46 protein-coding genes and 1 tRNA gene (2 of these 47 running past the window's edge) are annotated in these 57,671 nt (G+C 65.9%); 26 read left to right on the forward strand and 21 right to left on the reverse strand.

What is annotated here, in order from left to right; genetic code table 11:
• Window positions 1-476 carry the 5' end (the start) of a cytochrome P450 gene (locus A5782_RS05970; RefSeq protein ID WP_067096484.1) on the reverse strand. It extends 757 nt beyond the left edge of the window, so the window shows 476 of its 1,233 coding nt (coding positions 1-476); the start codon lies at window positions 474-476; the stop codon falls past the left edge of the window.
• A gap of 358 nt (window positions 477-834) precedes the next feature.
• On the opposite strand from A5782_RS05970, the gene A5782_RS05975 reads away from it, so the two are divergent.
• The 3 genes from A5782_RS05975 (at window position 835) to A5782_RS05985 (ending at window position 4,424) form a co-directional block, all read left to right on the forward strand.
• Window positions 835-1,794: an alpha/beta hydrolase gene (locus A5782_RS05975; RefSeq protein WP_067096486.1), complete on the forward strand. Its 960-nt coding sequence runs from the start codon at window positions 835-837 to the stop codon at window positions 1,792-1,794.
• A gap of 223 nt (window positions 1,795-2,017) precedes the next feature.
• Entirely contained in the window at window positions 2,018-3,169 is a 1,152-nt protein-coding gene (locus A5782_RS05980; protein WP_067096996.1) for an acyl-CoA dehydrogenase family protein, read from the forward strand.
• Window positions 3,170-3,179: 10 nt separating this feature from the next.
• Window positions 3,180-4,424 (forward strand): acyl-CoA dehydrogenase family protein, encoded by a 1,245-nt coding sequence (locus tag A5782_RS05985; protein WP_067096488.1) that lies wholly within the window; start codon window positions 3,180-3,182, stop codon window positions 4,422-4,424.
• On the opposite strand, the gene A5782_RS05990 is transcribed toward A5782_RS05985, so the two are convergent.
• The gene (locus tag A5782_RS05990) at window positions 4,421-6,388 is read right to left on the reverse strand and encodes a SpoIIE family protein phosphatase (protein ID WP_067096490.1); all 1,968 of its coding nucleotides are present in this window, start codon (window positions 6,386-6,388) and stop codon (window positions 4,421-4,423) included. The genes A5782_RS05985 and A5782_RS05990 overlap by 4 nt on opposite strands.
• Before the next feature lie 311 nt (window positions 6,389-6,699).
• On the opposite strand from A5782_RS05990, the gene A5782_RS05995 reads away from it, so the two are divergent.
• From A5782_RS05995 to A5782_RS06015, 4 genes are all read left to right on the forward strand, one after another.
• Window positions 6,700-7,140 carry an oxidoreductase gene (locus A5782_RS05995; RefSeq protein WP_067096491.1) on the forward strand — a complete coding sequence of 147 codons (441 nt, stop codon included), beginning with the start codon at window positions 6,700-6,702 and terminating at the stop codon, window positions 7,138-7,140.
• A gap of 11 nt (window positions 7,141-7,151) precedes the next feature.
• Complete coding sequence (locus tag A5782_RS06000; RefSeq protein ID WP_067096494.1) at window positions 7,152-8,642, forward strand: molybdopterin-dependent oxidoreductase; 1,491 nt, start codon at window positions 7,152-7,154, stop codon at window positions 8,640-8,642.
• A gap of 1 nt (window position 8,643) precedes the next feature.
• Window positions 8,644-8,967, forward strand: a complete 324-nt coding sequence (locus A5782_RS06005) for a hypothetical protein (protein WP_067096497.1) — start codon at window positions 8,644-8,646, stop codon at window positions 8,965-8,967.
• Between the two features lie 615 nt (window positions 8,968-9,582).
• A complete protein-coding gene (locus tag A5782_RS06015; RefSeq protein ID WP_067096501.1) occupies window positions 9,583-10,095 on the forward strand; it encodes a DUF421 domain-containing protein in 513 nt (170 codons plus the stop codon).
• On the opposite strand, the gene A5782_RS06020 is transcribed toward A5782_RS06015, so the two are convergent.
• From A5782_RS06020 to A5782_RS06060, 9 genes are all read right to left on the reverse strand, one after another.
• On the reverse strand, window positions 10,087-11,292 hold the full coding sequence (locus A5782_RS06020; RefSeq protein WP_067096504.1) for an amidohydrolase family protein: 1,206 nt from the start codon (window positions 11,290-11,292) through the stop codon (window positions 10,087-10,089). The two genes, A5782_RS06015 and A5782_RS06020, sit on opposite strands and share 9 nt — an antisense overlap.
• Before the next feature lie 79 nt (window positions 11,293-11,371).
• A complete protein-coding gene (locus tag A5782_RS06025; RefSeq protein ID WP_067096507.1) occupies window positions 11,372-12,403 on the reverse strand; it encodes a hotdog fold thioesterase in 1,032 nt (343 codons plus the stop codon).
• A 104-nt stretch (window positions 12,404-12,507) separates the two neighbouring features.
• Window positions 12,508-12,870, reverse strand: a complete 363-nt coding sequence (locus A5782_RS06030) for a hypothetical protein (RefSeq protein WP_067096510.1) — start codon at window positions 12,868-12,870, stop codon at window positions 12,508-12,510.
• A 95-nt stretch (window positions 12,871-12,965) separates the two neighbouring features.
• Complete coding sequence (locus A5782_RS06035) at window positions 12,966-14,483, reverse strand: HNH endonuclease signature motif containing protein (RefSeq protein ID WP_067096512.1); 1,518 nt, start codon at window positions 14,481-14,483, stop codon at window positions 12,966-12,968.
• Window positions 14,484-14,525: 42 nt separating this feature from the next.
• Window positions 14,526-16,034: a class I adenylate-forming enzyme family protein gene (locus tag A5782_RS06040; RefSeq protein ID WP_067096515.1), complete on the reverse strand. Its 1,509-nt coding sequence runs from the start codon at window positions 16,032-16,034 to the stop codon at window positions 14,526-14,528.
• Between the two features lie 102 nt (window positions 16,035-16,136).
• Window positions 16,137-17,072, reverse strand: coding sequence for an acyl-CoA dehydrogenase family protein (locus A5782_RS06045; RefSeq protein ID WP_067096518.1), 936 nt, complete (start codon window positions 17,070-17,072; stop codon window positions 16,137-16,139).
• Window positions 17,069-18,226 (reverse strand): acyl-CoA dehydrogenase family protein, encoded by a 1,158-nt coding sequence (locus tag A5782_RS06050; RefSeq protein ID WP_197694126.1) that lies wholly within the window; start codon window positions 18,224-18,226, stop codon window positions 17,069-17,071. The genes A5782_RS06045 and A5782_RS06050 overlap by 4 nt, the downstream gene beginning before the upstream one ends.
• Window positions 18,223-19,314: an acyl-CoA dehydrogenase family protein gene (locus A5782_RS06055; RefSeq protein ID WP_197694133.1), complete on the reverse strand. Its 1,092-nt coding sequence runs from the start codon at window positions 19,312-19,314 to the stop codon at window positions 18,223-18,225. Before A5782_RS06055 ends, A5782_RS06050 begins: the two co-directional genes overlap by 4 nt.
• Window positions 19,315-19,372: 58 nt before the next feature.
• On the reverse strand, window positions 19,373-20,452 hold the full coding sequence (locus A5782_RS06060; protein WP_067096523.1) for an acyl-CoA dehydrogenase family protein: 1,080 nt from the start codon (window positions 20,450-20,452) through the stop codon (window positions 19,373-19,375).
• Window positions 20,453-20,528: 76 nt separating this feature from the next.
• On the opposite strand from A5782_RS06060, the gene A5782_RS06065 reads away from it, so the two are divergent.
• Window positions 20,529-21,389, forward strand: a complete 861-nt coding sequence (locus tag A5782_RS06065) for an LLM class flavin-dependent oxidoreductase (protein ID WP_067096526.1) — start codon at window positions 20,529-20,531, stop codon at window positions 21,387-21,389.
• Between the two features lie 3 nt (window positions 21,390-21,392).
• Here the strand turns inward: A5782_RS06065 and A5782_RS06070 are convergent, their stop codons facing one another.
• The gene (locus tag A5782_RS06070) at window positions 21,393-22,109 is read right to left on the reverse strand and encodes an SDR family oxidoreductase (protein WP_067096529.1); all 717 of its coding nucleotides are present in this window, start codon (window positions 22,107-22,109) and stop codon (window positions 21,393-21,395) included.
• 19 nt (window positions 22,110-22,128) lie between these two features.
• Window positions 22,129-22,950, reverse strand: coding sequence for a FadR/GntR family transcriptional regulator (locus tag A5782_RS06075; protein WP_067096531.1), 822 nt, complete (start codon window positions 22,948-22,950; stop codon window positions 22,129-22,131).
• Between the two features lie 100 nt (window positions 22,951-23,050).
• On the opposite strand from A5782_RS06075, the gene A5782_RS06080 reads away from it, so the two are divergent.
• The gene (locus tag A5782_RS06080; RefSeq protein WP_197694127.1) at window positions 23,051-25,447 is read left to right on the forward strand and encodes a CoA transferase; all 2,397 of its coding nucleotides are present in this window, start codon (window positions 23,051-23,053) and stop codon (window positions 25,445-25,447) included.
• 18 nt (window positions 25,448-25,465) lie between these two features.
• Window positions 25,466-25,657, forward strand: coding sequence for a ferredoxin (locus A5782_RS06085; protein ID WP_067096537.1), 192 nt, complete (start codon window positions 25,466-25,468; stop codon window positions 25,655-25,657).
• A 127-nt stretch (window positions 25,658-25,784) separates the two neighbouring features.
• On the opposite strand, the gene A5782_RS06090 is transcribed toward A5782_RS06085, so the two are convergent.
• On the reverse strand, window positions 25,785-27,083 hold the full coding sequence (locus A5782_RS06090; protein ID WP_369815588.1) for a cytochrome P450: 1,299 nt from the start codon (window positions 27,081-27,083) through the stop codon (window positions 25,785-25,787).
• A gap of 93 nt (window positions 27,084-27,176) precedes the next feature.
• Here A5782_RS06090 and A5782_RS06095 point away from each other — a divergent pair, with 93 nt between their 5' ends.
• The 6 genes from A5782_RS06095 to A5782_RS06120 all read left to right on the forward strand — a co-directional run bounded on the left by A5782_RS06095 (window position 27,177) and on the right by A5782_RS06120 (window position 31,933).
• Window positions 27,177-28,286 carry an aromatic ring-hydroxylating dioxygenase subunit alpha gene (locus A5782_RS06095; protein WP_082942794.1) on the forward strand — a complete coding sequence of 370 codons (1,110 nt, stop codon included), beginning with the start codon at window positions 27,177-27,179 and terminating at the stop codon, window positions 28,284-28,286.
• An 18-nt stretch (window positions 28,287-28,304) separates the two neighbouring features.
• Complete coding sequence (locus A5782_RS06100; RefSeq protein WP_067096542.1) at window positions 28,305-29,891, forward strand: AMP-binding protein; 1,587 nt, start codon at window positions 28,305-28,307, stop codon at window positions 29,889-29,891.
• 91 nt (window positions 29,892-29,982) lie between these two features.
• Window positions 29,983-30,408: a nuclear transport factor 2 family protein gene (locus A5782_RS06105; RefSeq protein WP_067096545.1), complete on the forward strand. Its 426-nt coding sequence runs from the start codon at window positions 29,983-29,985 to the stop codon at window positions 30,406-30,408.
• A gap of 13 nt (window positions 30,409-30,421) precedes the next feature.
• Window positions 30,422-30,952 carry a MaoC family dehydratase N-terminal domain-containing protein gene (locus tag A5782_RS06110; RefSeq protein ID WP_067096548.1) on the forward strand — a complete coding sequence of 177 codons (531 nt, stop codon included), beginning with the start codon at window positions 30,422-30,424 and terminating at the stop codon, window positions 30,950-30,952.
• Window positions 30,949-31,410, forward strand: a complete 462-nt coding sequence (locus A5782_RS06115; RefSeq protein ID WP_067096551.1) for a MaoC/PaaZ C-terminal domain-containing protein — start codon at window positions 30,949-30,951, stop codon at window positions 31,408-31,410. Before A5782_RS06110 ends, A5782_RS06115 begins: the two co-directional genes overlap by 4 nt.
• Window positions 31,403-31,933, forward strand: coding sequence for a maleylpyruvate isomerase family mycothiol-dependent enzyme (locus tag A5782_RS06120; RefSeq protein ID WP_067096554.1), 531 nt, complete (start codon window positions 31,403-31,405; stop codon window positions 31,931-31,933). Before A5782_RS06115 ends, A5782_RS06120 begins: the two co-directional genes overlap by 8 nt.
• On the opposite strand, the gene A5782_RS06125 is transcribed toward A5782_RS06120, so the two are convergent.
• On the reverse strand, window positions 31,928-33,394 hold the full coding sequence (locus A5782_RS06125) for an aldehyde dehydrogenase (RefSeq protein ID WP_067096557.1): 1,467 nt from the start codon (window positions 33,392-33,394) through the stop codon (window positions 31,928-31,930). The two genes, A5782_RS06120 and A5782_RS06125, sit on opposite strands and share 6 nt — an antisense overlap.
• Before the next feature lie 140 nt (window positions 33,395-33,534).
• Here A5782_RS06125 and A5782_RS06130 point away from each other — a divergent pair, with 140 nt between their 5' ends.
• On the forward strand, window positions 33,535-34,881 hold the full coding sequence (locus A5782_RS06130; protein WP_067096560.1) for a lipocalin-like domain-containing protein: 1,347 nt from the start codon (window positions 33,535-33,537) through the stop codon (window positions 34,879-34,881).
• Here A5782_RS06130 and A5782_RS06135 read toward each other — a convergent pair.
• Window positions 34,864-36,015: an aromatic ring-hydroxylating dioxygenase subunit alpha gene (locus tag A5782_RS06135; protein ID WP_067096563.1), complete on the reverse strand. Its 1,152-nt coding sequence runs from the start codon at window positions 36,013-36,015 to the stop codon at window positions 34,864-34,866. The genes A5782_RS06130 and A5782_RS06135 overlap by 18 nt on opposite strands.
• Window positions 36,016-36,055: 40 nt before the next feature.
• On the opposite strand from A5782_RS06135, the gene A5782_RS06140 reads away from it, so the two are divergent.
• The 6 genes from A5782_RS06140 to A5782_RS06165 all read left to right on the forward strand — a co-directional run bounded on the left by A5782_RS06140 (window position 36,056) and on the right by A5782_RS06165 (window position 50,923).
• Window positions 36,056-36,970 (forward strand): MerR family transcriptional regulator, encoded by a 915-nt coding sequence (locus tag A5782_RS06140; RefSeq protein ID WP_067096566.1) that lies wholly within the window; start codon window positions 36,056-36,058, stop codon window positions 36,968-36,970.
• Window positions 36,971-37,030: 60 nt separating this feature from the next.
• A complete protein-coding gene (locus tag A5782_RS06145) occupies window positions 37,031-37,753 on the forward strand; it encodes a DUF1906 domain-containing protein (protein WP_067096568.1) in 723 nt (240 codons plus the stop codon).
• 528 nt (window positions 37,754-38,281) lie between these two features.
• Entirely contained in the window at window positions 38,282-47,554 is a 9,273-nt protein-coding gene (locus tag A5782_RS06150; protein WP_067096570.1) for a type I polyketide synthase, read from the forward strand.
• 85 nt (window positions 47,555-47,639) lie between these two features.
• On the forward strand, window positions 47,640-48,038 hold the full coding sequence (locus A5782_RS06155) for a holo-ACP synthase (RefSeq protein WP_067097005.1): 399 nt from the start codon (window positions 47,640-47,642) through the stop codon (window positions 48,036-48,038).
• Window positions 48,039-48,128: 90 nt separating this feature from the next.
• The gene (locus tag A5782_RS06160) at window positions 48,129-49,463 is read left to right on the forward strand and encodes a dipeptidase (protein WP_067096572.1); all 1,335 of its coding nucleotides are present in this window, start codon (window positions 48,129-48,131) and stop codon (window positions 49,461-49,463) included.
• Between the two features lie 92 nt (window positions 49,464-49,555).
• Complete coding sequence (locus tag A5782_RS06165) at window positions 49,556-50,923, forward strand: cytochrome P450 (protein ID WP_067096574.1); 1,368 nt, start codon at window positions 49,556-49,558, stop codon at window positions 50,921-50,923.
• 151 nt (window positions 50,924-51,074) lie between these two features.
• On the opposite strand, the gene A5782_RS06170 is transcribed toward A5782_RS06165, so the two are convergent.
• Together A5782_RS06170 and bcp are read right to left on the reverse strand one after the other, a co-directional pair.
• Window positions 51,075-51,542, reverse strand: a complete 468-nt coding sequence (locus A5782_RS06170) for a cupin domain-containing protein (protein WP_067096576.1) — start codon at window positions 51,540-51,542, stop codon at window positions 51,075-51,077.
• An 86-nt stretch (window positions 51,543-51,628) separates the two neighbouring features.
• Window positions 51,629-52,120 (reverse strand): thioredoxin-dependent thiol peroxidase, encoded by a 492-nt coding sequence (bcp, locus tag A5782_RS06175; RefSeq protein WP_067096578.1) that lies wholly within the window; start codon window positions 52,118-52,120, stop codon window positions 51,629-51,631.
• A gap of 103 nt (window positions 52,121-52,223) precedes the next feature.
• Between bcp and A5782_RS06180 the strand changes: the two genes are divergently transcribed.
• Window positions 52,224-52,451, forward strand: a complete 228-nt coding sequence (locus A5782_RS06180) for a DUF3618 domain-containing protein (protein ID WP_067097007.1) — start codon at window positions 52,224-52,226, stop codon at window positions 52,449-52,451.
• Window positions 52,452-52,511: 60 nt separating this feature from the next.
• Here A5782_RS06180 and A5782_RS06185 read toward each other — a convergent pair whose 3' ends face one another.
• The 3 genes from A5782_RS06185 to A5782_RS06195 form a co-directional block, all read right to left on the reverse strand.
• Complete coding sequence (locus A5782_RS06185) at window positions 52,512-52,778, reverse strand: hypothetical protein (RefSeq protein ID WP_067096579.1); 267 nt, start codon at window positions 52,776-52,778, stop codon at window positions 52,512-52,514.
• Between the two features lie 140 nt (window positions 52,779-52,918).
• Window positions 52,919-52,994: transfer RNA gene (locus A5782_RS06190), tRNA-Lys, on the reverse strand.
• A gap of 286 nt (window positions 52,995-53,280) precedes the next feature.
• On the reverse strand, window positions 53,281-54,519 hold the full coding sequence (locus tag A5782_RS06195) for a GNAT family N-acetyltransferase (protein ID WP_067096581.1): 1,239 nt from the start codon (window positions 54,517-54,519) through the stop codon (window positions 53,281-53,283).
• A gap of 341 nt (window positions 54,520-54,860) precedes the next feature.
• On the opposite strand from A5782_RS06195, the gene A5782_RS06200 reads away from it, so the two are divergent.
• Together A5782_RS06200 and A5782_RS06205 are read left to right on the forward strand one after the other, a co-directional pair.
• Window positions 54,861-57,218: an MMPL family transporter gene (locus tag A5782_RS06200; protein ID WP_067096583.1), complete on the forward strand. Its 2,358-nt coding sequence runs from the start codon at window positions 54,861-54,863 to the stop codon at window positions 57,216-57,218.
• A 77-nt stretch (window positions 57,219-57,295) separates the two neighbouring features.
• A protein-coding gene (locus A5782_RS06205) for a DMT family transporter (protein ID WP_067096585.1) crosses the window boundary here: on the forward strand, window positions 57,296-57,671 show its beginning. The gene runs 527 nt beyond the window's last position; 376 of the gene's 903 nt are visible here — the first part of the coding sequence; the start codon lies at window positions 57,296-57,298; its stop codon lies beyond the right edge, outside the window.

The raw sequence follows: 57,671 nt of genomic DNA on the forward strand, positions 1-57,671 counted from the left end.
GTCGAGATGATCCGCGTGGGAAATTCGAAGGTCACCGCTTTCACCAGATCGGCATGACCGTCATTCTTGATCTCGTCGACCAGTTGATCACAGACCGGCCCGATGACCGACGGTTCCCAGCGTTGCAGCGCGGTCGCGCGGAACGCTTTGGCCACCAGGTTGCGGTGGTCGTGGTGTTCGCGCCCGCCCATCGCCAGGATGGTATGTCCCATCACCAGCCCGATCGTCTTGTCGTAGGCGGCCGACGTGAAGATCCGATCGTCGCGAAAAGCTTGGGAGACACCGTCGTAACCGAAAAGGACCCACTCGTCACTGGGCCGCAGCTCCTCCGGCAACTGGCTGGCATCGGAAAGGGAACCGTGCCACACCGGGTCGGTGTGCCGCATGTGTTGAAAGAACGGGTAGGGGCTGGTTTCGCCGGTGAAATCGAGCGGGGGCACGACGGGCTGACCGTTCGGGCCAGTGCTGAGCGTCATCAGCGCTCCTCCTGAAACAACCGATAAGGCCGTTCACGCGGACCGAATTACGAGTGCCCGCGAATCCACGGCGGTGGGTACCCAGCCGAAAATAGCTATCATAGTATAGATAGCAACGAAGCCCAATGGCTGGGGCGCCATCGCGAGTCGGACAGCGACCAATTCGCCTTGTGCTGCGGCCGACTCGATATGGCCCGTATTTACGACACCGCCGGCCCGCAGGGCTCGGTTCGCGGCGCCGAGTACCTCGGTGTCAAACCCTAAAAGCGCAGGTCTACCTTGAAGGTGGTCTACGGTAAGGCTTACCTTCCCGGCACCGCCGATGAGCCCGCACGACGAGCCCGAAAAATGAGTTGATATGACACAGACGAAACCGGCCCGCCCACACGGCCTCAACCGTATCGATCCGGTGCTGCGGGACGCCGCCGTGGAGTTGGGCGCGTTCGAATTCCGCGCCGAGACACTGCCCGCCGAGCGTGAACACGCCAACCTGCTGGCCGCGCTGCGCGCCGCGTCGGCCGATACCACTGGCGTCTCCATCGATTCACGATCCATCGCCGGGCCGGACGGTCAGCAGCTCGGCCTGCGTTTGTATCGCGGCCGCACTGAATCCTGCGCGCCGGTGGTGGTCTACGCCCATGGCGGTGGCTTCGTCACCGGCAACCTGGAGACTGACCATGCCCACTGTGTGGAGTTGGCCCGCGACGGCGGCTGCCTGGTGGTGTCGGTCGACTACCGGCTGGCACCAGAGAATCCGTGTCCGGCGGCACTCGACGATGTCGAAGCGGCCTTCCGTTACGCCGTCGAGAACAGCGCAGAGCTGGACGCCGACGCCAACCGCATCGCGGTGATGGGCCGGGATGCCGGTGCGGCACTGGTGGCGGGCCTGACTCAGCGCATGTTCGACCAGGAAGGTCCAGCGATCCTGATGCAGATTCTGCACCAGCCGATGCTCGATTCCGACGCCACGCCCTCGCGTCGCGAATTCCAGCGCACCCCGGGCCTCAATGGTCCGGCCGTGAGCCGGGCATGGAACCACTATCTCGGCCACGCCGGCGCCAACGGCCAGCAGGTCCCCGCGCACCGAGCCAATCTGGAAGGCTTGCCGCCCACGTTCGTCAGCTGCTCGGAGATCGATCCCTGCCGCGACGAGGCCATCGACTACGCCAACCGGCTGTTGCACGCGTACGTCCACACCGAATTGCATGTGATCGCGGCGACCTTCAACGGGTTCGACTCGATGGTCCCCGATTGGGTTGTTTCCCAGGAGAATCGGGCGCTGCACGCACAGGCGGTGCGCCGCGTGTTCGCCATGTAGCTGTGATCGCATCCCCGTGACCCCGGCCGTCGCGCCGAAATCCAAGGTCGACGCACTCGTCCCCGGTTTTACCGACTGAACTCCGGTATCTCTTACCGTATTGCGCGTTGCTAACATCAGAATCGCCAGCCAACCGAGGACCGATCGGGCGGATGATCAAACACTCAAACCGTTTCCGTTGCAGCCGCAACGATCGAATGTCAAGAAGGATCCCCTCGGCACCATGACCACCCTCGATTCTCCCGAAAAGATCCTTTTCACCGCGACCACCCAAGCTTTCCTGGAGAAGGAAGCGCCACTGCGGCGGGTACGGGAGCTGCACGCCGCGGGTACGTCGTTCGAGCCCGCGTGGTGGCGGCGCGCCGCCGAGCTCGGCTGGACTGGTCTGCTCGTCCCGGAGGAGTTGGGCGGCGGAAGCGTTTCGGAGAACGGCTTTGCCGACTTGGCGATGGTCGCCGAACAGCTCGGCAAGACGGTGGCGCCCGGACCGCTGTATCCGGTCAGCACCGTGCTGGCCGGGCTTGTCGAGTGCACAAACTCCGACGAGCACGCCGACGCCATCGAGGCGTTGATATCTGGTGAAACCGTGGCGTCGTGGGCGGTTTGTGAGCCGGGCCAACGGTGGGCACCGCTGAATCCGTCGGTGACGGCCACCGAGACCGACTCCGGTTATCGCATCGACGGCATCAAGGACCGCGTCGAGGCGGGCGCCCAGAGTGCTGCGCTGTTGGTGGTGGCCCGGTGCGGCGCGAACGCTGCCGAGATTCGTCAATTTCTGGTCCCGGCGGACGCGGCGGGCGTCCGGATTGAACCCCAGCAGTCTGTCGATCTGGTCAAGCAATACGCCCGCGTGCACTTCGACAAAGTCGTGGTGCCACGGTCAGCGGCCGTCGGCACCGCCGACGAGACGGCTGCGCTCATCGATCGACAAAGCCAAATCGCCCAGGTGCTGCAATGCGCCGAGGTGGTCGGTGCCCTGCAGACGGTGTTCGACCTCACCGTGCAATGGGCGCTGGACCGACACACATTCGGCCGTCCACTGGCGTCCTACCAAGCCCTCAAACACAAGTTCGCCGACATGAAGCTCTGGCTGGAAGCCTGTCGTGCCACCACCTCAGCGGCGGTCGCAGACGTGGCCGCCCGCGCGCCGGAAGCGAACTTGTCAGCCAGCATCGCCAAGTCCTATGTGGGCGAGATGGCGGGTCAGATCGTTCAGGCGTGTGTGCAGATGCACGGAGGCATCGGCGTCACCTGGGAACACGACCTGCACCTGTACCTTCGTCGGATCACACTGTACCGCAGCATGTTTGGAACTCCTGAGGAACACAATCTGCGCGTGTACGAGTTCGAAAAGGCGGGACGTTCGGCGAAATGATGGAGAGCAGATGACGTCGACGGAGTCCGTTGGGGAGTTCGCTGCCCGGGCCAGGGCATGGCTGGCGGATAACATGCCGCCCATCGACCGTGAGTCCCCACCGGTCGCGCTGCGTGATGAGGAACGGTCGTGGTTAAGGGCCCGAGAACTGCAAAAGCGTTTGTATGACGGCGGATTCGCGGGCATCTGCTTTCCCCGCGAATACGGCGGCCTGGGGCTGGACTACGAATACCAGAAGGCATTCGACGTCGAATCCCTCGACTACGAGATGCCGTTGATCCTCAACACCCCGACATTCACGATCTGCTGCGCCACCCTGCTCGACACCGGTAGCGAAGACCAGAAGAAGCAGCACATCGCCGCGGCACTGCGTGGCGAGGAAGTGCTGGTGCAGTTATTGAGTGAGCCCAGCGGCGGATCGGATCTGGCCGGGGTCCTCACCCGGGCCGAGCGGCGTGGCGATCGGTGGATCATCAACGGCGCCAAGACCTGGAGCACCAGTGCGTTCGCCGCCGATTACGGCCTGTGTCTGGCCCGCACCAACTGGGATGTGCCCAAGCACGAGGGCCTGACGATGTTCCTGGTGCCGATCGCACACCCGGGAATCACGTTGCGGCACATCACGATGCTGAGCGGTTCCACCGAATTCTGCGAGGAGTTCCTCGACGGGGTCGATGTCGGAGATGACGCCGTCGTCGGGAAGGTCAACGACGGCTGGGCGGTGGCGTCACGGCAGCTGTACCACGAACGCCGAGCGGTGGGCCAGGGGTCCGAGTTCGCCAGCGGCAGCGGCAGCGAGGGCGGCAATGCGATTCCGGTTGACTACGTGGCCCTTGCGGAGAAGACCGGGCAAGCCGACAACGAACGCGTGCACGAGATGGCCGGTCGCGCCCTGGTGCACCGTGCGGTGGCCGAGCAACTGATCGGTCACGTGTATCGCAGCGTCAGAGACGGCGCGTTGCCGCCGGCCGCCGGAACGCTCATCAGGCTGTTTCACTCCGAAACCACGACGACGGACGTCGACACGGCGTTGGCGATCGCCGGAAGTGCCGGCGTGGTGGGGGAACCGGGCGCCGGACTCGAAACGGGTTTGCGTTACCTATCCCGGCAGACCGTGGCCATCGGCGGCGGGACAACGGAGATGGCCCGCAACGTCATCGGCGAGCGGGTGCTGGGCTTCCCCCGCGAATACGCCGCCGACCGCGGCGTGCCATTCAACCAGGTGCGGCACGGCGAACGGGCCGACCGGGGTTAACCTTCGGCCACGAGGTTCTCGGCGAGGCCGCTGACCACCGGGATCTGCACCAGCGACAAGACGTGGTGCGCGGGGCTTCCCGGCGGGGCCACCAACACATACTCACTGCCCTGTCGGCGTGCCCGCTCGCGTGCGGCGGCCAGCGCGCTGACGCCCGCCGATCCGAGGTGGGTGACAGCGCTGAGATCGACGGTCAGCGGTGCGACGCCCGATCGGCTTTCGACCGCGATCTGGCGGTCCAGGGTGGATGCGGTGTTGGAGTCGACGTCGCCACTGACCACGATGCGACCCGGTTCGCTGACCTCGGAGACGAATTCCGCGTTGACCGCCCGCCGATCGGCCCCCCGGCTGATCACTGAGTCGGTGACGAAGTTCGCCGGCCGTGAGAGCCGGTGCGTCAGACTGGCGGTCGTCCCCTCGGATCCATGACTGACGTGCGCCTCGGACACCAGGGCCTCGGCCATGGCGAGGCCGCGGCCGCGGCCCCTCTCGCCCTCGCGGTGATCCTTCCAGCGTCCGCGGTCCATCACCGAGGCGTGCAGGTTGCCGTCGCCGGACAGCATCGCCTCGACGACCACGCCATCGGTGACCTCGCTTGCATACCCGTGCTCGACCGCGTTCTCGACGAACTCCGAGATCGCGTGCACCACGTCGGAAATGTCGTCGGCGTCGGCGCCGGCCTCGGACAACCATTGGCGCAGGCGGGTGCGTACCGTACGTGCGGCGCGGATCGTCGCATCCAGTGTCAGGCTCAGCGGTGCGGGCGGGGTCCGGCGTTGCGCCGCAAGGAGTGTGACGTCGTCGCTATAGCCGGTCGAGCGCAGCAGTAATTCCAGTGTCTCCGAACAGATGCGGTCGATCGGGCGTACCGAGGATTCGATGACAAAGCCGCGTTGACCCCCGACGATATTCGCGGCCAGCTCGGCGAATTCGGCGGTGCTGGCGCCCAGTGGTCGGCCGGGTCTTTCAATCAGGCCGTCGGTGTACAACAGGATCGAGTCACCCACGTCAAGGAATTCGGTGCGCACCGGAAAGCCGGTGCGGCTGCCGAGCGGGCCCGCGCCGGAAGGCTCGAGATACCGCGCGGTCGCGTCCGCCGTCACCAGCAGCGGCGGCGGGTGTCCTGCGGTGCAGTACCGGAATTCGCCGGTGCCGCACTCGAGCGAGCCGACGCAAATGGTCGCCGTGTTCGACCCGGGTACGTGCTTGCGGAATCGGTCGACCGCCTCGAGCGCTTCGGCGATCGGATATCCGGCGACGACCTGCATGCGCAGCGCGGTCCGCAGTTGCGACATCACCGCGGCCGCTTCGACGCCATGGCCGACGACATCACCGACGACGAGTACCAGCCGATCCCCAAGAGGTATCGCGTCGAACCAGTCGCCACCGGCCGCGGTGTCCTCCGCAGCGACGAGATACTGCGCGGTGACGTCCGCTCCGGGAATGACGGGCACCGAGGGTGCCAGTAGCGCCTGCTGCATGATGGTGGCGGAATCGCGGACGTTGCGGTACCGCTCGGACAGCTCCTCGAGCCGCGCATCGGCGGCCATCCGCGTCTGCACCCGGCTGGTGACGTCGACGAAGGCCAGCTGCACGCCCTCGATCGAGCCGTCCTCTGCGCGCCGCGGCGTGACGATGAAGTCGAAGAAGTGTTCCTGTGCGCGCCCCGCGCCCTCGAAGTCGGCCTGGACTCGCCATTCTGTGCCCGACTGCGGCTCGCCCGTTTGATATACCCGGTCGAACATCTGGATGATTTCTTGGCTCTCCAGCTCGGGATAGATGTCGCGCACAAATAGCCCGATGGAGTCAATTGGCGGACTCAGTGTGCGGTAAGCCGCGTTGACCGCGACAAAACGGTGGTCGGGCCCCTCGAGCCCGACCAACAGCGCGGGGACGTTCTCGAAGACGCGGCGTACGTCCTCTGCCGCACCGACGGTTCTGTCCCAGTCCTTTTCGGCCACCATCTGGCCGTTCCTCCTATCGGCCCCCAACGGAGGGCCGAGTCGAAAACCGGGTCATTGGGTTGACCTAATTTGCACACGTAGTTGTTCAGATTAGCAATGGTTCTTGGATGCGTATCGCAACGGTTTGGTTACCGGTCCGAAGGATATCGGTTAATTCGGTTGGCAAATGCAATTAACGCCTGCGACAGTCGCGGTCCTCGGACGGCAAAACGGCCCGTTTGCAGCCGGTTTGGGCAGGGTACCTCGCAGTCGTGGCCGATCTCGTGACGCGACGCACGACGGCGCTCTAGCGGCGCCTTCTGTCGTCACCAATGCTCACCTTGAACGGCTGGGTGGCATTCAACCTGCCCCGTACGGTGACGGCGCTGGGCGGGGCGCTGCTGACGGGTCTGGTTGCGGTGCACATCTACGTGCTGACCACCCGGCCGGACCTTCCCGGGTATTTCGCCGCCTACGTGCTTGTGCTGGCGGCCGGCTGTCTGGTCGCGGCAACCGCCATGGTGGTCGGCTTCAAACCGTCTGTGCCCCAAGCTGGTTGGTTCCTCGGCAGCTTGCTCTGCTCGGCCTTTCTCGGCGTGTATCTGGTCACTCGTTGGGTCAACCTGCCCGGGCTCGCCGCGGTGAGCGCCCGATGGGACTTCGCACCGGGAACATTGGGGATGGCGTTCGCGGCGGCATTCATCGCCGTGCACACGACGGTGTTATCGGGCATCAACGTGGCCTATCCGCAACGCCAGCAGTGGTACGACTGACGGAGTTCGGCATGACGACGTTGGATTATCCGGTGTGGCTGCGAATCGATCATTGGCTGAACGTGCTCTTCGTGACGCTGATCCTGCGCAGCGGTCTCGAGATTCTGGCCACGCATCCGAAGTTGTACTGGCACGACGACAGCAAGCCGGGCACCGAGTGGGCTCGCTTCACCCGAAAGGTCATGCCTCGGGACAGGATTTACGACACCCTCGACGAGGAAGAGGACTACAGCCCGTGGATTTCGTTGCCCGGGCGCGCGCAGCTGGGTGTGGGACGTCACTGGCACTTCTTCGTGGTTATCGGCTGGATTCTGCTGGGCCTGTCGTACTACATCCTGCTGTTCGCAACCGGCCAATGGCACCGTTACTGGCCGGCGTCGTGGTCGATTTTCCCCGAAGCGTGGGACGACATCGTCACGTATCTGACGTTCAATCTTCCGCCGGTGCTGCCCGGTGAACCGTTGGACGCCATCCAGAAGCTGACCTACGCCGGCGTCGTCTTTGTCCTCGCACCGTTCCAGATCCTGACCGGCGCCGCTCAGTCTCCGGCGATCGAGGCGCGGTTCCCGTGGTATGTGCAAATGTGGGGCGGTCGGCAATGGGCGCGCAGCTTGCACTTCTTGGGACTGATCGCCTTCCTGGTCTTCATCGCGATTCACCTGTCGATGATTTTCTTCTGGGGCTGGGGCAGACTCACCGCGTCAATGATTTTCGGTGCCGTCCGTAACACGAACTGGGCCACCGCGATCTCGTTGCTGATCATTGCGGCGATCGTCGCCGTCCATGTTGCGGCGACGATCTGGAGTCTGCGTAACCCACGGTCGGTGCAGCGCGTGCTGGGGGCCGTCGTCACCGCGGTTCGTCGACTGCTGCTGCGGCCGCTGAACTCTCGACAGAACTATCCGGCCCACAAGATCTCCAAGCAGCACCGCGTCAACGGAAAGCCGCCCACCAGTACCGAATACAAAGTGATGGCAGTACACAATTTCGTGGACTGGCGAATGCGCGTCGGCGGCCTGGTGGAAAACCCGGTGACCCTGGACCTGAGTGCGCTCCGTGCGCTGGCCGAGTCGGAAACGCAATGTGTGATGCACAACTGCGTCCAGGGCTGGACCAGCATCGGCGAATGGACCGGAGTTCATCTGCGTCAGCTCGTGGATCTGGTCCGGCCGCTGCCGCAGGCGCGCTACGTCTGCTTTTTGACCATGCAGGACAACAGCACCGACGAGCCGGCGTCGCACGGCGGAGGCCAGTTCTATGAAGTGCTCGACCTCGAGTTCGCCGACAAGCCGCAGACACTGCTGGCCTATGAAATGAACGGCAAGCCGTTGCCGATCCAACACGGTGCGCCTCTGCGCCTGCGGGTGGAAACCCAAGTGGGTTTCAAAATGGCCAAGTGGATCAACCAGATCGAATTCGTCGAGGACTACGCCGGTATCGGCATGGGCACCGGTGGTTGGCGTGAGGACCGCGTGTACTACGACAAGGACGTGGAAATCTGAGATGACCGAAATGGCGACCGAGGGGATCGGGGTACGCCCCGAGCTGATCAAGTTGGATACAGTGGCCCACCATCGCGTACTCGAACAAGTCACGGCCAAGGGCGGACATTGTGAAGCCTGCGGCGCAACCGATTTCGCCGTCGGCGACGCCCTCTACCTCGGTTACCTGTTTTTGAACGAAGATGCCGACGCCTACATGGTCGCGCTGACCTGCCGCAATCCGGACTGCCCCAAGCCGCGAACCGCGCTCAGATTGCGCGACAGAGACTTTCTCACCTACGCAGGAGGCGCCTCAGACGCTTCCGGGCATGACGATCACCGCTAGCCTGGCCGTCCGTGGATCCCGGAAGCTGCGGCCGGGCCAGCTCGAACCGCTCTATCAGAGGCGATAACTCGCGCAGCTGATCACACAGCCATTCGAACCTGTGCTGACCATCGTCACCGAGTTGCCCCAGCGAACTGTAGTACCCCAGGCGGGGTAGTCGTCCCGCTAGCGCGGTACCCCACCTAATGCTCAGGTCATAGATCTCTTCGTCGTCCACGTCGTCACGGAGTCCGACTTGTTTGAGAGCTTCGATCTGCTCGGTGAGAAACGCGACGTCGTCATCGATATCGACAGGTTTCCCGTCGTGCGGTGCCACGCTCATCTACCCTCCATCGTTTCCGGGCGCGGACACGTTCGAAGAACCGCGGCATCACGCGCCATGCGGGCGTATACCCCGTTCGTGCGGCGAAATGCGCGCATCATGACCTCGCCCAGACTTGCGGCGACGGGTGGCGGCCGTCCAGCGGCTATCCCGTTTACCGCGGGCTTCGGAGGGTACCTATCCGACATTGTGCTGCCGACCTGGTCCGGCTCGCAGTGACGTCGTCACGGTTGCGGGCCGGTTCCTTCCACGCCGCTGCGGCGCCGCGGTTCAGACGGGTGGGGATGGGGAGGATGAGTGATCTACTAGCGCAGTTCTTCAACGGATGGCAGCCGGCGGCCTACGCGGCGCTCAAGGCACTGGCGTTATTCATCACCTCGGTAACGGCTTTCCGGCTCGTCCTGCGGCGAACCATCGCCGAGTTCACGCCTTTCGACTGGGTAACCGCGGTCGCGATCGGCGCGATCGTGGGGCGCACCGCCACAGCCGCCGACACCTCGTGGTTCACCGGCACCGCGGCCCTGCTCACCCTGATCGCTGTCCACGACCTGGTCGCGCGGCTGCGCCTGGTCCCGTGGGTGCGCCGGCTTGTCGACCCTCCGGTGCGGGTGCTGATCAGCGACGGTGAAGTCGACGAGGCAAACCTGAAGCGCTGCAGGTTGACTCGGGGCGACTTGGACGCGATTTTGCGCCAGCACGGCCACCGAGCGCCCGGCGACGTGCGCCTCGCTGTGTTCGAGACCAAAGGTGTGGTCTCGGTATTCTCCGATGCCGAACCGTCGGGCACCGGGCAGCGTTCAGGCTGAGACCGGCTTCTTGGCCGGCGCGGACACCTTCATGAGCTTCATCATGTTGCCGCCCATGATCTTTGCCTTGTCCTCGTCACCGAAGTCGGCAAGTTCGTCGACGAAGGTGATCGGGTCCTTCAGGCCCTCGGGGTGTGGCCAGTCGGATCCGAAGACCACCCGGTCGGTGCCGACCATGTTGACGATCTCGGCGAACCGGTCCTCCCAGAAGGGGCTGACGTAGACGCACCGCTTGAAGGTCTCGATCGGGTCCTCGGCGAAAGCCTGCGGCATTTTCTTGTAGACGCCCTTGAGACCCCGGAACAGCGTCGGCACCCAGTCGGCGCCGTTCTCGATGGACAGGATCCGCAAGTCGGGGTTGCGGGTGAGCGCACCATGGCAGACCAACGCGCCGAACGCGTCTTCGATGGGGCGATGGCCCATGGCCAGGCTGCGGAAGGCCGTCGGTTTGAACGGCAGGAATTCGTCGCCGGGCTCCCAGATGTTGAGCAGCTCGGAGTAGCCGCTGTCCGAGGCGTGCATCGAGACGGGGATCTCCGCGCGGACGCAGGCCTGCCAGAACGGGTCGAACTCTTCGAGGCCGAACGATCGGCTGCCGCGGTAGCCGGGCACCGGCGCGGGGCGGACCAGCACGGTGCGCGCGCCGCGCTCCAGGCACCACTCCAATTCCTCGAGTGCACGGTCGACGATCGGCAGGGTGATCACCGGAGTGGCGAAGATGCGGTCCTTGTAGTTGAACGACCACTGCTCGTACATCCACTCGTTGAGCGCGTGGATGACGTCATGGGTCATCTCGGGGTCGTCCTTCATGCGCTCTTCGACCAGGCTGGCCAGCGTCGGGAACATCAGCGCGAAGTCGATGCCGAGTTCGTCCATGACCTCCAGCCGCGCGCCCGGCTCCCGGAAGGCGGGGATGGCTTTCATTGACTCGCCGAGGATTTCGCGGTAGCTCTTGCCCTGTGAGCCGTTGCGGAAGTAGTCCTCCTGGGCACCCGGGCGGGCCACCACCTCGAACGTCGGGTTGGGGATGTAGTCGCTGATGTGGCCGCGCACCACGATCTTGGTGCGCCCGCGGACCTGGACGTAGTCGATGACGTTCTTGCGCTTGTCCGGCAGGAACTTGGTCAGCGCTTCCTGCGGCTCGTACATGTGGTTGTCCGCGTCGAAGACGGGGAAGGGCAGTTCCCGGGACGGCATGGCGATCTCCTAGCAGAAGTTTCAATTCTCACTCTGTGGTAACGACGTTACCAGTTTTGCGCAACAGGGTATAGCGGGTCTAGTCGTCGGCCCGCAGGCCCGCCGTTGGTGTGTCGCCGTTGATGACGGCGAAATTCACGGTGGCCGTGGCCCGCAGTTCGTCGTCCCCGTCGCCGTAGATGTCCACCTGCATGACCATCGCGCGTCGTCCGGAGCGCAGCATCGTGGGCACCGCGAATGCCGCGCCCTGCCGGATCGGTCGCAGGTAGCGGATGAACAGATCCGCGGTGGTCATCGTGGTGCCCGGTTGCAGGTAGTCGAGCCCGAATTGTCCGCCCGCCACATCTACGAGCGTGGCGATCAGGCCGCCCTGCAGCGCGCCGGAGGTGTTGACGACCGCGGGACTGACCGGCATGGTCATGGCGAATTCGCCGTTGCGGGTGCTGGGGCGGATGCCGATCTGTCCGAACAGATCGGCCAGCGACGGGGCGGCGGACTCTTCGTCGGTGTCACGGATGCCGAGGGCGCGGCTGCAGAAGTCATAGAGCTGGCCGACGTCGACCGGCGTTCCGTTCAATTCCGAACCGAGCCAACGCAATCGCTGCGCACCCATCATCGTCTGCATGACGATGGCCGCCGCCGCACCGACGTCCAAGCCGGGGTTGAAGACTCCCTCGGTGATGCCCTGCCCGACGATGTCGCGTATCAGGCCGTGCAGGGGGGAGAGCACCCGGGCGTATTCGCGGGGGCGGGTCTCGGCCAGGTGCTGGTTGTAGAGAGTCAACGCGCGATTGAGACTGTCCTGGGTGCTCGATTCCGCTTGCTGGCTGATCCGGTCGATCAGCAATTTCAGTGCCGCGGTGCTGTCCAGCCCCTTGGTTTCACCGCGCCACGTCTGCACCGAGTGCGCGATGGTTCGGTCGAACAGCGCCAGCAGCAGTTCGTCCTTGCTGCTGAAGTGTTGGTAGAAGGCCCGCAGCGACGTCTTGGAGCGCGCGACCACCTCTTGCACGGTGAAGTCGGTGCGTCCCGTTTCGCCCAGTATCGCCACCGCGGTCTTGATGAAGCGGTCGCCGCGCGTTGTTTCGACGTCGTCGCCGGGGTCGGCCATGAGCGATTGGTCCCCTTTCATAGCGCGCTGCTCGCGCTATGAGAATGAGGTTACCGCGCTGGGTCGGCCGGCGGACCGTCCGCCAACGGGGCCCCCGGGTCCTGTCAAGCCTTGGGGCAGAAGATCCCGAGTATCTGCTGGCAGTTGTCTCTGGTGATGAGGGCCGGCGGTGGCGGGGGCTTCGGGGGCGGGTTATCTCCATCCCAAATCATGTTGGAGACGTTGCCCATGCCTGGCCAGAGGTAGTAGTAGGTGTGACATACGTTCATGTCCCAGCCGCGGAACGGGTCTGTGACGTGGTTACCGGTCGCCGGTAGTGGCTCACCCGGGCACCAATGGCGCGCGGGGCCCCAATCGGGGTTGTCGGCGTGGGCGGTGCCTACGGTCAGCCCCGCGCCGGCTATCGCCAGACCACCCGACAGCACAGCACCGGCAATGAGCTTCTTGAGGGCGCGCATGGTGTCCACGACACTTCCTTTCGCTGCTGTCGCCGGTAAGTTTGCCGCCGACGATTCGCAAAAGTCTTGCGCCTGGTTTCGCTACCGATCCCAAATTGCAGGAACTAGAAGGGCGGTGGTTCGGAGTCGGGGGGATGACCTTGACTGGTGAGCTGTGTTGCCGCCCTGCGCGTTTCGCAGGCGATGCGGGAAGTGCGGTTATCTCGGCGTTCGCCGGCGATGTAATTGGCGCGGTTGGCGACGCGGGTGCCGCGGCGCTGCGGCACCACCGCAGACCGATCGGCCTGGGGGTCCGGTTGCCGGGATGGAGCCAATTCACCGGTCGGTGCGCAGAGGGCCGGAAATAGCAGCGCACTGCCCGGGGCGGTCACGTAGGTGCGCCCCGAGGGCGAACGCCAGATCACCGTGCCGTCCGGAAGCTGCTGGTCGTGCCATCCCCAGAAAGTTTTGATCAGATGATGTTGGCGGCAAAGGCATTTCAGGTTGGATGCGTGCGTAGCGCCGCCCTGGGAGTGGGGGATCGTGTGGTCGATATCGGCTTCCGTTGCCGGGCGGTCACACCCGAGAAAGCGGCAGGTCAAGTCGCGGCAGCGCACGAAGTCGGCCAGCGCCGTAGAGGCGACGTACCCGCGCTCTGGCGCCGCGTCCCCGGGGTGCACCAGTGGCCGCAGCCTCGACGAGTCGGCAAGTTGCGCAGCCAACTCCGCAGGGAGGAGCACGTCGGTGCCGATGAGCGAGCCAGGGTCTGAGCCGGCGCCGTTAAGGGTGGACTCGTTGGCCACCACGTGGATCACGACCGGGCCGGGCACCGGCCTCGCGCCGGCGGAACATGTCGGCTGCCCGCAGCGGCACTGCAGCCTTTCGGCTCCGGCCGCTAACGCCCCCATCGCATCGGCGCGACGCTGCTGCAGAGTTCGCGGATCACTTTCACAGACAGTGCCGGCCAAGGCATTCAGCCGGGCGTCCACGGCGTGTGCATCGGTGGCGAACAGTCTTCCGAAAACCTCCGACAAACCGTCGCCGCCGTCCCAAATGGAGAACTGACGACTCGCTTGGTGTTCGCGGCGCCGCCGGACCGCATCACGGTCTGCCCGGGCCACCACCCGATCCACCGCGGCGGCCAGCCGCCCGCGCGTCATTGTCGGCCACCGTTGCACCCGTAGGGCGAGTGTGGCGTCGACCGCGGCCATCACGTCAGGATCGGTGATCAAGTCGGTGCGGTACACGATGGTCTGGAACGTCGAATAACTGATGTCACCGGCGATCAACGCCGAGCCCACTTTTGGTAGCCGAGTGCGCATGACGCGCGAATAGTTCAGGTAACTCGACGCCAGCGCGTGGCTTATTCGCAGCGCTGCGGCGATTTCCGCGGATATGGCGTCCCAGGTGTCGGTCGCCCAGGTCTCGCGTTCGCCGCACTCGCGCAGCCGCAACACATCGAGCTCGCCAATTGCCGCCAGCCGCTGGCCGGCCGCCCGGTTCTCGGCACGCGACGACGAACAGATCCGGTCCAGGAGGGCAGCGGACTCCGGCGTGGCCGGCGGATTGCGGCGCGAGACAGCCGCATCAAACCAGGCAATCACTTCCGGCGGTGACGCCGATCCGGACCGTTCTTCGAACATACGTTCGAGTATAGGGGGTCGGTCCGACAACCGATCCGGGCGTCAGCCGCCCCGGGCTTCGATCATCGCCGAGCGGTTGACCTTGGTCGCCGCGGTGCGTGGAATCGCGTCGACGAACTCGACGGTCTTGGGCGCCTTGTACGGGGCAAGGCGGCTCTTCGCGTACTCGATCACCTGCTGTTCGGTCAGTGGCGCGGCGCCGTCGAGGTCGGCGCGCTGAATCACCGCGTGCACCCGGCGCCCCCACCGCGGGTCTGCCAGTCCGATCACGACGACATCGGCGATGCCGGGGTGGCCCGCGAGCGCCGACTCGACCTCGGCCGGAAAGACATTGGCGCCGCCGCTGACGATCATGTCGACTCGGCGGTCGACGATGTAGAGGAAGCCGTCCTCGTCGAGGTGGCCGATGTCGCCGGCGGAGCGGAAGCCGTCCTCGGTCGACGGCAGCGGGGGCGCCCCGCCCAGATAGCGGTAACCCGCGCTCATCGGGGCCCGCAGGTATACGTCACCGTCCTCGCCAGGACCCAGCGGTCGCTTGTCGGCGTCCAGGATTCGGATCTCGGTGTCCCGGAATCCCCGCCCCACACTGCCGGGGTGGGCAAGCCACTCGTCGCCGCGCAAGGCGGTGAGCCCGAGGTTTTCGGTCATCCCGTATGCCGTCACTATCTGCTCCGGGCTGAGCAGTTCGAACCAGGTATGCAGCAGCGACGGCGGCATCACCGCGGCACCCTGCAGGATGAACACGATGCTGGACAGATCTCGCTGCCGCACGTCGGGCCGGGCCGCGATGCGTGCCAGCATGGTGGGCGTGGCGGTGAAGTTGGTGATCCGGAAACGTTCGATGACATCGAGAACGAGTGCCGCATCGAACTTTTCGAGTATGACGAGATGGTCGCCGCCCAGCATCATGAGGAAGGTGGCGAAGCCGTTGGTGTGATACATCGGTGCCGGCACCATGATGGTTTGCGGCTGGGCCACCGGTGTCCAGTTCGACAGGAACGGTTCGCCCTGCTGCGGAATCCACAGCGACGGCGCCAGGTTGAGGATCACCTTGGGCACGCCGGTGGACCCGCTGCTGCATATTCCGTTGGCGGTGGGGGAGACGGCCACCGGTAAGGCGTCATCGGACTCGCCGGCCGCGCCGGCGTCGAGCTCCCAGCGGCTCTTTTCGTCGACGACGACGGCCGGGTCGATGACCTCACGCACCCGGTCTCGCTCCCACTCGGGAAGATCCCAGTGCATCGGGACGGGGACCGCGCCGATCTTCCAGCACCCCAGCGTCGCCAGCACCAGATGCACCGAGTTCGGAATGGCCAGTGCGACCAGGGAACCCGTCTGCGCACCGTGGCCGGCTAGCGCCCGGCCCCACTGATTGGCGCGGGCATCGAGTTCACCGAAGGTCAGCGAGGTCGCGCTGCCGTCGAGCGCGACAATCGTCACGGCCGCATCGTCGCGCCGTTCTTCGGCCAATTGGTGCAGTTTGATTCCGAATGGGATTCCGTCCGCGAGCGGGTTCGGGGTCACCGCGTCCGCGACGGGTTCGGTCGTCATCTGCGCCGCTCCTCCTCATCGCTTCGCTCTGCATCGTCGCCGGCGGTCGTCATCTGCGCCGCTCCTCCTCATCGCTTCGCTCTGCATCGTCGCCGGTGCGGTTCATGCCGATACCGGCTCGCTGAACAGTGTCTCGAATGACCCGTCCGACACGCGTGGCACCAGGCGCAACGCGAGTTCCTCGGTGCCCAGCGGCAACCGCATCAGGGGTTGGGTATGCCGATCGAGCACGCTGACGTCGGACTCGTCGCAGAAGCCCAAGGCTCCGAGCAACTGGTGGGACGTGCGCATCACCTGTCGTGCCGTCTCGGCGGCCTTGAGTCGAAGAATCAGGGCGTCGGCCGAATGGATCTGCGCCGCGAGCGATTCCGGGCGGCAGATGGTGTACTTCGCGAGTTCGTGCAATCCACGGACCGCAACGGCCGCGTCGGCGACGGCGAACCTGACGGTCTGAAAGTCCGCGAGCGGCTTGCCGAACTGAATCCGGGCGCGCACATGGTCGGTGACGATCCGCAACGACTGCTGCACCGCTCCCAGAATCCGCCATGATCCCAGCACGAGATGAAGGTTAACGTCGGCGGCGGGCACGGTTCCCTCGGGTGCGCTCAAGGTGGCCGGGACCAGGAACGGCCCCAGCTTGGCGCCGGTCCGTGAGCCCGGCTGTGGCCGGTACCGATTGCCGTCCAGGTCCGCGGTGACCCAGTCCCCGGCCAGATCGCCGTGGTCGATGCGCGGGGCTTTCGGATTGACCAGGGCCAGGCGCGCGCCGTCGATCGCCAGCAGCTCCTCCACCACTGGATAGGGGAGCACGGTGGCGCCCGCGGCCTGACACAGCACCGCCGCGGCCAGCAGGTCATCCGGGCCCGAGCGCACGTCGAGATCGAACGCACCGACATCGTTCAGCGCGGTACGTGCCGCATGCCGGACGGCGTCGTCGGTCTCGGCGCGCAGTGCGGCCGGCGGTCCACCCAATCGGGTCAGCCGCTTGCCCGCGACGGCGGCGAAGTCGCTGATGTCTTGCGGTAGCTCGGTTTTCACCTGTGTTCTCCCAATACGTCTCGTGCCACCAGCATGCGTTGCACCTCGATGGTGCCCGATGCCACGGTGGCCGCCTGCGCGTAACGCCAATGGTCTTCGATCGCTCCGTGCAGCGCCGCGGAAGTTCCGCTGTCCAGCGCCGTCGGGCCCAGCACGTCGAACAGCAGCTCGGCGACGAGTTGATCGCACGTCGTGGTGATGATGCGCGCGGCACTGGCGGCCGCCCCCGCCGCCGGATCGTCCTGCAGCGATACGGCGCGATAGGCCAGCAACCGGGCGACCCGTAGGTCGACGAGCGCCCGCACCCACCGGGTGCGAATCGTTTCGGGCAGCTGATCCCAGTCGTCGCCGAGCTGGGCGCGCATCCGTTCGAGCAGCGACTCACAGCGTGCGTAGCGTGCGATGCCCACCCGCTCGAAAGCCAGGGCTTCGCGCATCACCCGCCATCCGTCGCCGACCTCGCCGAGCACATCGCCGGGAAACGCGTGCACGTCGTCCAGGAACATCTCGTTGAGGTGGTGCGGTCCCAGCATCGACGGGATCGGTCGGACGGTGAAGCCGGTCCGATCCATGGGTATAAGAAAAAGGGTGAGCCGCTTGTTTTTTGGCGCTTCGGGGTCGGTGCACGCCGCCAACACGCACCAGGATGCCATCAACGCGTACGACGTCCACACCTTCTGGCCGGTGATGCGCCACCCGTCGCCGTCGGCAACGGCGCGGGTACGCAACGACACCAGGTCGGTTCCGGCCTCCGGTTCGGAAAAGCCCTGGCACCAGATCACGTCTCCGGAGGCGATGGCCGCCAGGTGCTTGGCCTTCTGTTCGGCTGTTCCGTATCGCATCAGCGCGGGCCCGACCCAGTTGATCCCCATGTACTGCGGACCGCGAGGCTCGTGTTGGGCCCACATCTCCTCGCGCAGCACCGTCTGCTGCCAGACCGAACCACCGCCGCCGCCATGTTCTTTCGGCCATGCCAGCGCCAGCAGCCCCTCGGTGGCCAGCAGTTTGCAGAACGTCTCGGTGGTGGCGAGGTCCTGCGGGTTTTCGGTGCAGGCGCCCAGAAAGTCGGCGGGGATGTGGTTGGCAACCAGCTCGCGCAAATGGCTGCGCAGTTGTCCGGCGTCGTCGCCGAGGTCGTAATCCATTGTCGTCATCCCTTCGGCAACCCGAGCAGCCGCTCGGCGATGATGTTGCGCTGGACCTCCGACGTTCCGCCGTAGATCGTCGCGGCCAACGCGTCCTGACGCTCGAACAGCAGATCCGGATCGGTGGCCGATTCGGGGCCCGCGGCGGCCGCGCTCAGTTCCCAAACACGCTGCAAGGTAAGCGATCCGAGCAACTTCATGGTGTCGGCTTCCGGGCTGGGCCGCCCCGCGAGTTCGTTGCCCAAAGCACGGTATCCGGTGGCGCGCAACGCTTCTGCATCGGCGATAAGCGAACCGAGTTCGGCGTAGACGTCTTGGCTCGAGTCCGCGATACCGCGCACCGAGTCAAGTCCGCGTTTGATCTCGACCCAGTTCATGATCCAGATCATCTGACGTTCATGGTGCAGCGACGACAGGGCGACATTCCAGCCGTCGTTGAGTGGCCCCAGTAGATTGGCGGCCGGCACCTCGACGTCGTCGAGAAAGACCTCGCAGAACGTCTCGTCGGAGATCGACGCCATCCGGATGGGTTCGATCCTGACCCCGGGCGAATGCAGATCGAGAATGAGGCACGAGATGCCACGATGTTTCGGCGCGTCGGGATCCGTGCGGGCATACAGGGTGCACCACCGCGACACGTGGGCTTGGGTGGTCCAGATCTTGTGGCCATTGACCCGGAACACATCGCCGTCGCGCTCCGCGCGGGTACGCAGACCGGCGAAATCCGACCCCGCTTCGGGCTCGGACATGCCCAGCGCCCACCACTCGTCACCGCGCAGCAGCGGAACGAGCAGTCGCTCGATCTGGGCCGGTGTACCGAACTGACGAATGCCGGGCGCGGCGACGCCGGGCCCCTGAACATTGGGCAGCTTGGGCGCCGACCGCAATGCCGCCTCGATCCGGATTTCCATCGCGTCGCGCAAACCCAACGATCGACCGCCGTGCTCGCGGGGCCAGGTCGGCTGTAGCCACCCGGCCTCGAACGCGGCCCGCTGGTAATCGCGCCGCAAACCCAGATCCCAGCGGTATTGCCGATAGTTCGCGTAGTAGTCGTCGGGCAGAAAACCAACCAACCAGGTGCCGAATTCCTCCACCACAGCGCTCACGGGCACCGCTCCTCCTCATCGCTGCGCTCTGCATCGTCGCCGGTGCGGCTCACGCGGCACCCCCACAGAATCGGCGGCCCACCTCGTAATACAGCGCGCGGCTGTCACCCAGCATGGCGGCGCCCTGCCAGGCACGCCTGACGTAAAGATGGGCGTCGTGCTCCCAGGTCTGCCCGAGGGCGCCGTGTACCTGGACCGCGGTGCGTGCACAACCGGCCGCCGCGTCGTTGGCCGCCGCCTTGGCCAGCGCCGCGGCGGTCCACGCATCGGTGGGTGGCGTATCCGGGTCGGCGAGCAGCGCCGCCGCGGCATAAGTCAGGCTGCGGGCACGTTCGACGCTGACGTAGTTGTCGGCCAGTGCATGTTTGATGCCCTGGAATGCACCGATCGGCCGGCCGAACTGGCGCCGCGATTTTGCGTACTCCACCGAGCGCTGCAGCGCGGCGCTCGCCACGCCCAGGAGATCGGCGGCCGAAGCCACCCACGGCGCAGTCCATGCCGATTCCAGGTCGATAGGCGCAACCGCGATGGGCTCGGCGTCCATCTCGACGTCGGCCAACGGCTGAGCGGGATCGGTGGATTCGGCCGGCGGCACCACGGTGACCCCGTCGCCACAGCGGGCGACCGCCGCCACGGTGTCACCGTCATCGGAGCGCGCGAGCGTGACGACGAGCTCGGCGCGCGACAGGTTGGGGACCGCAATTGCCTTGCCGCGCAGGCGTCCCTGGCTCAGCGTCATCGGCGCCCCGGGCAGCCGGGATCCTTCGGCGTGGACGGCCAGGGTGGCCACGACACCGCCCGCAATGTCGGTCAGCACCGAGTCCAGGCCGGTGTTGCGCAACAGACCCGCGGCCAGACCGACGCTGCTCAGCAACGGAATTGGTGCGATGGCGGCGCCGCATTCCTCGAGAACCACGGCCAGCTCGACCGGCCCGTAGTCACCGGCCCCTTCCGCTGAGGGGGCGGCGAGCTCGGTCCAGCCGAGATCGACGACCGTCTTCCACAGAGAGCGCCAGCGCTCCGGATCCGTGGTCGCTTGGCGTGCGGTGTCGGATGGGGACTCCGTACGTAATATGTCGCGTACGGTGTCGCGCAGCGACAGCTGCTCCGAGTTCAGTCCGACATCCATAAGACCTCTAACATAGTAAAGATAATAAACTAGCCGTGCCGTCGCAATCGCACGGAACCCGACGTATAGGTGGCGCATGGCCCAGTGGTATCTGTTCCTGCCGCAGGTGAGGCTGTCGGCGGCCGACATCGCGGACCGGGCACGTCACGCCGAGGCCAGCGGCTTCGACGGGATCGCCTTCATCGATCACCTCGAGGCGCCCGGGTTGCCCGACGAAAGCATCTGGGAGGCAATGGGCATTGCCAGCTGGGTGGCGGCCAAGACCGAGCGGTTGAGGATCGGTCATCTGGTGCTGTGTGACGCATTCCGGCATCCTGCGGTGCTCGCCAAACAGGCCGTCACCTTGTCGGAGGCCTCGGACGGCAGGTTCGAGTTGGGCCTCGGAGCGGGGTCGTGGCCGTCGGAATTCGCGAGATTCGATGTCGGCCAGCAAGATTCGCGGGCCAGGGTCGAGCAACTCGGCCGCCACCTGGAACTGATCAGGCAGTACTGGGGTGACGACGGCGAGCAGTCCGGCCCCGCTCCGCAATCTCCGCGGAGGTCGTACCCGATACCGCTGGTTCTGGGTGGGAGCGGACCCAAGATGATGGAACTCGTTCGCAGATACGCGGATTGGTGGAATCTGCCGGCGAACCAGCTCGACAGGCTGCCGAAGCTCGCCCCGGCCGCAGGAACGGCCCGGATTTCGATCCAGCAGATGGTGGGCTTTGTGCGGTCGGGCAACGACCCCGACAGCGTGCGCGAGGTCAGCACCCGGCGATTCGGCAATCTCGGATCCGGACTGGTCTGCGGCGATGCCGACGAGCTGATCGGGCACTTCGGCCGTTTGGCCGCCCAACGGGTCGAGCGGTTCTACGTATGGTTTGCCGATTTCGCCACACCGGACTCCCTGCACGAGTTCGGTGAATCGGTGATCAAAGGCTTTCCGGCGTCGTAGACCTCAACCGCGTCGCGCGCGGCGGCGGGCTTCGGTCGGTATGACAGGCGGTCGCGCGAAGGGGCCGCGCTGCACGGCGGACAGCCGGATCTCCGGCAGATCCACCGACGAGTCGACGGTGTCCAGCCAGGCAACCGCCTCGGCGACGTCCGCCACCTGGATCGCATACATCTCGAAGGGGACGTCCTGCAGCATCTCGGTCGCCACCGGGCCCGGCGTGACGATGTGCACGCTGATGCCGTCGCGGTCGACTTCGAGCGCCAAGGCTCTCGCGAATGCATTCATGCCGGCTTTCGAGGCGGAGTAGGCGGTGCGGGCCGGCATCGGCTCGTGTGCCGCAGACGACGAGATGAACACCAGCCGCGAGCCCGCTGTCATCTTCGGCAGCACCGCGGACGCCACCACGAAGCACGAATCCAGGTTGGCCGACATGATGGCCCGCCACTGCTCGAAGGTCTGCTTGCGTGCGTAGGTTCCGCCGAGCGCACCGGCCGCGTGAACAACGAGGTCGATCTTCTCCAATGTGCTTATCGCAGCGGGGAATCCGCTCGGGTCAGACGCGTCGGACACGATGTGGCGTGCACCGATCTCCTCGGCGGCGGCGCGTAACGGGGCCTCGCGACGCGCTGAGAGCACCACGTCGTAACCGCGCTCAACCAGCTTGTGCGCGCACCCTTTTCCGATCCCGCCGCTGCCGCCGGTGACCAATGCGGTTCGCATGACCGTTGCAAGCCGCCCTTCAGGAGCGCCGAATGTCGCGCGGCCGCGACAACGCTTGCGGGGAGAGCGCGTAGATGCGTTGATCGTGCCGACCGGACAGGACGTAGGTCTGCGTGTCGGCCAGATGGCGACCCGCGATGCGGCGAGCCCGGTCGACGTTACCCTCGGCGATCGTCTCGGTCAGCTTGACGTGCGTGTTGAGCGCAGCGCGGCGCTGAGTGAGCGACGGGTAGGTGCCACGGGACGCGCTCTCGTCGGCCCACTGCCGTTCGTGGCTGCTCCACAGAGTCTCCAGACTGCCGACGACCGCGATGATCGTGTGATTGCCGCAGCCGCGGACGACGTGGTCATGGAATTCGCGCCCGATTTCGGTGAAAAGCCGGCCGTCATCGAGGTTTTCGGCCATCGACTCGTTGATCCGGGTGAGTTCGGGTACCAGGGTGTCGGCCCGGTCCGGCCGTCGTGCGGCCAGGGCGGCGCAGGCGGGTTCGAGTTCTTGCAACGCCATGCCGAGATCTGCGGCCTCGACGGACTCGCTCTGCAACAACAACCCGAGCATGTAGGCGGCGCTGGTCTTCGCCGGGGCGTGGACGACGGCACCACCACGGTTGCCCCGCCGCACCGACACCAGCCCTTCGGTCTCCAGAATGCGCAAGGCTTCGCGCAGCGAAACCAAACTCACGTTGAACTGTTCGACGAGCACCTCTTGGCGTGGCAAGAGATCACCGTCCGCGAGCTCGCCGTCGATGATCTGACGGCGCAACTCATCGGCTACGATTTCGGCGATCCTCGGCGCCGACAACCGGCGCCGGGCGTCGGGGCCAATTCCCAAGGCGGTCATCCGATCCTCGATACACAAGCAACTCGCTGGCTTAGCTATTTTAGCAGTAATGATATAAATAGCTTCTCTGGTCGCATGCCGATCGGAAGGGCGGGTTCAATTGAGCGAGCGGTCCGAAAGCCGGCCGACACCGCTACATGATTTGCGTGTCGTCGAGATCAGTGACCGGATAGCGGGCAGCTACTGCGGCAAGCTGCTGCTCGACGCCGGCGCACAGGTGTATAAAATCGAACCGCCGCAAGGGGATTCGTTGCGGCGGTACTGCGCCAGCGGTTCCTCGGTTCCCCCGGGATGCAGCGCGCCGTTCTTCAGCTACCTCAATGCGGGCAAGCGCAGCATGACTTTCGCCCCAGGTGCTACGGAGTCGGCGCGATTTCGCGCCATGCTGGCCGCCGCCGACGTAGTGGTCGTGACCGCCGGCCCGGCGCGGGCCGCGGCGCTGGGTGTCGACCCACGCCAACTGCTGGAACACTCGTCGCGGGCAATCATCGTCACGATCTCCGACTTCGGCTGGGCCGGACCCTATGCGGACCGGGCCGCCACCGAGTTCACCTTGCAAGCGTGGGCCGGCTCGCCCGGCTTCCGTGGCGATCCGGCCGGGCCGCCGATTTCCATCGGCGGCGATCTCGGCGAGTACATGGGCGGCGTGTTCGCCGCGTTCGGCGTCCTGGCGCTGCGCCGCCGCGTCGAGCGCGGCGGACCCGGCGAGCACCTGGACCTGTCCATGCTGGAAGCGATGACCACGATGCAGAGCAGCGAATGGCTGCATTCGCAGCTGCTGGGCGTCCCGCCGATCCGCCGCACCACCGAGGTCCCATCGATCGAACCGGCCAAGGACGGCTACGTCGGGATCACCATGGTCACCGGTCAGCAGTGGCTCGACTTCACCGCGATGGTCGAATGTCCGCAATTGGAGGAGATCGAACAGCTGCGGTTTCAAATCGGCCGGTGGCAATACCGCGACCTGATCCGCGAACAGATCCATCCGTGGCTGGCCGAACGGACCGTCGCGGAAATCGTCGAACTCGGACAACTGTTCCGGCTGCCGATCGCCGCGCTGGGCAACGGTTCCACCATTCGGGAGCTGGAGTACGTGCGCGAGCGCGAGGTCTTTATCCATAATCCCACCGGGTTCCATCAGCCCCGCCCGCCCTGGCTGATGTCGGCCTGCGCGCCCGCGCCCCTCGGCGATACCCCACCTCTCGGTGAGGACGATGACGAGTCCCCTTGGCGCCGTGTGGAACTCGAAGCCGAGCCGGAGCCGGACGGGCTACCGCTGGCCGGTGTGCGCATCATCGACCTCACCGCGTTCTGGGCCGGCCCCGCCGCAACCCACCTGCTCGCCGCCTTCGGCGCAGACGTCGTCAAGGTCGAGTCGATCCAGCGCCCCGACGGCATCCGGTACTCGGGCGCCATGCGCACCGACGTGGAAGACTGGTGGGAGTACGGCTGGGTGTTCCACGCGATGAACACCAACAAGCGTTCGGTCACACTGGATTTGGGATCCGAGCAGGGCCGTCGTCTGTTCACCGAGTTGGTCGCCGACGCCGACATCGTGATCGAGAACTTCTCGCCGCGGGTGATGGAGCAATTCGGACTCACCGACGACGTGCTGCGCAAGGTCAACCCGAAACTTGTGTTCGCCCGGATGCCCGCGTTCGGCGTCGAAGGGCCATGGCGGGAACGAGTCGGGTTCGCGCCCACCATGGAACAGATCGCCGGGTTGGCGTGGGTGACGGGCCTGCCAGAGGGGCCACCGGTGACACCGCGCGGGGCGTGCGATCCGCTGGCCGGTGTGCACGCCGCTTTCGCCGTGCTGGCCGCGCTGAACTTCGCCGAACGCACCGGGACGGGCCAACTGGTTGAGCTGCCGATGCTCGAAACCGTGCTCAACGCCACCGCGATACAGGCGATCGAGTCCGAAGTCTTCGGAGTGACGTTGACCCGTCGCGGCAACCGCGGTCACAGCGCCGCGATCCAGAACATCTACCGGTGCGCCGGACCCGACGATTGGGTCGCGATCACCGTTCGCGACGATGCGCAGTGGCAGGCGCTGGTGGAGTTGATGGATCGACCGGGGTGGTGTGACGACGAGGACTTGTCCACGATCGCCGGGCGCCATGGTCGAGCCGACGAAATCGATGGCAGGCTGGCGGATTGGTTTGTTGGGCAGCCACGTGATTCGACCGTGGAGCGGTTGGCCGGCGCGGGTGTTCCCGCGGCTCCGGTGGTGTCGCCGTCGCTGGTCACGGACAATCCGCAACTGCGCGAGCGCGGCTTTTTCGAGGCGTTGCATCATGGGAGTACCGGACTCGGCCTGTACCCCTGCCCGCCGTTCGCTCGGCTCGGCGGTCAGGACAAATGGCTGCTGCGGCCGCCGCCGAAGCTGGGCGAGCACAATGAGGAGATCCTGCGTGATCGGTGCGGGCTGACCGACGAAGAGCTGACACGCCTCGCGACCAGCGGGGTGATCGGGACCCGACCCAAGGGCCTCTAGAGAAGTGGAGGGCATTTGATGCGAGTAACGGTCGACGAGAATTTGTGCGAGGCAAACGGCTTCTGCGAATCGCTTGCGGCGGAAGTATTCGAACTCGGTGACGCCGATGTGGTGCAGATCGCGGACGGCCCCGTGCCGCCGCGACTGGAAATCGATGTGCGCGCCGCGGTGGACCAATGTCCCAAGGCCGCGTTGCGGCTGCAGGACTGAATAAGCACGTGCGCCACTGGGCGCCGTGTGCCTGCCATGAGGTGAGTTTCATGCGCGCTAGCTGTACCCGGCGCTAGCGCGCATGAAAGGCGCCCAGTCCGGGTCTTGCGGCGCCCCGCCCCCTGACTCAGCGCCGCTCGGTCAGCGAGATGGCCATCTCGTCGTAGATCGACATGTTGGTGGTCAGGTTCGGATGGGCCACCTTCGCCGGACCGATCTCGATGTCATCGCAGCGCAGCAGCAGTTCGTCGAGGACCGCGCGGAGTTCGGCCCGGGCCAGCATCGCGCCCAGGCAGTGGTGCGGTCCGCCGCCCCCGAACGCCACGTGGGGGTTGGGTTGCCGGCCGATGTCGAAGGCGAACGGGGACTCGAAGACCTCCTCGTCCCGGTTGGCCGACCGCAGTGTCGACACCACGCGTTCGCCCTTGGCGATGTGCTGGCCGTCCATCTCGACGTCGACCTTCGCGGTGCGCGTCCAGTACGCCACCGGCGAGGCCCAGCGCAGCACCTCCTCGACCGCGCCGGCCCGCAGCGCTTCATCCTCGCGATACCGCTCTATCTGGTCGGGATTGGCGACGAACGCCTGCAGCCCGATGGCCAGGGCGTTCTTGGTGGTGTCACTGCCGGCGAATGCCAGCACGAAGAAGAAGAACTCGAGTTCGTTTTCCGGCAGGCTGAACTGCTCGCCGTCGTCGCCGGTGATCACCGCGGACGCCAGCGTGCTCCAGATGTCGTCTGTCGGATTGCGCCGCTTCTCGGCGGTGAGCTCCATCGCGTACTTGAAGACCAGGGCGAAGAGATCGAGTTCGACCTGCCCGCTCGGGCGCGCCTCGGGCGCAAGCGCCTTGAGGATGCGGTCGAAGATGTCGAATATTCGCGGCCGGTCCTCGTCCGGGATGCCGATGATGTCGCCGATGACCGTCATCGGTAACGCGTCGGCGACGTCCTCGATCCAGTCCCCACCGCCCGCGGCGAGCAGGCCGTCGATCATCCCCGCCGCACGCGCCCGGATGCCGTTCTCCAGCTTGGCGATCGCCCGCGGGTTGAAGGCGTTGGAGATCAGTTTGCGGCGCTTGTTCAGGTCCGGCGGGTCCAGCGTGATGATCGTCGGGAACGACGAGAACATGGCGACCGGTTGAATGAGCGGGCCGTCGGCCGCGGTGAACGACTCGGTGTCGCGGTGCAGGCGGACCGCGTGCCGGTGTTTGGTGGCGACCCAGAATTGGCGTTGGACGGTGTCGGCGACACCCGGTGTCAGCTCGTGCCGGAAAAGCGGCCGGGTGCGCCGCAGCTCTGCGAACAGCTCGTCGGGAAAACCGTTACGCCACAAGGCGAAATCGGAAAGGTCCACCGTCGCAGCCGTCATGTGAACCTCCATTGGCTCGGGCACCACGCGACGACCGGCCGGCCCCGCGTTGACGTTCAATGCCTAAAATAGTAAAAATAGACTTTAGTCGTCGAAACGCGGTGAGGTAAGAGCAGGCCAAAAGCGCGCGGCCGCGTGGGAAACGGAGTTCTCGTGACGAATACGATTCCAGAATCAGACCCCTCAGAACGCGAGTTCGGACCGTCTGGCATTGCACTGTCCACCTATCGATTTCCGACGGGGTGGTTCATCGTCGCGTTCGCCGACGATGTAAAGCCCGGCGACGTCAAGCGCCTGCACTACTTCGGCGAGGAACTGGTGCTGTTCCGCACCGCCTCGGGCAAGGTCAGCGTGCTGGATGCCTACTGCCAACACCTCGGCGCCAACATGGGCGTTGGCGGCACGGTCGAAGACGAGAACATCGTCTGCCCCTGGCACGGCTGGCAGTGGCGCGGCGACGGCAGCAACGCGCTGATCCCGTACAGCAAGATCGGCTGCAAGAACAACGTCCACATCCGCACCTACCCCACCGTGGAGTGGTACGGCTTCATCCTGGTCTGGCACGAACGGCACGGGCGGGCGCCGTACTGGCAGCCGCCGGCGCTGCCCGAGCTGGAAACCGGCGAGTACTACCCGCTGCACCCGCATAGCCGGATGCTCAATCGGGTCAAGGTGCACGCGCAGATGATCATCGAAAACGCCGCCGACCCGTACCACGTCCAATACGTGCACAAGGCCGCCAACCCCGCCAATACCGCCTCATTCGAGGTGGCGGGCTATCACCTGCACGCCACCGTCAACGCCCACTTCGGTGGGGGCCGGGAGAAGACGTGGTTGACTCCCAACGGGCCGGTCGACGCCAAAATCATTTACGACAACTACTCGTTGGGGCTGGGGCTGGTCCGGTTCCCGACCGATCTGGTGGCCACCATCGAGGTCACCGGGCAGACGCCGGTCGACGAGGACTACACCGACTACTTCTACACACAGGCATCCGTACGTGAACCGGGCGACAGCGGTGACGTGCCCACCGGACGTGCCGCCCGGTTCTTGGCGCTGCAGCAAGAGGTCATCAAACAGGACTTCTTCACCTGGGAGAACATGAAATACCTGGAGAAGCCGAATCTGGCGCCCGAAGAGGCACGCGACTACGCGGCCCTGCGCCGCTGGGCGCACCGCTTCTACCCGGGCGAGGAACCGTTGCCGTCTGACTTCGGCTACAGCGCCGACGGCGAGCCCGACCCGGCGGCCGCCAAAGCTTGACCGGACCCCAACATCCCGATGTGTGCTGACCGCGGCGGGCCGGTGCGGCCCTCCGATTTCGGCGTCGACCGATTCACCGTACCGGCCGTGCTGGATCGCCGCGCGCAGCAGTTTCCCGACCGGGTGATGATGTCTATTGCCGGTGTCGACGTGACCTTCGAGCAGATGCGCCAGCGGTCCTGCGCGGCGGCAAACATGTTGACCGACTTAGGTGTCGGACCGGGCGACCGCGTGGCCTTGTTCACCGGCACGTGTCCGGAATGGGTGTACTTCTGGCTTGGCGCCGCGCGGATCGGGGCGGTCAGCGCCGCGATCAATGCCGCGAACAAAGGCGACTTCCTGCTGCACGCTCTTCGGCTCTCGCGGGCCAAGGTGATGCTGACCGACGTCGAACGCCGGCCCCGCGCCGCCGAGGTCGCCGACGCCGTGGACACCCTGACAAGCGTTGTGGTGCCCGGTGATTCACTGAGCGCGACGCTGGGGCAAAACATCGATTCTGCACCTGCCGAGCTCCCCGGGCGGGTGGGGGACCTCGGCTGCCTGTTCTACACGTCAGGCACCACCGGCCCGTCCAAAGCGGTCGCCACGACATGGCAATACCTGTTTTCCGTTGCCGCGACCGTCGCATCGGCCTGGGAATTTCGGGAGGGCGAGGTGCTGTGGACGGCGATGCCGTTGTTTCACCTGAGCGCGGCGCCCAGCATATTGGCGCCCATGCTGGTCGGCGCGACGACGGTGCTGGCCGGGGCTTTTCACCCCGGTGAGGTGTGGGACGAGATACGCGCCCGCGGTGCCGTCGGATTCGCCGGCGCCGGGGCGATGGTTTCGATGCTGCGGAATCTGCCCGCGGATCCGCGCGACGCGCAGCTGCCGCTGCGGTTTATCTCTGCCGCGCCGATCGACGCGAACTCCTACCGCGACATCGAAACGCGCTACGGCTGCCGCATCGTCACCATGTACGGGCTCACCGAAGCGTTTCCCATCGCGGTCAAGGGGTTGGCCGACAGCGGGGTCCCCGGGACCTCGGGACGCCCTAATCCCGATTTCGAGGTTCGGATCCTCGACGAACACGGAAATCCACTGCCCGACGACGGCGTGGGTGAGATCGCCTGTCGTCCCAGGCATCCGCACGTGATGAGCGAAGGATACCTCGGCGCGGATTCGCAGATAAACCCGCATCCGGAATGGTTTCGAACCGGCGATCTCGGGCGGCTCGATCGCGATCAGAATCTGACATACGTGGACCGAATCAAGGATGCGTTGCGCCGACGCGGTGAAAACATCTCCTCGATGGAAGTGGAGAGCGTTGTCATGCGCCACCCCGCCGTGGCGGAGGCCGCCGCGGTCGGCGTGCCCAGCGAGTTGGGAGAAGACGATGTCCTGATAGTCATCACGTTACGGCCGGGCGCCACAATCGATTTCGTCGAATTACTCGACTTCTGCGCGGCGCGCATGCCGTACTTCTGCGTGCCGCGATTCGTGGAGACCGTCACCGAACTCCCGAAGAATGTGATCGGGCGGATACGTAAAGACTTATTGCGCGAACGGGGCGTCAATCCGGGAGCGTGGGATCGTGAAAGCAGGGGGTATACCGTTAGCCGTTAGGTTCCATTAATTTCACGTAAAAGTCGGTAAGTTGCCTTAGTGTTCCGTCAATCCGTTGTTGGCAGTCATTTCCGAGAGAGGCTGGAAAGCCATGACCATGACTTATCAGGAACAGCAAATGCTCCAAGCCGCCACCGGACGCGCTGCCATCCTGGATTTGAATGCTCGGCACAATCGGGCCTACTCCGACGGTGACCGCGACCGCTGGGTCTCCACGTTCCGCCATTCCGGTGCCAGCTATACCCGCCACGGTGAGCTGTTCAGCGACCTGCGTTCGGCCTTCGACGGGGGCGACGGCCAGCGACTGGTCACGGTCGATCACGAGATTCGCGTCGACGGCGTCAACGCAACTCAGCATTGTGTCGCCGTGCTTTTCGCCGCCTTGTACGGCGACACCACGCTGCGGGCCACTGGGATTTTTCGCGACCAACTGGTCTACGAACGAGGCGGCTGGTATTTCACTTCCCGCGCGTTGCAGTGGGATTCGGTCCCGAGTCGGCACCCCATGGTCATGTGAGCGACACCGATACGTGGATCGGGATTTCAGTCAGCGGCTGGCCTTCGGCACCTATGACGATGCGCTGCGGATGGTCGGCGCGAAAGGTGAGCCCCGCACCGCGGCCACCGCGGTAAGCGCCGCACGCATCCAGTTGTTCGCCGCGCTGGTCCGCGACGGCAATCGCTCGTACTGGGATTCCGAATTCGCCCGGCGACACTGGGGAGGCCTGCTGGCGCCGCCCGCGTTGTTGATGGGCTGGCTGATCGCACCGCCGTGGCAACCCGGAGGCCGGAGATCGGGTTCGTTGATCGCATTGCGGGTGCCGCTGCCCGGTAGCACATTCATCAACGCGGCCAACGAGGTTGAGTTTCCCCAGCCCATCGTCGAAGGTGACGTGCTGACCGTCGTCGACGAAGTGGTCTCGGTGTCACCGGAAAAGCGCACGCGGCTGGGTGTCGGCCATTTCGTCGAAACGCTCGAAACCTATCGCCGTCAGGACGGGACCGTGGTGGCCACCTGCCGCAATACCTTGTTCCGCTTCACGCCAGGTGCATCCTCATGACCGGCGACGGCCTGGACTGGAACCAGATCAGCGTCCCCGTTGAGCTGCCGGAAGCGACCGACCACATCAGCTACCAGCGGGTGGTCGAGAACGCCGGAGCGACGTGGGATTACTTTCCCGGCCATTTTGACCCGAATTACGCTCAGTCCCAGGGTAATCCGACGATCTATGTCAACACGATGCACCTGGCCGGTTTCGCTGATCGTGTCGCGACCGACTGGGCGGGTCCGCGGTCCCGCGTGGTGCGCCGCTCCATGCGGCTGGCCGGGTCGATCTATGCCGGCGACACGATGATCGGCCGAGGGCGGGCGGTGGCGAAGCGGCGGGACACCTCGGTGGATCCGCCGCGCTTTCTGGTGGACGTCGAAATCCAGGTGACTAATCAGTACGGCGCGCTGTGCTGTCCGGTCGAGCTGACGTTGCAGGTGCCCGAAACTCCGCAGCACGGCGATGGATGACGTAGGCGGGCTGCACTTGGCGGTGTGCCGCCGGTTCGGCGAGGCGGTCGCCGCGGCGACTGGCAAATGGGACCGCCCATCGCCGTGTGACGCGTGGGATGCCCGAGGAGTGCTCGAGCACGTGATCGGGTTTCATGACGTACTTCTGTTGCGTCCCTTGGGATTGAAGCCCGATCGGCCACGCGAAGACCCAGAGGCCCGGTGGCGCCTGACCTATGACTCGCTGACAGAGGCCCTTGACTCCCGCAGAGCGACACGGCTGGATGAGTACCGGCTGATGCCCAACCTGACTCGTGACGTTCTGGTGCATACCTGGGACCTCGCCCGCGCGGTCAATGCCGACGATGGGCTGGATCCTGCGTGGTGTGCGGTGTTTTGTGCCGGCTTACCGAAGGATCCGACGACCCTGGCCGCGTCGGGAATGTTCAGTGCGCCGGTCGAGATAGGTGACGAGACCGATGCGCAGGCAAGGCTTCTGGCACGGCTTGGCCGCGACCCGTCGTGGCGGTCGGAAACTCTATAGGGGCGGCAGCTGCCCCTTGCATATCAGCGTCTGCAGTTCGACGTACTCGTGCAGGCCCTCGGGTCCGAACTCGCGCCCGATGCCGGATTGCTTGAAGCCGCCGAACGGTGCGCCGATGTCGAGGGTGTACATGTTGATGCCGTAGGTCCCCGTGCGGACGGCGGCCGCGACGTCCAGGCCGTGTTCGATGTCTGCGGTCCACACCGAACCGGCCAGGCCGTAGTCGGTTTCGTTGGCGATGCGGATCGCGTCGTCCTCATCGCGGTAGCGCAGCACGGTCAGCACCGGACCGAAAATCTCCTCCCGGGCGATGCGCATGTCGTTGGTGGCGTCGGCGAACAGCGTCGGCTGCACATACCAGCCGCGCTCGGACGGACTCTGTTCGCCACCGAGGACCACGCGAGCGCCCTCACTGCGGCCCGACTTGATGTAGTCCTGGACACGGCGCTGTTGTCGTTGGGCCACAAGCGGTCCGATATCGGTCGACTCGTCGGCCGGGTCGCCGACAGTCAGCGCCGACATCATGTCCGCCAACGCGTCGACGACCTCGTCATGTTTACGGTCGCTGACCAGGATCCGGGTCTGCGCGACGCAGGCCTGACCGTTGTTCATCAGGCCCGCGGACTTCAGGCCGGCCACCGTCTTCTCGATGTCGGCGTCGTCGAGGATGATCGCCGCGGACTTGCCGCCCAGCTCCAAGCTCACCCGCTTCAGCTGCTCGCCGCACAGGGCGGCGATCCGGCGCCCGACGGCACTGGAACCGGTGAACGCGATCTTGTCCACTCCGGGATGGCGCACCAGCGCCTCACCGATCTCGGGGCCGCCGGGCAGCACCGACACCACACCCTCGGGCAGCCCGATCTGCTCGATCATCTCGGCCAACCACAAAGCGTCCAAGGGTGTTTCGGGCGCGGGCTTGATGATGACCGTGCAACCCGCGATCAGTGCCGGGATGAGCTTGGGCATGATCAAAAACTGCGGTACGTTCCACGGCACGATCGCCCCGACCACCCCGACCGGGGCCCTGCGCAGGTGTACTTCGCCCAGCACGCCCTGCCGGCGTTCCTCCCAGGGGAAGTCCCGGGCGGCGGCCAGCGAGAGGTGCATCAGCGCCGCGGCGGCCGCCCCCTGGCCCATCCGGCTGAAGCTGCGCGGCGACCCCATCTCGTCGGTGATGAGATCGGCCATCTCGTCGGCGTGGCCGGCGTAGATTCCGGCGAGCTGTTCGACCTTGGCCATCCGGTCGGCATGGCTCAGCCGTGGCCACGGGCCGTGATCGAACGCGTGCCGGGCGGCGGCGACGGCGGCCTCGACGTCCTCGGGGCCGGCGACTTGGACATGCCCGACCGGCTCTTCGGAGTGCGGCGAGATCACGGCGAGCTGCTGGGGGTTTACGGGCTTGCGCCACTGCCCTCCGATGAACAGTTCGTCGTAGCGACGATGGTCGGATGTGTTCGTCATCGGGGCACTTCCTTGGGTCAGCGGCGGGTGCAGGATAAGACGGTGACCGCGACTTTCTATTGACGCTAACATAGCGAAAAAAGGACTAGGCAGGAATCCGCGGGCGGCTCATCAGCCACGGTGTCGAGGCGAGGCGCGATATGAACAATGACTGGCGCAGCTATCCATTTCAGTTGGTGCCCGGCGATGACCAGTTGAAGTTCCCCGCCGCTGAAGGCGAACATCCCGACCAGGAATCCGACACCTGGTTCATCGCCGGTCAGCTTGATACGGCGACCGATCAATCGTTTGCCTTCCTGACCATCTTCAACAAGAACCGGCCCGGGGGGACGGTGGTCGCGGACTTCTACACGATGGCGCTTTTCGACCTCGACACCGGCGATTACGGCACCTTCACCGATTACGACATGCCGCCGGCGAATATGGAGCCGGGCGCCCAGCGCAAGCTGACGACGGCGATGGGCCATCTCGATATCAATTACCACAGCAGCGCCGGAACCGCGTCGTGGACGACCGGCCGCAACGGCGATGGCGAACTGCTTCCTTACACCTACCGGGTCAGCCTGGTCGGAAGGGATCAGTCCGGTCGGCCCATGCGACTGGATCTGGCCGTAACGCCCACGCGCGCACCGACACCGGTGGGAGCATCAACCTACAACGGAAAGATCGTCTGCTTCGGTCAAAGCGACACCTACTCCTATTTCCAGACCGGCATGGCGATGACCGGTACGTTGCGCTGGGGCGACGTGGTACAGCAGGTGTCGGGCACCAGTGGGCACGTCGATCGGCAGTGGTTCCCGAGGTACGCCGGGGGCGGGGGATCCGGGGGAGACCCGCGGGCCAGGTCGCACGAATGGCGCACGATCAACTTCGACAACGGTGTCGACCTGAGCATCTGGCGCCAGTTCGACCGCGCGGATGGCAATGCGCTGCAGCCCTTCACCGGCATCACGACGAGTCACCCGGACCCCGCGATCGCGCCGGAATGTGCCGAAGACATCGAGGTCACGGTCAGCAGCTACGTGCGCTGGCCCGAGGCGATGCGACCCCTGCTGCGGCCCCTCGCCGCGGCCCGATACATGCCCGATCGGCACCGGATCACCTGTCCCACCCTGCAATTGGATCTCATCGGAGAGCCCTTGGTGGCGGCCCCCGCGCACGGCCTGCCGATCGAGTATATGGAGGGCCCATACCGCTACCAAGGGACAATGTGGGGAAAACCGGTGACGGGCTTCGCTTTCAATGAGCGCTCGCTGGCCCTGTACCGGGAGTGGGAACTCGTCGACGTGCTGTCTACCACTGTCGCGAACCTGGCGCCGCCGGCCCCCGAGTTGCAGACCATGGTGGATCAAGTGGTGCCGCTGGTGGCCGCCGGCCGGCGCAAGGCGGCGGTTGAGCTGCTGTTCAGCTCGGCGCCCGTCGAAAACGACGCGCTGGCAATGCTTCTCGACGATCTGATCGCGGTGCTTTCAGCCGACGGCAGTTGACCGCGAAAGCGCCTGGGCCCATGTGAGGTGGCGATGCTGCAATCCTGGCTCGTTGCGGCCGAAGACCAGGTGGTCGCGGGCTCCCGACTCGAGATTGGCTTGCAGCCCCTCGACCAGCCGGTAGTCCTCGTCTCGCACGGTGGCGTGCGCGTATTCGAAGACGGCTTGGGCGCCTGCGGCCATCGACTCGTCGGAGAGGTCCTGCGGTGTTGCGTTCTGGTGGACGGTGATTGACCTGCCGGGCCGATCCCCGGGGTAGACCCGGAACAGCTCACCGTTGGCGATTGTCACCGAAAGCACGATGTTGGGGAACAGCGCGTAGATCACCACCATGTTGTGGAACGGATTCCACTGTTCCACGGGCATGTCCTCGAGCTCCAGGATGGTATTGAGCGGGAAGATCAGCCGGTGGTGCGGCCCGTAGGAGTCGAACACCGTGCAGTTGCTGCGCGCGATCGTGGCGAAGGTCTGCTGATGGACGGTGGCGAAATGGTAGTTCTCGGCGAAAGTGTCGATTGCCAGCTTCCAGTTGATCGGCGAGTCCAGCACCTTCTCGCCCAACGGGGACCAGCGCCCGATGCCCCACGAGTCGAGTTCCTCGGCAAGCGGGCCCAGGTGCGCGGCCACGTCCAATGGTGCCGCGGGATCCAGTGCCACCCAAAGGAACCCAGCGAATTCGGTGGCCGGGAGTTCGGTCAGGCCATCGGACTTGACGGCCACTTCCGGGAACCCCTCGCGTCCCGGAAGTGCCACCAAGTGCCCGGAATTGTCGTATGTCCAGGCGTGGTACGGGCAGCTGAACCGCTTGGCGATACCGCATCCCGTCACCACCTGCGACTGGCGATGCAGGCAGACGTTGTTGAACGCCTTCACAGATCCGTCGGAGGTTCTGGTCAGCAGGATCGATCGCCCCATCACCGTCTTGGTGCAAAACGCGCCGGGGGCGGGAAGTTCCGACACGTAGCCGACCAGCTGAGGACTGGCCAACAGCATGGCTCGGTCGTGGTTGTGCCGCTCGATACCCGTGTAGTCCTTCGCGTCGACCGTGTGCTGGCCGGGGGCGAGATCCGTCGCCTTGTCCCGTGCCAGCTTCAACGCACGCCGGGTCAGGTCGATGAGCTGGTCGTGTTCCATCTGCCCAGTACAGACCTTGCGACAGTTGTAAGGTCAAGGAGTGGCTGAGCAGTTGCTGATCGGCGACGTCACGGCCTTGACCGGCATCGCTTCCGGGCGTATTCGCCATTACGAGAAAATCGGTTTGCTGCACGCGCAACACCTGTCCAACGGCTACCGGGTCTTCGATGTCGAGCAGGTCCTCGACTTGTTGCGTATCGACCTGATGCGCAGTCTTGGCGTCAGTATCAATGACATTCAGCGGTTGATCGAAGGTGGGCACAGCACGCTGGCCGGCCTGCTCGACGACCACCGAACGCTGCTGACGCAGCAACGGGAGCGGCTTGACCAACTGATTCGGGCCTTGGATGAATCCTGCGCCCAGGCCCGTGCCGCCACCGAACCCGCCGGCGCCGACCTCAACGAACGCATCCTGCACCGCTTGGCGACGACGCACCGCGACAGTATCGGTGTGATCGGGCGGCTCAGCGCCCCACTCTCTTCGCCCGTGGCCGCGATGTATGCGGACTTGTTCGACGAGTGGGATCTACCGGTTCCGGCCTTGTTCGGGCAAATGGTGCTGCCGACCGCGGCCAGCACCCTGTTGTCGCAACTGGCGGAGACACCGGGCCACGAGGTGCTGTTCGATCGGTTGCGCAACCTGGCCGCCGACGTGATCGCGTTGGGCGAAGACGATTCGGCGGCACGAGAACTTGCGCACAACTGGATCGACCGGCAGCTCGCGGACCCGCTGCCCGACGACGTGGTCGGGGTGCTGCGGGGTGTGCAACCGCTGTTGGAGCACGATCCGGTGATCGTGCAGGGATTTCGCGCCTGGGCGGGATCGATCAGTCCGGCTGCCGCCCGCTTCATCGAGGAGATCGCCCAGCAGTCCGCCCGCCTCGGATTGGAAGCTGTGAGCGTCATCGTGCTGCCCGCGCACCCACCAGTTCAAACGAACGATGCGGCACTGTGATGCACATGTGACCAGTGTGATCAATGTGTCACATGGGGTGTCTGTCGTACTCTGTGGCTTGTGTCATCCGTTTCGCGACGCGATTTGCTCAAATTCGCGGCCGCAACGCCGGCCCTGCTGGGCCTTGGCGCCGCGGGCGCTTCCCTGAGTGTCGCGCCGGCAGCGGCGTCGCTCGGCACTTTGTTGGACTATGCGGCAGGAATCATTCCGGCCAGCCAGATCCGGGCCGCGGGCGCCGTGGGGTCAATCCGGTACGTATCGGACCGCCGCCCCGGCGGCAACTGGATGCTGGGCAAGCCGATCCAGGTCGCCGAGGCGCGCGATCTCAATAGCAACGGCCTCAAAATCGTGTCCTGTTATCAGTACGGCAAGGCCAGCACCGCGGACTGGCTGGGCGGTGCCAACGCCGGGTTGCAGCATGCGCAGCGCGGGATGCAGCTGCACGCCGCGGCCGGTGGGCCCGCCAGCGCACCCATTTATGCCTCGATCGACGACGATCCCTCCTACGAGCAGTACAAAAGCCAGGTGGCGCCCTACCTGCGGTCCTGGGAGTCGGTAATCGGTCATCAGCGCACAGGCGTGTACGCCAATTCGAAAACCATCGACTGGGCGCTGCACGATGGATTGGGCTCCTACTTCTGGCAGCACAACTGGGGCTCGCCCAAGGGATACGCCCACCCGGCCGCTAATTTGCACCAGGTTGAAATCGACAAACGCAGCGTCGGTGGGGTCGGCGTGGACATCAACGAGATCCTCAAGCCCCAATTCGGGCAGTGGGCCTAGCGCCCGATGCCGTCGCCCGGCCCGGCCGGGACTCGGACTCTTAAAATTTCCAGCAAACACTCGTTCGCTCATTTCCCGGACGGGTGCGGGCGGGCGATCGCCGTCGGATGCTGTCGATCGCGCCGAGACGGCGCTCCGCAGCCCAAAAAATTTATATAACGATTCGATAACAAGACTGCCTTGATCTGCGCTGTTGTAGCTACTCGACCGTAACCACCTGCATGCAGCGGGTTTGTCAATCGCGTCCGCGCCACCGGTGAAACCGCGTGTTACCCAGGACACGGTTACCCATGCGTAGAACTCACCAGTAACCGATCAGCACGCGAAACAACGGTCCATCCTTATGACACTCTTAGTACAGCCGATGGAGTCCGTCGCGCCGCCCGCATCACTCGGGCGGTCCGCCGACAACACACTGGCCAGCCGTTTCCCGGCTGTGATTCGACGCGGAATCGACAGAACCCCGCCCGGCGGTGGTGACCGCCAGACGAACGAGACCTAAAGACGCATACAGGGGAGACAGACAAGGTGACGATCCACGAGCACGACCGGGTGTCCGCTGACCGCGACGGGCATGGCCCGCACGGGAGCAAGCACCCACCAGCCGGGGACACCCATGCTCTTGTCGACCGCCTGACGGCCGGCGAGCCGTACGCCGTGGCATTCGGCGGCCAGGGCAGTGCCTGGCTGGAGACCCTGGAAGAACTGGTGTCGTCGGCCGGCATCGAGTCCGACCTGGCAACGCTTGTCGGTGAGGTGAACCTGCTGCTCGAGCCGGTGGCCAAAGAGCTCGTCGTAGTGCGTCCGATCGGCTTCGAGCCGCTGTCCTGGGTACGTGCGCTGGCGGCCGAGGATCCGATCCCGTCGGACAAGCACCTGACCTCGGCGGCGGTCTCGATACCGGGCGTGCTGCTCACCCAGATCGCGGCCGTGCGTGCGCTGGCACGGCAAGGCATGGATTTGAAGGCGACGCCGCCGGTGGCTGTGGCCGGACATTCGCAAGGTGTGCTCGCCGTCGAGGCGCTGAAGGCCGGGGGTGCCCGCGATGTCGAGCTGATGGCCTTGGCCCAGCTGATCGGTGCGGCCGGGACGCTGGTGGCCCGTCGGCGCGGAATCTCGATCCTGGGCGACCGCCCGCCGATGGTGTCGGTTACCAACGCCGATCCTGAACGCATCGGCCGGCTGCTCGGGGAGTTCGCGCAGGACGTGCGCACCGTGTTGCCGCCCGTGTTGTCCATCCGCAACGGCCGCCGTTCGGTCGTCATCACCGGCACCCCGGAACAGCTGTCCCGTTTCGAGCTCTATTGCCAGCAGATCTCGGAGAAGGAAGAAGCCGATCGCAAGAACAAGCTGCGCGGGGGCGACGTCTTCTCGCCGGTCTTCGATCCGGTGCAGGTCGAGGTGGGCTTCCACACGCCCCGGCTGGCCGACGGCATCGACATCGTCGGCAGCTGGGCCGAGAAGGTCGGCCTGGACGTGGAGCTGGCCCGGCAACTGACCGAGTCGATCCTGGTGCGTCCGGTGGACTGGGTGGAGGAGATCACCCGTGTCAACGACGCCGGTGCTCGGTGGATTCTCGACCTGGGGCCCGGCGACATCTTGACCCGGCTGACCGCGCCGGTGATCCGTGGCCTCGGCGTGGGCATCGTGCCCGCCGCGACCCGCGGCGGGCAGCGCAACCTCTTCACCGTCGGCGCCGTTCCCGAGGTGGCGCGGGCCTGGTCGAGCTACGCTCCGACGCTGGTTCGCCTGCCCGACGGCAGGGTCAAGCTCTCGACGAAATTCACCCGGCTGACCGGTCGCTCGCCGATCCTGCTGGCCGGCATGACCCCGACCACCGTCGACGCCGAGATCGTGGCCGCCGCGGCGAACGCCGGGCACTGGGCCGAGCTTGCCGGTGGCGGGCAGGTCACCGAGGAGATCTTCGCCGACCGCGTCGAGCAGCTGGCCGGGCTGCTCGAGGACGGCCGTACCTACCAGTTCAACGCGCTGTTCCTGGACCCGTATCTGTGGAAGCTGCAGGTCGGCGGCAAGCGGCTGGTGCAGAAGGCGCGCCAGTCTGGCGCGGCCATCGACGGTCTGGTGATCAGCGCCGGCATCCCGGATCTGGAGGAGGCCGTCGAGCTGATCGAGGAGCTCGGCGAGGTCGGCATCAGTCACGTCGTCTTCAAGCCCGGCACCGTCGAGCAGATCCGTTCGGTCATCCGCATCGCGACCGAGGTGTCCACCAAGCCGGTGATCGCGCACATCGAGGGGGGACGCGCCGGCGGCCACCACTCCTGGGAAGACCTCGACGATCTGCTGCTGGCGACCTACTCGGAATTGCGGTCGCGCTCCAACATCACCGTCTGCGTCGGCGGTGGTATCGGCACGCCCGAGCGGGCGGCCGAATACCTGTCCGGACGCTGGGCGCAGGCATACGGCTTCCCGCTGATGCCGATCGACGGCATCCTGGTCGGCACCGCGGCGATGGCGGCCAAGGAGGCCACCACCTCGCCGTCGGTCAAGCGGATGCTGGTCGAAACCCAGGGCACCGATCAGTGGATCGGCGCCGGAAAAGCCTCGGGCGGAATGGCATCCAGCCGTAGCCAGCTCGGTGCGGACATCCACGAGATCGACAACAGCGCCTCGCGGTGCGGCCGGCTTCTCGACGAGGTCGCCGGGGATGCGGACGCCGTCGCGGAGCGTCGCGACGAGATCATCGCGGCGATGGCCAACACCGCGAAGCCGTACTTCGGCGATGCCGGTGAGATGACCTACCTGCAGTGGCTGCAGCGCTACGTCGAGTTGTCCATCGGGGACGGCGATTCCACCGCCGACACCGCTGCCCCGGGCAGCCCGTGGCTGGCCGACACCTGGCGCGACCGTTTCCAGCAGATGCTGCAGCGGGCCGAGGCGCGTTTGCATGCCCAGGATTTCGGTCCCATCGAGACGCTGTTCGACGGCTCCACCGACGACGGCGCGCGGCTGCTGGAAAATCCTGCGGAGGCCATCGCCACACTGCTGGTGCACTACCCCGACGCCGAACGCGTGCAGTTGCACCCGGCCGACGTCCCGTTCTTCGTCACGCTGTGCAAGATGCTGGGCAAGCCGGTCAACTTTGTGCCGGTGATCGACAAGGACGTGCGGCGCTGGTGGCGCAGCGACTCGCTGTGGCAGGCGCACGACGCCCGCTACGACGCCGATCAGGTCTGCATCATTCCGGGTACCGCGGCGGTCGCCGGCATCACCCGGATGGACGAGCCCGTCGGTGAACTGCTGGACCGCTTCGAGCAGGCCGCCATCGACGAGGCGCTCGCCGCCGATGCGCAGCCCAAGGCCGTCACGTCACGCCGAACGGGCCGCGCCGACGTGACCGGGCCGCTGGCCGTCGTGCTGGACGCCCCCGATGTCCAGTGGGCCGGCCGCACCGCGACCAACCCGGTTCATCGAATCGCCGATCCGGCCGACTGGCTGGTCCATGACGGACCCGAGAGCCGCCGCGCCACCCATTCGTCCACCGGGGCCCGGCTGCAGGTCGACGGCGAGGGTGTCGTGCTCAGTGTCCCGGTGTCGGGCACCTGGATCGATATCCCCTTCACCTTGCCCCCCAACACTGTTGACGGCGCCACCCCGGTGGTCTCCACCGAGGATGCCGCCACCGCCATGCGTGCCGTGCTGGCCATCGCCGCCGGCGTCGACGGGCCCGAGTTCTTGCCGGCGGTCACCGACGGCACGGCCACGGTCACGGTGGACTGGGACCCCGAGCGGGTCGCCGACCACACCGGAGTCACGGCCACCTTCGGAGAACCGTTGGCGCCCAGCCTCTCCACGGTACCCGACGCACTCGTCGGGCCCTGCTGGCCCGCCGTCTTCTCGGCGATCGGCTCGGCCGTCACCGACGCAGGCGTTCCGGTCGTCGAGGGCCTGCTGAGCCTGGTCCATCTCGACCACGCCGCCCACATGGTCGGCAAGCTGCCGAAGGCCCAGTCGCAATTGGCAATCACCGCAACGGCTTCGGCGGCCGTCGACACGGACATGGGGCGCGTCGTCCCGGTTTCAATCACCATTTCGGACACCGACGGTCGGGTGATCGCCACCCTCGACGAGCGGTTCGCCATCCTGGGACGTACCGGCGCCGCCGAACTGACCGACCCGACCCGCGCCGGTGGCGCGGTCTCGCAGAACGCGACCGACACTCCGCGCCGACGCCGCCGCGACGTCACGATCACCGCGCCGGTCGACATGCGCCCGTTCGCGGTGGTCTCCGGTGACCACAACCCGATCCACACCGACAGGGCCGCCGCGCTGCTGGCCGGCCTGGAATCGCCCATCGTGCATGGCATGTGGCTGTCGGCCGCGGCCCAGCACGCGGTGACCGCCACCGATGGTCAGGCCCGCCCGCCGGCAAGGCTGATCGGCTGGACCGCGCGCTTCCTGGGCATGGTGCGCCCCGGCGACGAGGTCGCGTTCCGCGTCGACCGGGTCGGAATCGACCAGGGCGCGGAGGTTTTGGAGGTCGCTGCCCGGATCGGATCGGACCTGGTGATGTCGGCGACGGCACGCCTGGCGGCCCCGCACACCGTCTATGCATTCCCCGGCCAAGGTATTCAGCACAAGGGCATGGGCATGGACGTCCGGGCCCGGTCTAAGGCAGCCCGCAAGGTGTGGGACAAAGCGGACAAGTTCACCCGCGACACGCTGGGCTTCTCGGTCTTGCACGTGGTGCGCGACAACCCGACCAGCATCATCGCCAGTGGTGTGCACTACAACCACCCCGAGGGCGTGCTGTACCTGACGCAGTTCACCCAGGTCGCGATGGCCACGGTGGCGGCGGCGCAGGTCGCCGAGATGCGCGAGCAAGGTGCCTTCGTCGAGGATGCGATTGCCTGCGGCCACTCCGTCGGCGAGTACACCGCGCTGGCCTGCGTGACGGGTATCTACGAGCTGGAAGCCTTGTTGGAGACGGTGTTTCACCGTGGATCGAAGATGCACGACATCGTGCCCCGCGACGAGCTGGGCCGGTCCAACTACCGGCTGGCGGCGATTCGCCCGTCGCAGATCGACCTGCCCGACGACGAGGTCCCGGGATTTGTCGCGGGTATTGCCGCGAATACCGGTGAATTTCTCGAGATCGTCAACTTCAACCTGCGCGGCTCCCAGTATGCGATCGCAGGCACGGTGCGCGGCCTGGAGGCGCTCGAAGAAGAGGTGGAGCGGCGTCGCGAGATCACCGGCGGCAAGCGCTCGTTCATCTTGGTGCCCGGCATCGACGTGCCGTTCCACTCGCGCGTGTTGCGAGTCGGGGTGGCGGAGTTCCGGCGATCACTCGACCGAGTCATGCCGCGCGACAAGGATCCCGACGTCATCATCGGCCGCTACATCCCCAACCTGGTGCCGCGTCCGTTCACCCTGGACCGGGACTTCATCCAGGAGATCCGCGACCTGGTGCCGGCCGAGCCGCTCGATGAGATCCTCGCCGACTACGACACCTGGCTTGCCGAGCGCCGGATCGAGATGGCCCGCATCGTCCTGATCGAGCTGCTGGCATGGCAATTCGCCAGCCCGGTGCGCTGGATCGAAACGCAGGACCTGCTGTTCACCGAGGAGGCCGCCGGCGGTCTGGGTGTGGAGCGCTTCGTCGAGATCGGCGTGAAGTCCGCACCGACCGTCGCGGGGCTGGCCACCAACACCCTCAAACTGCCCGAATATGCCCACAGCACAGTCGAAGTGCTCAACGCCGAGCGCGACGCCGCGGTGCTGTTCGCCACCGACACCGACCCCGAGCCGGAGCCCGAAGAAGAGGTGACTGCTGATTCCGGCGCTGCCGCGTCGGACGGGGCGCCCCTCTCCAATGTCGCGCCGGCTCCCGCCGCGGCTTCGTCCGGCGCTCCGCGACCCGAGGACATCGGGTTCGACGCGGCCGACGCCACGCTGGCGTTGATCGCGCTGTCGGCCAAGATGCGCATCGACCAGATCGAGGAGCTGGACTCCATCGAATCCATCACCGACGGTGCCTCGTCGCGACGCAACCAGCTGCTGGTGGACCTCGGTTCGGAGCTGAATCTGGGCGCCATCGACGGCGCCGCCGAAGCCGACCTGGCCGGCCTGCGCGCGCAGGTGACCAAGCTGGCGCGCACCTACAAGCCTTACGGCCCAGTGCTTTCCGACGCCATCAACGACCAGCTGCGCACGGTGCTGGGACCCTCAGGTAAGCGGCCCGGTGCCATCGCCGAGCGGGTCAAGAAGACCTGGGAGCTCGGCGACGGTTGGGCCAAGCACGTCACGGTCGAGGTCGCGCTGGGAACCCGCGAGGGAACCAGTGTCCGCGGTGGCGCCATGGGCCATCTGCACGAGGGCGCACTGGCCGACGCCGCTGCCGTCGACAAGGCGATCGACGCCGCGGTGGCTTCCGTCGCCGCGCGTCGTGGCATTGCGGTGGCGTTGCCGTCTTCGGGCGGCGGCGGCGGTGGTGCGACCATCGACGCTGCCGCACTGAGCGAATTCACCGACCAGATCACCGGCCGCGACGGCGTGCTGGCCTCGGCGGCCCGACTGGTGCTGAACCAGCTGGGCCTGGACGACCCGGTCAGCGCTTCGCCGGTGACCACCGATGCCGAGCTCATCGACCTGGTGACCACCGAACTCGGCGCTGACTGGCCACGCCTGGTGGCGCCGGTGTTCGAGCCGAAGAAGGCCGTGCTGTTCGACGACCGGTGGGCCAGCGCGCGGGAAGACCTGGTCAAGCTCTGGCTGACCGACGAGGGCGACATCGACGCCCGGTGGGTGCATCTGTCCGAAAGGTTCGAGGGCGCAGGCCATGTCGTGGCCACCCAGGCCACCTGGTGGCAGGGCAAGGCCCTGTCCGCGGGTCGTCAAATCCACGCATCGTTGTACGGGCGCATCGCGGCCGGCGCCGAGAACCCGGACTCGGGCCCATACAGCCACGAAGTCGCCGTGGTGACGGGCGCTTCCAAGGGGTCGATCGCCGCGTCGGTCGTCGGGCGGCTGCTCGACGGCGGGGGCACCGTCATCGCCACGACGTCCAAGCTCGACGACGAGCGGCTGGCGTTCTACCGCGGGCTCTATCGCGACCATGCCCGGTACGGCGCCGCGCTGTGGGTCGTCGCCGCCAACATGGCGTCCTACTCCGACATCGACGCACTGGTCGAGTGGGTGGGCACCGAGCAGACCGAAAGCCTTGGGCCGCAGTCGATTCACGTCAAGGATGCGCAGACGCCGACGCTACTGTTCCCGTTTGCGGCACCACGGGTCGCGGGTGACCTGTCCGAGGCCGGCTCTCGCTCCGAGATGGAGATGAAGGTGCTGCTGTGGGCGGTGCAGCGGCTGATCGGGGGGCTGTCGAAGATCGGCGCCGAGCGCGACATCGCATCCCGTCTGCACGTCGTGCTGCCGGGTTCGCCGAACCGCGGGATGTTCGGCGGTGACGGCGCTTACGGTGAGGCCAAGTCGGCTCTGGACGCTTTGGTGAGTCGTTGGCACGCCGAGTCGTCATGGGCGGCCCGGGTCAGCCTGGCGCACGCGCTGATCGGTTGGACCCGCGGCACCGGGCTGATGGGCCACAACGACGCCATCGTCGACGCGGTCGAGGAGGCCGGTGTCACCACCTACTCGACCGACCAGATGGCGGCAATGTTGCTGTCCCTCTGCGACATCGAGTCCAAGGTGGCCGCCGCGGGCGCGCCGATCAAGGCGGACCTGACCGGCGGGCTGGGCGAGGCCAACCTCGACATGGCCGAGCTGGCCGCCAAAGCCCGCGAGCAAGCCACCTCGCCATCCGACGACGAGGCCGACGCCTCCGAGGCCGAGGGCACCATTGCCGCGCTGCCGGCCCCGCCGCGCGGGTTCAGCCCGGCGCCACCGCCGGCATGGGCAGACCTCGACGTCGATCCGGCCGATCTGGTGGTCATCGTCGGTGGCGCGGAGCTCGGGCCCTGCGGCTCATCGCGGACCCGCTTCGAGATGGAGGTCGACAACGAACTGTCGGCGGCGGGCGTCCTGGAGCTGGCCTGGACCACCGGCTTGATCCGTTGGGAGGACGATCCCCAACCCGGTTGGTACGACACGCAATCCGGTGATTTGGTAGACGAATCCGAGCTGGTCGAGCGCTACCACGACACCGTCGTGGAGCGTTGCGGCATCCGCGAATTCGTCGACGACGGCGCGATCGACCCCGATCACGCTTCTCCGCTGCTGGTGTCGGTGTTCCTGGACAAGGACTTCGCGTTCGTGGTGTCCTCGGAGGCCGACGCGCGCGCCTTCGTCGAGTTCGATCCGGAACACACGATCATCCGGCCGCTGCCCGACTCCACCGACTGGCAGGTCATCCGCAAGGCCGGCACCGAGATTCGGGTGCCGCGAAAGACCAAGCTGTCGCGGACCGTCGGCGCGCAGATCCCCACCGGGTTCGATCCGACCGTGTTCGGCATCAGCCAGGACATGGCCAGCTCGACCGACCGGGTGGCGCTGTGGAACATCGTCGCGACCGTCGACGCTTTCCTGTCGTCGGGATTCACCCCGGCCGAGTTGATGCGGTGGGTGCACCCGGGCCTGGTGGCCAGCACGCAGGGCACCGGCATGGGCGGCATGACGTCGATGCAGACGATGTATCACGGCAACCTGCTCGGCCGCAGCAAGCCGAACGACATCCTGCAGGAAGTTCTGCCGAACGTCGTTGCCGCGCATGTCATTCAGAGCTACGTCGGCAGCTACGGCGCGATGATCCATCCGGTTGGCGCATGCGCGACCGCGGCGGTGTCGGTCGAGGAGGGCGTCGACAAGATCCGCCTCGGCAAGGCCGAGCTGGTGGTCGCCGGCGGATTTGACGACCTGACCCTGGAGGCCATCATCGGCTTCGGTGACATGGCGGCCACCGCCGACACTTCCATGATGCGGGGCCGGGGCATCCACGACTCGAAGTTCTCCCGGCCCAACGATCGACGCCGGCTGGGATTCCTCGAGGCGCAGGGCGGCGGCACCATCTTGCTGGCGCGCGGCGACCTGGCGCTCAAGATGGGCCTGCCGGTGCTGGCCGTGGTGGCCTACGCGCAGTCGTTCGCCGATGGGGTGCACACCTCGATCCCGGCGCCCGGCCTGGGCGCGCTGGGCGCCGGTCGCGGCGGCAAAGATTCGGCGCTGGCGCGCTCGCTGGCCAAGCTCGGTGTGGGTGCCGACGACGTCGCGGTCGTCTCCAAGCACGACACGTCGACCCTGGCCAACGATCCCAACGAGACCGAATTGCACGAGCGGCTCGCCGACTCGCTGGGCCGTTCCGAGGGCGCTCCGCTGTTTGTGGTGTCGCAGAAGAGCCTCACCGGCCACGCCAAGGGCGGCGCGGCGGTCTTCCAGATGATGGGGCTGTGCCAGATCCTGCGCGACGGGGTGATCCCGCCCAACCGCAGCCTGGATTGCGTCGACGACGAACTGGCCGGCTCGGCCCACTTCGTGTGGGTGCGCGAGACCCTGCGGCTCGGGGAGAAGTTCCCGCTCAAAGCGGGGTTGGTGACCAGCCTCGGGTTCGGCCATGTTTCGGGGTTGGTCGCGCTGGTGCACCCGCAGGCGTTCGTCGCCGCGCTCGACCCGGAGCAGCGGGCGGACTACCAGCGGCGCGCGGATGCACGCCTGCTGGCCGGTCAGCGGCGGCTCGCATCGGCGATCGCCGGCGGGGCGCCGATGTACGAGCGGCCGCCGAACCGTCGTTTCGACAGCGACGTGCCGGAGAAGCGTCAGGAGGCGGCGATGCTGCTGAACCCGGATTCGCGTCTGGGTGATGGCGAGGCCTACCAGGTCTCCGCCGGATGAGTTGGTCGTATTGCCCGGCTTCTTTTCGGTCGGCCGCGCGGACCGCATCGTCGCCGGCCTCGGCCATCCGTTAGCCTGGCGACCCATGGGAATTGTCGGTGTGGGGATCGATCTCGTCTCCATTCCTGATTTCGCCGAGCAGGTCGACCAACCGGGAACCGTCTTCTCCGAGACGTTCACGCCGGGAGAGCGCCGCGACGCCTCGGACAAGAGTTCGTCGGCGGCGCGTCACCTGGCGGCCCGGTGGGCCGCGAAGGAGGCCGTGATCAAGGCCTGGTCGGGATCGCGGTTCGCTCAGCGCCCGGTGCTGCCGGAGGACATCCACCGCGACATCGAGGTGGTCACCGACATGTGGGGCCGCCCGCGGGTACGGCTGAGCGGCGACATCGCCAAACACCTGGCCGACGTGACGATTCACGTGTCGCTGACGCACGAAGCCGATACCGCCGCCGCGGTGGCCATTCTGGAGACGACGGCCGACTAGTGTGGGCGCCGAGAGTCGCGCCGGCGTGACGTTCGGCGGTCAGTGCCACGCTGGTGTGACGTTCGGCATCGGCCGACTAGCCTCGAGGGCATGAGCGATCTGGTTGAGCGGGTTCGCGAGGTGCTGCCGTCGGTGCGCCGCGATCTGGAAGACCTAGTGCGCATCGAATCGGTGTGGGCCGACCCCGGCCGCCGCGACGAGGTACAGCGCAGCGCGCAGGCGGTGGCGGATCTGTTGTCGCAGGCCGGTTTCGACGACGTGCAGATCGTCAGCGCGGGGGGAGCGCCGGCGGTAATCGCGCGCCATCCCGCGCCGCCCGGCGCGCCGACCGTGCTGCTGTATGCCCACCATGACGTGCAGCCCGAAGGTGACCGCAGCCAATGGGTGTCGCCGCCTTTCGAACCCACCGAACGTGACGGACGGCTCTACGGTCGCGGCACCGCCGACGACAAGGCCGGCATCGCAACACATTTGGCGGCCTTTCGGGCGCACGGCGGCCGCCCGCCGGTGGGTGTGACGGTCTTCGTCGAGGGCGAGGAGGAATCCGGTTCGCCGTCGCTTGGCCAATTGCTTGCCGCGCACCGCGACACGCTCGCCGCCGACGTGATCGTCATCGCCGACTCGGACAACTGGGCCACCGACACCCCGGCGCTCACGGTGTCGCTGCGCGGTCTGGTCGACTGCGTGGTCGAGGTCGCCACCCTCGATCACGGATTGCACTCGGGCCTGTGGGGCGGGGTGGCGCCCGACGCGCTCAGCGTCCTGGTGCGCCTGCTGGCCAGCCTGCACGACGACGACGGCAATGTGGCGGTGGATGGCCTGCACGAGACGGACATCACCGCGCTGAACTACCCCGATTACCCGGCCGAGCGGGCCCGCACCGACTCCGGTCTGCTCGACGGTGTGTCCGAGATCGGTTCGGGCGCAGTGCCACAACGGTTGTGGGCCAAACCGGCCATCACGGTGATCGGCATCGACACCACACCCGTCGACAAGGCGTCGAACACGCTGATCCCGCGGGCCCGGGCCAAGATCAGCATGCGCGTCGCCCCCGGCGGCGACGCCGCGGCGCACCTGGACGCATTGACCGCCCACCTGCACAACCACGCCCCGTGGGGTGCGCAGGTCAGTGTCACGCCCGGTGAAATCGGTGAGCCCTACGCCATCGAGGCCAGCGGCGCGGTCTATGACGCCGCCCGCGCGGCGTTTCGCCAGGCGTGGGACGCCGACCCCATCGACATGGGCATGGGCGGCTCCATCCCGTTCATCGCCGAATTCGCCGCCACCTACCCGCAAGCGAAGATTCTCGTCACCGGCGTGGAGGACCCCGCAACCCAGGCCCACAGCATCAACGAGAGCCTGCACCTGGGCGTGCTGGAACGCGCGGCGATCAGCGAGGCGCTGCTGCTGGCCAACCTGGGCTAGAGCGAAACTCGACCCCGGATTGCCTATGTAGACCGGTCGTCTCGCCGCATACTGCTTCTATATGCAGCCACTCGTCCGCAGGAGACGCCACCGTGAGTACGGAGAACACCCTGACCGGCGACGCCGGCAAGACCAACCGTTACCACTTTGATCGCCACACCCCGGAGTACCGCGAGCGGTTCACCGCGATCACCGAGGACATGCACGCCAGGTGCCCGTTGGCGTGGACCGACACCTACGACGGGCATTGGGTGGCCGCGGGCAACCGGGAAGTCTTCGAGCTCGCTCGATGCCCGCATGTGTCCAACGACCACGACGTCACCGGCGAAGGCACCGGTTATAAAGGCATCACAATTCCCACGCTGCCTCAGGGCACCGGCGTCCGTGGCGGCATGCTCGAGATGGATGAACCCGACCACTCCGCCTACCGTCGCATCCTCAACCCTTACCTGTCGCCGGCAGCGGTCAAGCGCTGGAAGCCGTTTGTCGACGAGATCGTGCGGGCGAGCATCGACGAGAAGATCGAAGGCGGGCGGATCGATTTCGTCGACGATCTCGCGAACGTCGTGCCTGCCGTCCTGACACTTGCGATGATGGGCGTTCCGCTGAAGAAGTGGCAGCTCTATTGCGAGCCGGCCCACGCCAATGTTTACACCCCCGCCGATTCCCCGGACGCCCCAAGGGTTTTGGAGCAGACGATGGCGATGGGAGCGGACCTGTTCAACCACCTCCTCGAGATTCGCGAGAACCCACGCCCGGGCTTGGTGGACGCGATGGCCAGGCTGACGATCGACGGCGAACCCGCCCCCGCCAGCGAACTGCTTGGAATGCTCGGCTTGATCATCGGCGGAGGTTTCGACACGACGACGGCGCTGACCGCGCATGCGCTCGAATGGCTGGGCGAAAATCCCGAGCAGCGCGAACTGCTGAGGCGGGAATCGGAAACGCTGCTCGACTCGGCGACCGAGGAATTCTTGCGTTACTTCACGCCCGCTCCGGGGGACGGTCGCACGATCGCCGCCGATCTCGAAATAGCGGGCACGCAGTTCAAGGAGGGCGATCGGCTGTGGTTGTCCTGGGCGATGGCCAACCGCGATCCCGCGGTGTTCCCCGATCCGAATCGGCTGGATCTCGGCCGTAAGAACAACCGGCACTTCAGCTTCGGGCTCGGCATCCACCGCTGCATCGGCTCTAATGTCGCGCGGGTCGTGTTCAAGTCGATGCTCACGGCGGTCCTCGACCGGATGCCCGACTATCGCTGCGAACCCGAAGGCACCGTGCACTATCCGACCATCGGCGTGATCCAGGGCATGCAACACCTTCCGGCGAGCTTTACTCCCGGCCGGCGGGTTGGACCGGGGATCGACGAGACGCTGGCGAAGCTGCAGCGGGTCTGCGATGAACAGGGAGTCGCGCGGCCGATCACCGAGTACGCAGAGGCCGCCGTCATCGGCGACTGATCAGACGGACAGGTCTCGGCGAAGCTTGGCGACGTGGCCGGTATGTTCGAGTCGTCCTTCTCCGAGATGTCGGCTTGTCCGACGCGTTCGGAGAGGCTAGACGGACTCCAGTCCGATTCCATTCCGCTCCGGCTTCGAATGAGCTCGACAGTCAGCGCGGAGGGCCAAGAATGACCTGTCCGAACTTGTCCGCTCCCTCAACCAAACGCGAGGGCGAAATTTCAAAGCCTTCCGGACGTGGCGTTGCCTTGTCGCGACCGGAGTAGCGGAACATCCCTTCAATTCCTGCCGGTGTGTTGATCATCAGTAGATCTGCTGTCTTTGACGTGATGCGGTAGGCGTGTGGAATGTTCTTGGGCAAGAACACAATCCCGCCTTCCGACAACTCCGTCTCCTGGTCGTCTACCCAGACCAACGCGGTTCCTTTGATCAACATGAACACTTCGTCTTCCCGCGTGTGTTTGTGGTACGGCGGGGCTTCGCCTTCGCTCACATCGAAGCGTCCAATCATCAACTGGCCAGCTGTGGCCTTGCCGTCGAGCAAGATTGCCAGTGTGCCGCCGTCGAGCCATTCCAGCTGTTGCTGCTGCTCCGGTTGCGCCAGGTACGCCATACTCATGAGTCATCCCTCTTCGTCATCGGCGGAGTCGCGCTTGCGTATCGGCACGGCAGTGGTGGAAACGCTTCCAGGCGTAGCCGTTGGATTCACTCGGTAGATGTTGCTAGCTGGGCGATGATCTTCTGAATCTTGGTTGCCGTATGTGCAGCCTTCACGTTGTACTGGGCGACGGCGATCTTGCCCTTCTCGTCGACCACGAAGGTAGAGCGGATGACGCCGGTGACCGTCTTGCCGTACATCTGCTTCTCGCCGTAGGCGCCATAGGCCGTCAGCACCTTGCGGTCGGGATCGGACAGCAGCGGGAACGTCAGCTTCTCGGCGTCACGGAACTTGGCGAGCTTCTCCGGCTTGTCGGGAGAGATGCCGATGACATCGAGGCCGGCTTCGTTGAGCTCGGCCAGGCTGTCCCGAAAGTCGCACGCCTGCTTGGTGCACCCCGGCGTCGACGCGGCCGGGTAGAAGTACACGACGACGCGACGTCCCTTGTAGTCGGCCAGCGATACCGTGTTGCCGTCGGCGTCGGACAGGTTGAAGGAGGGGGCCTTGTCGCCCGGTGCAAGCCGCGTCGTCTCGGTCAAGGTGGTCCCTTTCTGTTCACCGGGGCGTTGGGGTTACCGCCAGCTGATCTAGGGTAGTTCGGGCACGTGTAAGAGCCGGACAGTGGGCGACTTGGAGGACACAGTGGCGGACCGGGACCCCGAAGCCATCAAACAGGACATCGACGTCGCCCGTGACGAGCTCGCGGCCACCGTCGACTCACTTGCCGAGCGGGCCAACCCTCGTCGCCTCGCCGACGACCTCAAGGTCCGGGTGATCGGATTTGTGCAGAAGCCCGTGGTGCTGGCGTCGCTGGCCGGGGTGGGGGCCCTCGTCGTGGTGGTGGCGGTTCGTCGCGTCAGGAATCGGTGACGCGCCCGGCCTGGACGTACAGCGGAATGTCGGCCCGGGGCTGGTTGGGGGCCATGTCGGCTACTGCCAGCCCGGCGGGTCGTTCTCGGCCATGTAGGCCTCCCACGCGGCGCGCCGCATGATGCGTGTGTGCAAGTCCTGACAGATCGCGTGAGCCTCGGCAGCGGTGCCGGCACGGCCCAGATCATGGTGCACGAAGCCGTCATCGACCCGTTCGGCGCGGAAGCCGCCCGTCGAGACCGCGTGGACTCGATACTCGCTGCGGTCGTCGATGTTGGCGTGAAAGTGGCCCTCGTAGGGTTCGGCCCACTTCAGCTCAGTTTTCACAAGTCCCCTTTGGAAACCCCGTCGCAGCGATGGTAGGGCCCGCTGGGTTACGGGGAAAAGGATTTCTCAAAGATTGTTACCCATCGGGTCAACCCCAGTTGAAGTGGAGATGCCACCAAATATTGAAATATTCGGTGAGCTGGTGCGCCGTCAGGGTTTCGAACCCCGGACCCGCTGATTAAGAGTCAGCTGCTCTACCAACTGAGCTAACGGCGCTTGTGGTCGGCCGAGACCGCGTAGGCGACAATAACAGGCGTTCGGCCACACAGTGAAATCCCGACCCTTCTCAAGGATAGCCGCCCGGGTGGGAGCGCGTTCGCGCCGGGGCGCCGGCCAGGCTGGCGTAGGGGACCACCGGTCGGCGTGGATGATGCGCAACCGCGGCGCGATCGTCGACGGGCCGTGCAGCCCCGGCCGTCGGCCGTCGCGGGCCCGTTGCCGGGCATCATTGTTGTTTCTCCGAAACGATATGTCTCGCAACCTATTCGGAGCGTAACGGCTATCAGAAAAGCGTGCCGCAATAAGGGACCCGCTCGGTGCTGAAGGTGGCATCCAGCGTGCGCAGCGCGCCCGGCTGCAGTTCGGCGATGCGGTTTGCTCGGTGAAGTTCCGACGCTCGGTGCGCGCCCATGTAGATCGTTCCCAGATCACCGAGGCCCATTTGCACGTCCGCGGGCCCGTCGTGCGGCGTGCATTTCCCGACACCGTCGCGTGTCTGGAGCAGGAATCGTCCCCCGGCGACGCTGAGCGGGTCTGTGATTTCCAGTACGACGTCGGCGTCGGAAGAGTACGTGCGTGCGCCGAGCGCTTCGGGCACGTTCATGATCCGCATCCACAGGAAATCGCTCATATCTGTCGTTTTTGCGGCGAGCTGATCTTTGAGTTTGAGTGGAAGCGGGTCATCGACCGGGACCTCGATCACTATGTTGTCGAACGTCTTAGAACCCACCAGGGTGGCCAGCAATTCGGTATGCGCTTCGTTTGTGACGGGGCAGAAGTCTTGGACAATCACCGTGCCGAAAGGCCGCCGATATGCGTGGGGCGACGCGCCGACCACCCGGTAGGTCAGGAAGCCGTCCGGATGAATGATGAAATTGAGCGCCGATCCGTTGTCCCGCTGGGTGATTCTGTCTTCCAAAACGTCGCTCCACCACGCGTCGTCCCGACTCAGCGCACCCGGAGTGATGGCGCACCACCGGTCATAAAGCCGGGGCAGATGGCGTGCCGCCTGGGCAGCGTCGACCTCACGAGCGCGATTTATGGTCGGTTTAGCTCGCAGCTCGGTAAAACGCGGCTCGATGTCGTAGGTCCTCGCATAGCTCGTCACCCCGGCGCCCAAGATCTCGTAAACCGTTGGCTGGGTGGGAACACCGCAAAGAATGGGGTAGCCACGTTCTTGCAATATTCCGAAGCCGTGGATGCTGAGCTGCTGCCAGATTCCCTTTCCTTGATGCGTTGCCGCCACCGCAATCATGGATAGCCAGGCGGCTTCGAGACTGGCACCACCTGGCACGGTGAGCCGCAGTCTGTAGTAGAGGGAAGTTCCGACCAGGTACGGCTGTGCCGGGTCGGACATTTCCTCGGCGATCAGGATGTCTTGCAGGTTAACCCGTCGAGTCCAAGCTTCGACGTCGCGCGGGTCGACCGAAATCCCGTATGCGCGGGCCTGGTTCTCATAGACGGCTTGCCAGTCGCTTTCGGTGGGATGCTTAATTCTGATGGCGTCGTTCGTTGCGTTCATCGCTCATCCAATTCGGTACCGGCCCAGCCGAATCAGCGATTTGCACACCGAATCCACCGAAGCCTCTTTACTGGGGGTCCCGCATCTTCGGTACCCGAGTGCCGGATCGGGAAACGTCGCAACACTGTTGGGTGACGTTGCCCACAAGACGCCATCGTACGGGCGGGGATTCAACCGATCGCCGAGGCGACGGGAATCAGGGCGGCGACGTGGCTGTCTAATGTTTCAGACGCCTTGCGGCGTCTCCGACGCAACGGAGAAAATCCGTGCTGACGGGCGTCAAGAGGGCTTGCTTTGGGTATAGAGCTACGCCGAGGGCGCTGGATACGGAAAGGACCGCAATGCTGCGAGGAATCGCTCGACTTGCCATCGCGGCGCCGAGACGCATCATCGCGGTCACCGTCCTGGCCATGCTGGGGGCCGTGATCTTCGGGCTCCCGGTGGTCAACAGCCTTTCCGGCGGTGGATTTCAGGACCCCACCTCGGAGTCTTCGCGGGCGACCGAAGTACTTCGGGACAAGTTCAACCAAACCGATCAGCAGATGCTGATTGTGGTGACCGCGCCCGCCGGTGCCCACAGCGATCAGGCGCGCCGGGTCGGCACCGATATCGCGGAGCAGCTGAAACGATCACCGTGGGTGCTGAATGTGTCGTCGGCCTGGACCTCACCGCCCGCAGCGGCTGCCCAGCTGGTCAGCAAGGACAAGAAATCCGGAATGATCGTGGCCGGCCTGAAGGGCGGCGAAAACGACGCGCAGAAGTACGCCAGCACGTTGACCAACGACCTGGTGCACGACCGCGACGGTGTCACCGTGCGCGCCGGCGGCATGGCCGTCGCATATGCGCAGATCAATCAGCAGAACCAGCGTGACCTGCTGTTGATGGAGTCCATCGCGATTCCGCTGAGCTTCGCGGTACTGGTCTGGGTGCTCGGCGGAGTGGTGGCGGCGGCGCTGCCGATCGCCTTGGGCGCATTGGCCATTGTCGGCACCATGTCGGTGCTACGGCTGATCAGCTTTGCCACCGATGTATCGACGTACGCGCTGGACCTCAGTATCGCCATGGGCCTCGCGCTGGCGATCGATTACAACCTGCTGATCATCACCCGCTACCGGGAGGAGCTGGCACGCACCGAAGACCGGGATCGGGCGTTGTTCCGCACCATGGCCACCGCCGGCCGGACCGTGCTGTTTTCGGCTACCACCGTCGGGTTGTCGATGGCGGTGATGGCGCTGTTCCCGATGTACTTCCTGAAATCGTCGGCCTACACCATCGTGGCCACCGCCGTCATTGTCGCGGTTACGGCCGTCGTGGTGACACCGGCCGCGATCGTGCTGCTGGGGCCCCGATTGGACGCGCTGGACGCCCGTCGAGTGATGCATCGCATTCTGCACGGGCAGCGGTCGTTCCGCGATCACGCGCACCAGCCGCTCGAGGCGCAGTTCTGGTACCGGTCGACCCGGTTCGTGTTGCGCCACGCCATGTCCGTCGGTCTGAGCGTCGTGGTACTGCTGCTGTTGCTGGGGGCGCCCTTCCTTGGGGTGAAGTGGGGCTTCCCCGACGAGCGGGTGTTGCCCAGAGCGGCGTCGGCGCGCCAGGTGGCCGACATGCTGGACAACGATTTCTCCAACGGGTTAGGCACCGCGGTGTCCGTCGTCGTCCCCGCCGCCCACGGTGTGACCCCCGGCGACTTGCAGCGCTACGCGACCGAGCTGTCGCGGGTGCCCGACGTGTCCGCGGTCACCGCACCGACCGGGACGTTCGTAGCCGGAAAGCGGGTGGGGCCGCCCGCCGCGGCCACCGGAATGGCCAACGACAGCGCATTCCTCACCGTCGCCAGCACGGCACCGCTGTATTCGCAGGCCTCCAACACCCAGCTGGATCGACTCCATCAAGTCCGCGGGCCGGCGGGACGGTCGGTGGAGATGACCGGGCTGGCGCAGATCAATCGGGACAGCGTCGATGCGATCACCCAGCGACTGCCGATCGTGTTCGGGCTGATCGCGCTGATCACCTTCGCGCTGCTCTTCCTGCTCACCGGAAGCTCGGTCCTGCCGCTGCAGGCGCTGGTGTGTAACGTGTTGTCGCTTACCGCGGCATTCGGCGCGATGGTGTGGATCTTCCAGGACGGCCACCTGGGCGCCTTGGGCACCACGCCCAACGGGACTTTGAATGCCAACATTCCAGTATTGTTGTTCTGCATCGCTTTTGGGCTGGCCATGGATTATGAGGTCTTCCTGGTCTCGCGCATCCACGAGTACTGGCTGGCCTCACAAGCCGTCCGGGAGACGCCACCGACCGCGGACGAGGCGCGCGCCGCCACCGACGAGAGCACGGCCTTGGGAATCGCCGGCGTAGGCCGGGTGGTCACCACCGCTGCGGTGGTGATGTCGATTTCCTTCGCCGCACTGATTCCTGCGCATGTGTCGTTCATGCGAATGCTGGGCCTCGGCCTGACGCTCGGAGTGCTCGTCGACGCCACTTTGGTGCGAATGGTCCTGGTGCCGGCTTTCATACACCTGCTTGGCCGCTGGACGTGGTGGGCTCCCCGGCCATTGGTCTGGTTGCGGGAACGGTCCGCGACCGGTGAAGAGGGCGAGGTCGCGGTGGGGCGTGGTCGCTGGGCCCGCGACGCGCCCAACGGGGGACGGTCACTGACCAGAAGGTGGGCTAACAGGGCCGCGGCCGAACGCGGCTGAGATATCGACGTGCGTTGTGAGGCAACGACTTCCGAATAGAGCGGTGTCGACAACGCCGGACCGGACGGAGGGTCCTCATGGGTCGAACGGATATCGCCGCACTACTGGCGTTGAGTTCTGCGCTTTGCGTGGCGATGGGTGACGTCCTGCAACAGCGCGCTGCGCAATGCATCGCCGACAGATCGGTCGGCCCCGTCGAATTGTTCGCCAACCTGCTTCGCAATCTGCGGTGGTGGTGGGGCGCAGTGCTCCTCGTGGCAAGCATCGCGTTACAGGCCGCGGCGCTGGGTGGGGGCACGGTGCTGTTGGTGCAGGCGCTGCTGATGTCGTCGGTGCTGTTCGCGCTGCCCATCAACGCCAGGTTGTCGCACCGCGCCGTGACCGGCGGCGAATGGGTGTGGGCCGCTTTGCTTACCGCTGCGGTGATCGTGGTCGTGATCGTGGGCAACCCGC

The sequence above is a fragment of the Mycobacterium sp. 852002-40037_SCH5390672 genome (genome assembly GCF_001665875.1).
Lineage (GTDB): Bacteria > Actinomycetota > Actinomycetes > Mycobacteriales > Mycobacteriaceae > Mycobacterium.

What these genes read in the sequence shown, in the direction of transcription:
- A5782_RS06170 (WP_067096576.1), bottom strand. Translation starts at nt 51,542, where the DNA reads ATGAGTATGGCGTACCTGGCGCAACCGGAGCAGCAGCAACAGCTGGAA.
- A5782_RS06155 (WP_067097005.1), top strand. Translation starts at nt 47,640, where the DNA reads ATGGGAATTGTCGGTGTGGGGATCGATCTCGTCTCCATTCCTGATTTC.
- A5782_RS06070 (WP_067096529.1), bottom strand. Translation starts at nt 22,109, where the DNA reads ATGCGAACCGCATTGGTCACCGGCGGCAGCGGCGGGATCGGAAAAGGG.
- A5782_RS06050 (WP_197694126.1), bottom strand. Translation starts at nt 18,226, where the DNA reads ATGACGACAATGGATTACGACCTCGGCGACGACGCCGGACAACTGCGC.
- A5782_RS06195 (WP_067096581.1), bottom strand. Translation starts at nt 54,519, where the DNA reads ATGAACGCAACGAACGACGCCATCAGAATTAAGCATCCCACCGAAAGC.
- A5782_RS06040 (WP_067096515.1), bottom strand. Translation starts at nt 16,034, where the DNA reads ATGACGACCGAACCCGTCGCGGACGCGGTGACCCCGAACCCGCTCGCG.
- A5782_RS06105 (WP_067096545.1), top strand. Translation starts at nt 29,983, where the DNA reads ATGACCATGACTTATCAGGAACAGCAAATGCTCCAAGCCGCCACCGGA.
- A5782_RS05995 (WP_067096491.1), top strand. Translation starts at nt 6,700, where the DNA reads ATGCTCACCTTGAACGGCTGGGTGGCATTCAACCTGCCCCGTACGGTG.
- A5782_RS06020 (WP_067096504.1), bottom strand. Translation starts at nt 11,292, where the DNA reads ATGCCGTCCCGGGAACTGCCCTTCCCCGTCTTCGACGCGGACAACCAC.
- A5782_RS06125 (WP_067096557.1), bottom strand. Translation starts at nt 33,394, where the DNA reads ATGACGAACACATCCGACCATCGTCGCTACGACGAACTGTTCATCGGA.
- A5782_RS06100 (WP_067096542.1), top strand. Translation starts at nt 28,305, where the DNA reads ATGTGTGCTGACCGCGGCGGGCCGGTGCGGCCCTCCGATTTCGGCGTC.
- A5782_RS06000 (WP_067096494.1), top strand. Translation starts at nt 7,152, where the DNA reads ATGACGACGTTGGATTATCCGGTGTGGCTGCGAATCGATCATTGGCTG.
- A5782_RS06130 (WP_067096560.1), top strand. Translation starts at nt 33,535, where the DNA reads ATGAACAATGACTGGCGCAGCTATCCATTTCAGTTGGTGCCCGGCGAT.
- A5782_RS05985 (WP_067096488.1), top strand. Translation starts at nt 3,180, where the DNA reads ATGACGTCGACGGAGTCCGTTGGGGAGTTCGCTGCCCGGGCCAGGGCA.
- A5782_RS06025 (WP_067096507.1), bottom strand. Translation starts at nt 12,403, where the DNA reads ATGGCCGACCCCGGCGACGACGTCGAAACAACGCGCGGCGACCGCTTC.
- A5782_RS06005 (WP_067096497.1), top strand. Translation starts at nt 8,644, where the DNA reads ATGACCGAAATGGCGACCGAGGGGATCGGGGTACGCCCCGAGCTGATC.
- A5782_RS05980 (WP_067096996.1), top strand. Translation starts at nt 2,018, where the DNA reads ATGACCACCCTCGATTCTCCCGAAAAGATCCTTTTCACCGCGACCACC.
- A5782_RS06115 (WP_067096551.1), top strand. Translation starts at nt 30,949, where the DNA reads ATGACCGGCGACGGCCTGGACTGGAACCAGATCAGCGTCCCCGTTGAG.
- A5782_RS06065 (WP_067096526.1), top strand. Translation starts at nt 20,529, where the DNA reads ATGGCCCAGTGGTATCTGTTCCTGCCGCAGGTGAGGCTGTCGGCGGCC.
- A5782_RS06160 (WP_067096572.1), top strand. Translation starts at nt 48,129, where the DNA reads ATGAGCGATCTGGTTGAGCGGGTTCGCGAGGTGCTGCCGTCGGTGCGC.
- A5782_RS06015 (WP_067096501.1), top strand. Translation starts at nt 9,583, where the DNA reads ATGAGTGATCTACTAGCGCAGTTCTTCAACGGATGGCAGCCGGCGGCC.
- A5782_RS06060 (WP_067096523.1), bottom strand. Translation starts at nt 20,452, where the DNA reads ATGGATGTCGGACTGAACTCGGAGCAGCTGTCGCTGCGCGACACCGTA.
- A5782_RS06075 (WP_067096531.1), bottom strand. Translation starts at nt 22,950, where the DNA reads ATGACCGCCTTGGGAATTGGCCCCGACGCCCGGCGCCGGTTGTCGGCG.
- A5782_RS06085 (WP_067096537.1), top strand. Translation starts at nt 25,466, where the DNA reads ATGCGAGTAACGGTCGACGAGAATTTGTGCGAGGCAAACGGCTTCTGC.
- A5782_RS06120 (WP_067096554.1), top strand. Translation starts at nt 31,403, where the DNA reads ATGGATGACGTAGGCGGGCTGCACTTGGCGGTGTGCCGCCGGTTCGGC.
- A5782_RS06200 (WP_067096583.1), top strand. Translation starts at nt 54,861, where the DNA reads ATGCTGCGAGGAATCGCTCGACTTGCCATCGCGGCGCCGAGACGCATC.
- A5782_RS06135 (WP_067096563.1), bottom strand. Translation starts at nt 36,015, where the DNA reads ATGGAACACGACCAGCTCATCGACCTGACCCGGCGTGCGTTGAAGCTG.
- A5782_RS05990 (WP_067096490.1), bottom strand. Translation starts at nt 6,388, where the DNA reads ATGGTGGCCGAAAAGGACTGGGACAGAACCGTCGGTGCGGCAGAGGAC.
- A5782_RS06035 (WP_067096512.1), bottom strand. Translation starts at nt 14,483, where the DNA reads ATGTTCGAAGAACGGTCCGGATCGGCGTCACCGCCGGAAGTGATTGCC.
- A5782_RS05975 (WP_067096486.1), top strand. Translation starts at nt 835, where the DNA reads ATGACACAGACGAAACCGGCCCGCCCACACGGCCTCAACCGTATCGAT.